General features: G+C 39.5%; 41 protein-coding genes, 1 tRNA gene and 1 pseudogene. 17 read left to right on the top strand and 26 right to left on the bottom strand.

Annotated features, from left to right (window positions below; all coding sequences use genetic code 11):
* Positions 1-182: 182 nt before the first annotated feature.
* From H6G73_RS20750 to H6G73_RS20790, 9 genes are all read right to left on the bottom strand, one after another.
* On the bottom strand, positions 183-1094 hold the full coding sequence (locus H6G73_RS20750; protein ID WP_190607922.1) for a hypothetical protein: 912 nt from the start codon (positions 1092-1094) through the stop codon (positions 183-185).
* Positions 1095-1131: 37 nt separating this feature from the next.
* Positions 1132-1722 (bottom strand): adenylyl-sulfate kinase, encoded by a 591-nt coding sequence (gene cysC / locus H6G73_RS20755; protein WP_256443826.1) that lies wholly within the window; start codon positions 1720-1722, stop codon positions 1132-1134.
* Between the two features lie 64 nt (positions 1723-1786).
* The gene (locus tag H6G73_RS20760) at positions 1787-4126 is read right to left on the bottom strand and encodes a WD40/YVTN/BNR-like repeat-containing protein (protein ID WP_190607926.1); all 2340 of its coding nucleotides are present in this window, start codon (positions 4124-4126) and stop codon (positions 1787-1789) included.
* A gap of 51 nt (positions 4127-4177) precedes the next feature.
* Positions 4178-4990: a sulfotransferase domain-containing protein gene (locus tag H6G73_RS20765; RefSeq protein WP_190607927.1), complete on the bottom strand. Its 813-nt coding sequence runs from the start codon at positions 4988-4990 to the stop codon at positions 4178-4180.
* Between the two features lie 801 nt (positions 4991-5791).
* The gene (gene mutT, locus H6G73_RS20770; protein WP_190607929.1) at positions 5792-6202 is read right to left on the bottom strand and encodes an 8-oxo-dGTP diphosphatase MutT; all 411 of its coding nucleotides are present in this window, start codon (positions 6200-6202) and stop codon (positions 5792-5794) included.
* A gap of 228 nt (positions 6203-6430) precedes the next feature.
* Complete coding sequence (locus H6G73_RS20775; protein WP_190607931.1) at positions 6431-6778, bottom strand: DUF760 domain-containing protein; 348 nt, start codon at positions 6776-6778, stop codon at positions 6431-6433.
* 305 nt (positions 6779-7083) lie between these two features.
* Entirely contained in the window at positions 7084-8040 is a 957-nt protein-coding gene (locus tag H6G73_RS20780) for an RNA polymerase sigma factor, RpoD/SigA family (protein WP_190607933.1), read from the bottom strand.
* 777 nt (positions 8041-8817) lie between these two features.
* On the bottom strand, positions 8818-12084 hold the full coding sequence (gene carB / locus H6G73_RS20785; protein WP_190607934.1) for a carbamoyl-phosphate synthase large subunit: 3267 nt from the start codon (positions 12082-12084) through the stop codon (positions 8818-8820).
* Positions 12085-12591: 507 nt separating this feature from the next.
* Positions 12592-13146, bottom strand: a complete 555-nt coding sequence (locus tag H6G73_RS20790; RefSeq protein WP_190607936.1) for a DNA starvation/stress protection protein DpsA — start codon at positions 13144-13146, stop codon at positions 12592-12594.
* Between the two features lie 345 nt (positions 13147-13491).
* Between H6G73_RS20790 and H6G73_RS20795 the strand changes: the two genes are divergently transcribed.
* From H6G73_RS20795 to H6G73_RS20805, 3 genes are all read left to right on the top strand, one after another.
* Complete coding sequence (locus H6G73_RS20795) at positions 13492-13749, top strand: hypothetical protein (protein WP_190607938.1); 258 nt, start codon at positions 13492-13494, stop codon at positions 13747-13749.
* 117 nt (positions 13750-13866) lie between these two features.
* Positions 13867-14175 carry a DUF3181 family protein gene (locus H6G73_RS20800; RefSeq protein ID WP_190607940.1) on the top strand — a complete coding sequence of 103 codons (309 nt, stop codon included), beginning with the start codon at positions 13867-13869 and terminating at the stop codon, positions 14173-14175.
* A gap of 172 nt (positions 14176-14347) precedes the next feature.
* Positions 14348-14557, top strand: a complete 210-nt coding sequence (locus H6G73_RS20805) for an acetyltransferase (RefSeq protein WP_190607942.1) — start codon at positions 14348-14350, stop codon at positions 14555-14557.
* Positions 14558-14605: 48 nt separating this feature from the next.
* On the opposite strand, the gene H6G73_RS20810 is transcribed toward H6G73_RS20805, so the two are convergent.
* From H6G73_RS20810 to H6G73_RS20835, 5 genes are all read right to left on the bottom strand, one after another.
* Entirely contained in the window at positions 14606-15085 is a 480-nt protein-coding gene (locus H6G73_RS20810; RefSeq protein WP_190607944.1) for an ABA4-like family protein, read from the bottom strand.
* A gap of 3 nt (positions 15086-15088) precedes the next feature.
* Entirely contained in the window at positions 15089-16138 is a 1050-nt protein-coding gene (cobW, locus tag H6G73_RS20815; protein WP_190607946.1) for a cobalamin biosynthesis protein CobW, read from the bottom strand.
* Between the two features lie 280 nt (positions 16139-16418).
* On the bottom strand, positions 16419-17669 hold the full coding sequence (locus H6G73_RS20825) for a pentapeptide repeat-containing protein (protein ID WP_242034263.1): 1251 nt from the start codon (positions 17667-17669) through the stop codon (positions 16419-16421).
* A gap of 188 nt (positions 17670-17857) precedes the next feature.
* The gene (locus H6G73_RS25185) at positions 17858-17995 is read right to left on the bottom strand and encodes a toxin-antitoxin system HicB family antitoxin (protein ID WP_390840566.1); all 138 of its coding nucleotides are present in this window, start codon (positions 17993-17995) and stop codon (positions 17858-17860) included.
* A gap of 101 nt (positions 17996-18096) precedes the next feature.
* A complete protein-coding gene (locus H6G73_RS20835) occupies positions 18097-18813 on the bottom strand; it encodes a biliverdin-producing heme oxygenase (protein WP_190607948.1) in 717 nt (238 codons plus the stop codon).
* A 420-nt stretch (positions 18814-19233) separates the two neighbouring features.
* Here H6G73_RS20835 and glmM point away from each other — a divergent pair, with 420 nt between their 5' ends.
* From glmM to H6G73_RS20855, 4 genes are all read left to right on the top strand, one after another.
* Complete coding sequence (gene glmM / locus H6G73_RS20840; RefSeq protein ID WP_190607949.1) at positions 19234-20703, top strand: phosphoglucosamine mutase; 1470 nt, start codon at positions 19234-19236, stop codon at positions 20701-20703.
* A 187-nt stretch (positions 20704-20890) separates the two neighbouring features.
* Positions 20891-21868, top strand: a complete 978-nt coding sequence (locus tag H6G73_RS20845; protein ID WP_190607951.1) for a cysteine synthase A — start codon at positions 20891-20893, stop codon at positions 21866-21868.
* A gap of 172 nt (positions 21869-22040) precedes the next feature.
* A complete protein-coding gene (locus H6G73_RS20850; protein ID WP_190607953.1) occupies positions 22041-22328 on the top strand; it encodes a (2Fe-2S) ferredoxin domain-containing protein in 288 nt (95 codons plus the stop codon).
* A gap of 58 nt (positions 22329-22386) precedes the next feature.
* Positions 22387-23277 carry a DUF5331 domain-containing protein gene (locus H6G73_RS20855; RefSeq protein WP_190607955.1) on the top strand — a complete coding sequence of 297 codons (891 nt, stop codon included), beginning with the start codon at positions 22387-22389 and terminating at the stop codon, positions 23275-23277.
* A 13-nt stretch (positions 23278-23290) separates the two neighbouring features.
* Here H6G73_RS20855 and ygfZ read toward each other — a convergent pair whose 3' ends face one another.
* The gene (ygfZ, locus tag H6G73_RS20860) at positions 23291-24274 is read right to left on the bottom strand and encodes a CAF17-like 4Fe-4S cluster assembly/insertion protein YgfZ (RefSeq protein WP_190607957.1); all 984 of its coding nucleotides are present in this window, start codon (positions 24272-24274) and stop codon (positions 23291-23293) included.
* 293 nt (positions 24275-24567) lie between these two features.
* On the opposite strand from ygfZ, the gene H6G73_RS20865 reads away from it, so the two are divergent.
* A complete protein-coding gene (locus tag H6G73_RS20865) occupies positions 24568-25236 on the top strand; it encodes a hypothetical protein (protein WP_190607958.1) in 669 nt (222 codons plus the stop codon).
* Between the two features lie 71 nt (positions 25237-25307).
* Here H6G73_RS20865 and H6G73_RS20870 read toward each other — a convergent pair whose 3' ends face one another.
* From H6G73_RS20870 to pds, 4 genes are all read right to left on the bottom strand, one after another.
* The gene (locus H6G73_RS20870) at positions 25308-26630 is read right to left on the bottom strand and encodes an ABC transporter substrate-binding protein (protein ID WP_190607960.1); all 1323 of its coding nucleotides are present in this window, start codon (positions 26628-26630) and stop codon (positions 25308-25310) included.
* Between the two features lie 615 nt (positions 26631-27245).
* Positions 27246-27337 (bottom strand) — tRNA-Ser (locus H6G73_RS20875).
* A 105-nt stretch (positions 27338-27442) separates the two neighbouring features.
* Positions 27443-28375 carry a 15-cis-phytoene synthase CrtB gene (gene crtB / locus H6G73_RS20880; protein WP_190607961.1) on the bottom strand — a complete coding sequence of 311 codons (933 nt, stop codon included), beginning with the start codon at positions 28373-28375 and terminating at the stop codon, positions 27443-27445.
* A complete protein-coding gene (gene pds / locus H6G73_RS20885) occupies positions 28359-29819 on the bottom strand; it encodes a 15-cis-phytoene desaturase (protein WP_190607963.1) in 1461 nt (486 codons plus the stop codon). Before pds ends, crtB begins: the two co-directional genes overlap by 17 nt.
* 668 nt (positions 29820-30487) lie before the next feature.
* Here pds and H6G73_RS24915 point away from each other — a divergent pair.
* Together H6G73_RS24915 and nagZ are read left to right on the top strand one after the other, a co-directional pair.
* Positions 30488-31606: a septal ring lytic transglycosylase RlpA family protein gene (locus tag H6G73_RS24915; protein WP_190607965.1), complete on the top strand. Its 1119-nt coding sequence runs from the start codon at positions 30488-30490 to the stop codon at positions 31604-31606.
* 76 nt (positions 31607-31682) lie between these two features.
* Positions 31683-32774, top strand: a complete 1092-nt coding sequence (gene nagZ, locus H6G73_RS20895; protein ID WP_190607967.1) for a beta-N-acetylhexosaminidase — start codon at positions 31683-31685, stop codon at positions 32772-32774.
* A 282-nt stretch (positions 32775-33056) separates the two neighbouring features.
* On the opposite strand, the gene ilvN is transcribed toward nagZ, so the two are convergent.
* Positions 33057-33578 carry an acetolactate synthase small subunit gene (gene ilvN / locus H6G73_RS20900; protein ID WP_190607969.1) on the bottom strand — a complete coding sequence of 174 codons (522 nt, stop codon included), beginning with the start codon at positions 33576-33578 and terminating at the stop codon, positions 33057-33059.
* 264 nt (positions 33579-33842) lie between these two features.
* Here ilvN and H6G73_RS20905 point away from each other — a divergent pair, with 264 nt between their 5' ends.
* Positions 33843-34205 (top strand): phospholipid-binding protein, encoded by a 363-nt coding sequence (locus H6G73_RS20905; protein ID WP_190607971.1) that lies wholly within the window; start codon positions 33843-33845, stop codon positions 34203-34205.
* 131 nt (positions 34206-34336) lie between these two features.
* On the opposite strand, the gene H6G73_RS20910 is transcribed toward H6G73_RS20905, so the two are convergent.
* Complete coding sequence (locus H6G73_RS20910) at positions 34337-35245, bottom strand: alpha/beta fold hydrolase (protein WP_190607972.1); 909 nt, start codon at positions 35243-35245, stop codon at positions 34337-34339.
* Between the two features lie 399 nt (positions 35246-35644).
* Here H6G73_RS20910 and infC point away from each other — a divergent pair, with 399 nt between their 5' ends.
* The 3 genes from infC (at position 35645) to H6G73_RS20925 (ending at position 40131) form a co-directional block, all read left to right on the top strand.
* Positions 35645-36178 (top strand): translation initiation factor IF-3, encoded by a 534-nt coding sequence (gene infC / locus H6G73_RS20915; RefSeq protein WP_015209542.1) that lies wholly within the window; start codon positions 35645-35647, stop codon positions 36176-36178.
* A gap of 356 nt (positions 36179-36534) precedes the next feature.
* Positions 36535-39606: an MFS transporter gene (locus H6G73_RS20920; RefSeq protein ID WP_190607974.1), complete on the top strand. Its 3072-nt coding sequence runs from the start codon at positions 36535-36537 to the stop codon at positions 39604-39606.
* 114 nt (positions 39607-39720) lie between these two features.
* A complete protein-coding gene (locus H6G73_RS20925) occupies positions 39721-40131 on the top strand; it encodes a hypothetical protein (RefSeq protein ID WP_190607976.1) in 411 nt (136 codons plus the stop codon).
* Positions 40132-40186: 55 nt separating this feature from the next.
* Here the strand turns inward: H6G73_RS20925 and H6G73_RS20930 are convergent, their stop codons facing one another.
* Together H6G73_RS20930 and H6G73_RS20935 are read right to left on the bottom strand one after the other, a co-directional pair.
* The gene (locus H6G73_RS20930; RefSeq protein ID WP_190607977.1) at positions 40187-40624 is read right to left on the bottom strand and encodes a thermonuclease family protein; all 438 of its coding nucleotides are present in this window, start codon (positions 40622-40624) and stop codon (positions 40187-40189) included.
* A gap of 67 nt (positions 40625-40691) precedes the next feature.
* Entirely contained in the window at positions 40692-42185 is a 1494-nt protein-coding gene (locus tag H6G73_RS20935; RefSeq protein WP_190607979.1) for a hydroxysqualene dehydroxylase, read from the bottom strand.
* A gap of 352 nt (positions 42186-42537) precedes the next feature.
* On the opposite strand from H6G73_RS20935, the gene H6G73_RS20940 reads away from it, so the two are divergent.
* A complete protein-coding gene (locus H6G73_RS20940) occupies positions 42538-43227 on the top strand; it encodes a class I SAM-dependent methyltransferase (protein ID WP_256443814.1) in 690 nt (229 codons plus the stop codon).
* 180 nt (positions 43228-43407) lie between these two features.
* Here H6G73_RS20940 and H6G73_RS20945 read toward each other — a convergent pair whose 3' ends face one another.
* A complete protein-coding gene (locus tag H6G73_RS20945) occupies positions 43408-43977 on the bottom strand; it encodes a pentapeptide repeat-containing protein (RefSeq protein ID WP_190607980.1) in 570 nt (189 codons plus the stop codon).
* 418 nt (positions 43978-44395) lie between these two features.
* Positions 44396-44800, bottom strand: coding sequence for an NIL domain-containing protein (locus tag H6G73_RS20950; protein WP_190607982.1), 405 nt, complete (start codon positions 44798-44800; stop codon positions 44396-44398).
* A gap of 115 nt (positions 44801-44915) precedes the next feature.
* On the opposite strand from H6G73_RS20950, the gene H6G73_RS20955 reads away from it, so the two are divergent.
* Complete coding sequence (locus tag H6G73_RS20955; protein ID WP_190607984.1) at positions 44916-45077, top strand: hypothetical protein; 162 nt, start codon at positions 44916-44918, stop codon at positions 45075-45077.
* A 15-nt stretch (positions 45078-45092) separates the two neighbouring features.
* On the top strand, positions 45093-46055 hold the full coding sequence (locus H6G73_RS20960; protein ID WP_190607986.1) for a protochlorophyllide reductase: 963 nt from the start codon (positions 45093-45095) through the stop codon (positions 46053-46055).
* Between the two features lie 256 nt (positions 46056-46311).
* Here the strand turns inward: H6G73_RS20960 and H6G73_RS20965 are convergent.
* Positions 46312-46694 (bottom strand): annotated as a pseudogene (locus H6G73_RS20965) (hypothetical protein); the annotation flags it as partial.

The raw sequence follows: 46694 nt of genomic DNA on the forward strand, positions 1-46694 counted from the left end.
ACTGTTATTCAAATGTCTTTTTACACTCAATATGTCTGTTTTTATTCTCAATTAGATGTTTTCTCTCCGTAATTTCCCTCTGTGACAGTTAGGGGGCGGAAGGTGGGATGTAAATATTTAGGAGTAAAGACAAGGAGTTTTGTTAAACAACTCATTATCTTTAACCTCAGCTACTTTTTTATCTAATACCAAGCTTCAGGAATTAAATCATAGCTACCAGCTTGTTGAATAGGAAAATCCCCTCTCTCTATTCTAGCAATGATTTCAGGTAAAGCCTGAATAAAAGCCGGACTTCTATCTTTAGGATGTAGCGTCCAAGCGTTTGGATTAGTTAAATCTGCACGATAATAATCTGTTTCCTGTAACTTTCTTGTCACCATAATTTCCCATGAATCTAACTTGCCTTTACCTGTGAGATTACTGAGAGTAGTTTTTAATTGATTAGGCAAGTAATTTATCCATTTTTGGCGAAAAGAATACCAAATAATTGGTAAAGGAAGTAATTTATCAAATCTGTTACAATTTATTAAATAAACACGGCTGCCAAAATGTTTTAAAACTTCAAATTTTCCAGATTTATTTTCATTAGTTGGAGGTCCAGCCATCGGACGAATGAACATCATTTTTGGATTTTTTTCCATCAAATTGATGCCTTCCTCAATCCAATTAAAATTAGGATTTTGATACATTAGCATATCGCTATCGAAGTGCAATACATAGTCACTTTTACATTCTTCGATACCAAAAATAGATCCTAAAATAGGATACCCTTTATAGTTGTGAGTAAAGCGAATTGTTCTACCGAAATGTTTCCGGTACATTTGATTGTGATAGTTAACATCGTAATTTATATCAACGACACGATCTACAACACCAGCTTGCAGTAATTTGTCTGCACAATCCCGAAGTTCCTCCATCGTACCAATTGACGGGCGATAAACTTTATCCCCTGTGAGTGAAGCTGTATCAACTGCTAAGACTTTTTCCTCAAAAGGGAAGTTATTTACTTTCACTAAATGAGGAATGGTCTGTAAAATAAAAGAAGTATCCGGTCGCGCCACAAAAATCGACAACGAACAAGTTGCATTTGCCATATTTACAATACCTCATACCTGGATACAAAGATTCTAATTACAAACTAGTTAATGATGGTCTCCTGCTAGGGGGAGTGATATACCCTAACTCTTGCAACTTCTTCAATACCTTATTTGTGCTGTCATTGACATCTTCAATGTCTGTTGTGCATTCAACATCAGGGTTTAGGGGTATTTCGTAGGGGTCATCAATTCCTGTAAAATTTTTGATAGCTCCAGAACGCGCTTTTTGATACAAACCTTTTACATCTCGCTGTTCACAAACTGCCAATGGGGCATTGACGTAGACTTCGACAAAATTGCCAATAAACTCGCGTACTTCTTGCCGTATGTTTCGATAAGGAGATATAGCCGAAACCAAAACAATAACATCATTTCTCGTGAGTAAGCGAGCCACAAATCCAATGCGTCGAATATTTTCGTCTCTATCCTCCTTGCTAAAACCTAACCCTTTAGTCAAATACTGTCGCACAACATCACCATCAAGGACTTCAACTTTATATCCGTGGGTTTTTAGTTCTTGCTCAATAGCTCGGCTAATAGTAGTTTTACCTGCACCGCTTAAACCTGTTAACCAAATAGTTACACCGCGCTGCGATTGAGTCATACTAACCTCTTTGATTTCGATATGATACTAAACCATGAAAAGCCATATGGTATCAGAATACTTTTGATAATTTTCCTAATTCGGTTTAGAGGTATAAGAAAATTAAAACTACCAACAATAGAATTGCAGAACCTAATATTTTGACTTGTGATTTATTGAGGGGCAATTTTTTGTCTAAACCTAAATAACCGAAAATAAAATAACTTACTAAACTGACGATGACAGCAAGTAATAATTTTACGACACGAATGCGGTATACATACAGCCAAAGACCTATAGAGGTAACTAAATCATAGTGATTTTCATCATTCTTTGGTAAAGAAATAATTTGCCAAGTATTTCCCCCATTGGTAGATTTATAAACTTCTGTTGTCGACGATCCAAATCCGAAAATTGTCTGATCGCTTGCATAATTAGGAGAAAAAGCAATTGATTTACCAGCAGATGGAACATTATTCATAGTTGCTAAAGAAATTCCATCATTCCTAACTTTTGTAAAGGTGACACCTCCATCAATAGTTTTGAATAACCCTCTCCCTCTTGTACTCACTAAAAATGTGCGATCGCTTTGATAGTTGGGGGATATTGCTATACCTTCTATATAAGCATGACGACCATAAATTCCTGACAACTCAATCCAGGTTTTACCTGCATCTTTGGTAATCAATAGCCCATCTTCAGTGCCAGCAATAACTGTCCTATCTTGCTTATAATTTGGAGAAATTGCTAACTGAATTCTACCTGGTTTAATTACAGAGGTACTAGCAGTTAATAGTTGCCAATTTTTTCCTCCATCTACACTTTTATAAATTCCCTTAAGACCAGAAGCATATAATGTTTTATCACTAGAAAAATCAGGTGATATTACTAATGCTAGTGCCTCATTAATACCACGATTTTCTACTTTACTAATTACTGAAAAATGTCTTCCTTGGTCTATGGATTGATATATTACACCATATTGTGTACCTACATAAATGGTTTTATCTGAAGCAATATTAGGTGATGGAATAATAGTCATACCACGGGTGCTATAACCCTTAACATTGGGCAGATTGACTATTTCCCAGTTATCCCCTTGATTGCTAGACTTTAAAAACTTGTCCCAGAGTATAGTGGCAAAAATATTTGCATCTTCTCGATAATGAGGAGAAAAGTCTACATCAAAATATCTTCTAGGATCTTGATGTGGTTTCTTAAAATTTTCTGTCAGTCTAGGTACTTCTAGACCTTTGTTGATAGTTTTCCATGTTGTTCCCCTGTCTTGACTTAGATAAATATTACCTACATAGGTAACAGCAACAATATTTCCGTCTTTTTCATAATTTGGAGAGACAGCTAAAGCTGTAATAGTTCCTTTAGCTAAAGTTTCTAATTCTTGCCACTTTTCTCCTCCATTTGTGGATTTAAATAGTCCATTGAATCCAGCGATAAAGATAGTTTTGTCCTGACTAAAACTAGGAGAAATACTTATATCTCCAAAGTGAGGACTTTTAATATCATCTGCTTGGGAGTCTTTAGTTAATCCATCACTATATTTCTGCCAAGAATTACCACCATTTTTTGATTGAAATGTTCCTTCATCAGCAGTAGAAACCCACAAGGCTAATTTTTGCCCTTTATCAGTCGCAATTTCTATGTCTCTAATATTCTTATCTGCTAAACCTTGATTAATTTCAGAAAAAGAACTAGCTAGTTCATTAGTTTTGAGAACCCCTTTTTTCTCTGTTCCTATAAACAAGTTTTTCTCTGTTAAAGAATTAGAGGAAATAGCTATAGCGGTAATAGATCCTGAATTTTTTATCACACCTTTTCTTTCCCAGGTTTCACCCCTGTCTTTGGATAGATATAAATTTCCTTTTTCGTCACCAATAGCTAAAAAGTCAATATTCTTTGGAGAAAAACCAATAGCAGTAATTTTGGTATTATCTTTAATTACAGAATACCAATTATTGCCTCCGTCCTTAGTTTTATACAGTCCTTTTTTGAGTCCAGCTGCTAAAATTATATTAGGATCTTCAGTAGGTACAGTAAGTAAATCGATATCCAAATTTTCTAAGCCTTGATTGGTTTTCTTCCAAGATTCTCCCTCATCATCAGACTTGTATATTCCATCTCCCGCAGAGGAAACAAAAAGAATTTTCTTATTACTATGCAATATAACCAGAGAGTTTAAATCAAAATGATTATCTAATCCTTGTACTATTCTTTTCCAACTTTCCCCTCCATTATTTGATTTGAATAAGTTAGATCTAACAATAATAAACAAGGTTTTATCTTCAGGATAATTGGGAGAAATGTCTACTTGGGAAACTACATCATGTGGTCTGTGAGCTAAGGCAGTATTAACATGTAAACATAAAACTATAAACACAATAAATACAGCATAACTGAGATGTTTAAAAAGAGACAATATATTTTTCATTTTTGTCTTGATTAAAAAATAATGCCTGGATATTAACTACTAAATTACCGACTAAATAGAACTGCAATATTGGCCAAGTGTTGTATAACATTCATTAAAGTAATGTGAAGCTTTTTCTATTGCTTCAATAGAAATATTGGCTTCTAATTTTCTCTGTTCTTTGATAATACGACCAGCTTTGATATTCTCTGATGAATCACCAATCCCCTTGATTCCTGTAGTATGGAGAATTTCATATTCTTCTGAGAATGCCGTCTTAGTTTCCAGAAAATTTTGTAATTTTACAAATACTGAATTACTTTGGTTCACAAGTTGGTCATAATCTAACCATAGGGTATGCTCTTTACTGTTGATGAGTTTTGCATATCTTTCTAGAGTTAATAAACGATCTATGTAATAATTTAAAGCTTTTTCTTCACTCCAGTTAGGTTTGATATTCAAAATACTAGCCAAGGTTCTTTTTGGCTCTCTCACTAAGAAAATGGCATATATTTTTTCTGAAGTCAGGAAGTTCTCTGCTAAAATTTTGTGGTTGTGTAGAACTTTATCTAAAATATATTTATGGGACATATTAATCTGACGAAGTTTCCCATAAACTTTAAATAATAATTGTTTAATATCTGATTCGTCGTTATAATTGATGTGAGTTTCTCCATAACCTATTATTTCTGGATTGGAGTTGAGAATATGAGTAAATAGGGAAGATCCAGAACGCATATGGCTAAGAATGAAAATAGCCCTGTAGGGATTCTTTCTCCAGCGAATTTGATAAGGATCTTTAACACCAAAAATACGATATTCATAATACTTGTCAATAATATTATTTTTCGAATTTCTCAGAGATGAACGCAGTTTATTTTCCATGGTTTTTAGGTGGAGTTAAAAGCAGGGTTAGAACGTAAAGAGTAATTTAATTTTCTTTTGAACCTAGAGAGAATGAATAATATGTTAAATTTTTCAGACAAGAAAATATTTGGATTAATATTTTCTATGTATAAATACTAGCATTTTCGTGTTGTGATTATTAATGAACATTGGCAAATGATGATATTCATGAGATATAAATATCTTTGTCAATCAATTTTATGAATCTATGAAAAACTCATCGCTAAGAACTCTATTAATTGCATAATGTCCACGAAGAAATACAACCAAAGCCAAGCATTGGGTATTACGCAGCAAAAATAACCACTTATGCAATTAGTTATTTAGATGTTAAATTTTCTACGGTGTCATTAAACAGTAATTACTTGGACATTTATTGCGTTTGGTTACTTATTAAAGTTCTTAATATAGGTGTAATTTACATTTATCACCAATCTCAAGGTCAGTTCAAGCTTTTTATCAAATCTTTAATATGTAAACTAAAGTATTTATTGGTTGACAAAAATAAATATTTATGTAATTCGTACACTTAGAGGTTATCTCTCTTCTGTTAGTCTCCGAAAACACTTGCCATTGCTAAATTCTGGAACAGTTGTGTGGAAGGCGATAAGCGAAGCTATGGTTGTAAAGTATTATCAATGACTTTATACTCGTATATTGTCACTTAGTAGATATGCAATACTTGATACTTTTATTTTACATATTCAGTGTTTATCCAACTAGGTGCAAGATATCAGTTATGGTATGGCTAATGATGAGCTTTTAATAATGGAATTATTTCTAACTTTTCTTTAAAGCAGCAATAATTTCCACATTTGCTTCAGGGAAAGTAAAATTATCTAGTTCATCTAAATTTACCCACCGAACTTCTGCACATTCTATCGCTTGGGGTACTCCTGCTAAATGACGGCAATGATGTACTGTTAAACTTACCTGTAAGTGCGTGTAAGTGTGATGAATAGTAATTAGATGTTCTCCTACTGTTACCTCTATTCCCAATTCCTCAGCAATTTCTCTTTGAATACACTGCTGAATTGTTTCACCAGATTCAACCTTACCTCCAGGAAATTCCCATAAACCACCCATAGGCCCTTGGGGAAGACGACGGTCAATTAAAATTTGTCCTTGGTCATTCCAAATTATGGCCACACCAATAATTTTATGGGGTGGATTAGAGATAGCATTGGTCATAAAAATCTATCACTCATTAACGACAAAAAACTCGGCAGACTAAACTGTTTCTGTCGAGTTTGTTATGTATTACCAGATTGATAATTATAGCACTTTTATACAAAAAACAGTAAATACTGACTAATCTACGCTATAAGTTAGAGACTTTTCCTAATAAATGTACATCTAGTGCCAAATCGGCACTTGAGAGGGGGACAAACAAAGTTGATGAATATGGGTAGTCATAATTTATTCAGCAGCTTCACTGTGGTAAGATTCTGTTCCTTGTAAAGCTAAATCAAAGTTCATTCTCTGTTCTGCATTTCTCAGAAAATAACCACTAATCATCGCCGAAGCTAACAGCCGACCTAAACTTTCAGGATTGGTGGTGATGTTCACACCAAAGTGCTCTGAGGGTAAGTTACCTAACAGTCCAACAATATTTTTTTCCATCACCTGAAACACTTCAGGGGAGGAAGGTTTAGATAATTGAGATACAGTTTCTGGACTTAAGGATCTAACGTACTGCCAGAATAAGTTACCTGTTTCCGATTCACTGTGAAAGAATTCCGATACCCGATTAGATGAATTATTCATTTCTTACCTCCTGTCGTCTGAGAACTAATAACTTATGTTGTATGTTATTTCAGAGGGAATGACGTATTAGTTTCAACTAATGTAACAGTTTTTTTCTGGGTAGGAAGTCGGTTAAACCGTACTGATGAAGGTGTGTTGTTGCGACTAAGTTAATGGGTAATAACAGAAGCGTTCAAGAACATCGAACCCATGACATTGTCATCGGTCAAAAATAGAATAAGAGAAGCAATATTTACAAACCTATGAACATAGCCATTGGACTATGCACAAGAATCACTCCACTGGTCAAATGGCATCTAGTCTAGCTAACTTGCCAGATACTCATTCATGGTGTTTTTAGACTTGCGGAGTTTATTTAAGGCTTCCCGTTCAATTTGTCTGACTCTTTCACGACTGATATTGAGAATTTCACCTATTTTGGCTAGAGTTAAGGCTTGTCCATCAGCTAACCCAAAACGTAAGGTAATCACTTCCTTTTGCTGAGGGGTCAGGTCGGACATGAGTTGTGCTAGATCATTGGACAAAGAAGACTGCATAACAAAGTCTTCAGGGGTAGCACCGGTGTCCTCCAGCATTTCACCTAGTTCTGTGTCGTAATTATCTCCTAAGCGTAAATCTAAGGATAAAGGTAAACGGGCTTTTTCTAGATACTCACGTACCTGTTTGGGGGTCAGGTCTAATTCTTGCGCTAGTTCCGTCATGGATGGTGCGCGTCCCAGTTGTTGGGAGAGTTGACGTTGCGCTTTTTTGATTTTATTCAGTTTTTCGGTGATGTGTATGGGTAAGCGAATTGTCCGTGCTTTTTCTGCTATGGCACGGGTAATTGCTTGACGAATCCACCAATAGGCATATGTAGAGAATCTATAACCTTTGGTTGGATCAAACTTTTCTACACCCCGCTGCATTCCAATACTACCTTCTTGGATTAAGTCCAGTAGGTCAACGTTGCGCTTGATGTATTTTTTCGCGACAGAAACCACCAATCGCAGATTCGCTTCTACCATTTTACGCTTGGCAATTTCACCTTCTGCGATCGCTTCATTTAATTCAGCAGGATCTAAGGTTGTAGCTGCTGCCCATTCTTCTAAAGTTGGTTGACGGCCTAGTGTTTGAGCAAGACCTTCTCTGACTTCATACAAAGCGGTAGAGCGCTGTACCTGTTTACCGTAATGAATTTCTTCTTCATGGGTTAGCAGCGGTACACGGCCTATCTCTCGCAGGTAAGTCCGCACGAGGTCTGTGGCTGTCTGAGCGGTCTTCATAGCGGTACTCTTTGGTAATAAGGGGTTTTCTGCTAGGGTGATTCACTGACTAAGTGCTGGCACAGATAAATACCTATGCTTTTTGATGCAACTTTTTTACCGGATTAAGTTGGCTGTTGATATTGAGTCTCATTAAGTTTCTAATTGCTCAAGGTTACAGCTATTTTTTAGTTTTTGGAAGTATCTATAGTCAGATACTCGGTAGCGAGTGCAACATTTTTTGTGTTTTTTTCAGTGTTAACAATTGTAACATTTATGAGAATTTTGTGACTACCGAAAATACCGTAATTGTTAAGTGCGCTTCTGGGGGGAGATACGGAATCTTAATCAATATCATACATTCAAGCTAATTGCTTATTTCCTGCTATGGGGAAAGGAACTCCTCATATTTGTTAAAATATCTCAATGATAACCATAACGATTTTCTTATAATGTTTGTTTAACTTTTCTGCGGGGGAGGCAGGAAGAAAAGGGTTATGGTTCTAGGAGAGGCAAGGGAAAATACTTCTGACAGAGCAAGATGACTTAAGCCCTACTCTTGCACTCTGACAAAATGAGAAAAATTAAAACTTAAAAACAGATTTTCTTGATTAATATGTATTTAAAGCTACAAATAACCTAATAATTTTCAGGTAAGGCAGTGGAAAGCTCAGAGTTTTTGACACTCCCCTGATGAGAAGTCAGGAGAGTTGAGGTTGACAGACCATGATGGTGAGTGCAAACTATTGTCTTTACTACACTGCACACCCCATGCTGATGACCAATCAGTCCTAGTGACTATGAGTTGAGGGGACAGTAATCCTGGATGACTTTGACATCCAAGGTTGTATTCTGTAAAGAACGGATAGCGGCAACGGTGGCTTTAGCCCCTGCTAGGGTAGTAATAATGGGGATTTTGTAGGCTAAAGCTGTACGGCGGATTAACCTAGCATCAGTGTGGGCTTCTTCCCCAGAGGGTGTGTTGATGATCAGTTGAATTTTTTGGTTTTTGATGGCATCAATGACATGGGGACGACCTTCATGGAGTTTGAGGACTAGTTCAATATCTAACCCTTGTTCTTGAAGAACTTGTCTTGTACCTTGGGTGGCGATAATGGTGAAACCCAGGTCAATGAATTCTTGGACAACATTAACTGCACCGGCTTTATCGCGATCGCTCATGGAGACAAATACAGTACCCTGGAGGGGTAGCTTTTCTCCTGCACCCAGTTCGGCTTTAGCAAAGGCCCGGCCAAAATCAGTATCAATGCCCATGACTTCACCAGTTGAGCGCATTTCTGGCCCCAAAAGAGTATCTGTACCGGGGAATTTGTTAAAGGGTAAGACTGCCTCTTTCACGGCAATATGGGCAGGAATGACTTCTTGGGTAAAGTTTAATTCCTCTAAGGTTTTCCCCGACATGATTAAGGAGGCTAATTTGGCTAAGGGTACGCCCGTAGCTTTAGACACAAAGGGTACAGTACGGGAGGCACGAGGGTTAGCTTCCAAAATGTACACTTGGGGTGAATAAGTGCTAGCACCAACCACCGCAAATTGAATGTTCATCAACCCAACCACTGAAAGTGCTTGTGCTAATTGGACTGTCCAAGTGCGGATTTGGTTCAATACGGCTGGAGGAAGAGAAATAGAAGGCAAGGAACAAGCGGAGTCTCCGGAATGAATCCCTGCTTGTTCGATGTGTTCCATGATGCCACCAATCACTACTCTGCCTGTGTGGTCAGCGATCGCATCTACATCGACTTCAATGGCGTTTTCCAGGAATTTATCGATTAAAATCGGGTGATCTGGTTCCACTTGCACCGCAAAGGTCATGTATCGTTCTAACTCTGCATCGGAATAGACGATTTCCATGGCCCGACCACCTAAAACGTAGCTAGGACGCACCACCACAGGATAACCAATGCGTTTAGCGACTATTAACGCATCTTCGTAACTGCGGGCCAGACCATTGGGAGGTTGGGCAATATTTAGGTCTTTGAGAATCTTTTCAAACCGTTCTCTGTCTTCAGCCGTGTCGATAGAATCGGGAGATGTTCCCCAGATTTTGGGGGCTGAGGATGGGGAAGGTAGTTCCTGTAAATACTTTTGCAGGGGAACCGCTAGTTTTAATGGTGTTTGTCCCCCAAATTGCACAATCACACCGACGGGGTTTTCCGCTTCGATGATGTTGAGGACATCTTCTTTGGTTAAGGGTTCAAAATACAAGCGATCGCTTGTATCGTAATCTGTAGAAACTGTCTCTGGGTTAGAGTTGACCATGATGGTTTCATAGCCACCCCCTTTTAACGCATAGGCTGCATGACAGCAGCAATAGTCAAATTCTATTCCCTGACCGATGCGGTTCGGGCCTCCTCCCAAAATCATCACCTTGGGTTTATCAGTTGGTAATACTTCCGTTTCGGATTCGTAGGTGGAATAGTAATAGGGTGTGAAGGCTTCAAATTCAGCCGCGCAGGTATCAACGGTTTTATAAACAGGAATTACACCAAGCTGTTTACGATATGTCCTGACTTCATCTTCATTAGTTTTGGTGGCAAAGGCAATTTGGCGATCGCTAAATCCTTCCCGTTTCAACTCATACATTTGGTCTTTTGTCAACTGTTTGAGTGGTGTGCGTTTCAGGAATTTTTCCACTTCCAACAGTTGCTGCAACTTATCCAAAAACCAAGGGTCAATGCCCGTTAATTCGTAAATTTCCTCATTGGTAATCCCCGACTGCATAGCATTACGGACAGCAAAAATTCGGTCTGGGTTCGGTGTCCGTAATTGGGCGCGGATTTGTTCTCCACTAGGTAATTTTTCTGGCTTATCGCAACCCCAACCGGCCCTACCTGTCTCTAGAGAACGTAAAGCTTTTTGGAAGGATTCGTTAAATGTCCGGCCAATGGCCATTGCTTCCCCGACAGACTTCATTTGTGTGGTGAGTACCGGTTCCGAACCAGGGAACTTTTCAAACGCAAAGCGGGGGATTTTCGTGACAACATAATCTATTGTCGGTTCAAAGGAGGCTGGGGTTTTCTTGGTGATGTCATTTTTGATTTCATCTAAGGTGTAACCCACCGCTAATTTAGCTGCCATCTTGGCTATGGGGAACCCTGTAGCTTTGGAAGATAAGGCGGAACTACGAGAGACACGGGGGTTCATTTCAATTACCACCACATCCCCATTCACGGGATTCACCGCAAACTGAATATTAGAACCGCCGGTTTCTACCCCAATCTCCCGAATAATTTTAATCGCCATATCTCTTAGGCGTTGATATTCTTTATCGGTGAGGGTTTGGGCCGGGGCAACGGTGATAGAATCCCCGGTGTGAATCCCCATCGGGTCGAGGTTTTCAATGGAACAGATAATGACGACGTTATCTGCTAAATCTCGCATCACTTCTAATTCATATTCTTTCCAACCTAATAAAGATTGGTCAATGAGAATTTGGGATACAGGACTAGCATCAATCCCTACCTGGGCCATCACCTCAAATTCTTCTTGGTTGTAGGCAATACCGCCACCAGTCCCCCCCATTGTAAAGGCAGGACGGATAATTAAAGGATATGTACCAATGCGTTGGGCGATCGCTTTGGCTTCTTCTAAGGATGAAGCTGTGCCACTGGGGCATACTTGCACCCCAATCTTGGCCATCGCATCGTTAAATAATTTCCGGTCTTCCGCTTTTTCAATTGCCGGTAACTTAGCACCAATTAACTCAACGTTGTATTTCTCTAAAACACCATTTTTCGCCAAGGCCACAGCAATATTCAGGGCCGTTTGCCCCCCCATGGTTGGCAACAGCGCATCTGGACGTTCTTTAGCAATAACTTTTTCTACTAATTCTGGTGTAAGTGGCTCAATATAAGTGCGATCAGCGGTTTCTGGGTCGGTCATGATGGTTGCAGGATTGGAGTTGACCAACACTACCTCATAGCCTTCCTCTCGCAATGCTTTACAGGCTTGAGTGCCAGAGTAGTCAAACTCACAGGCTTGGCCAATCACAATTGGCCCAGAACCTAGCAGCAGAATTTTCCGAAGGTCATCACGGCGGGGCATAGTTGTTGCCTTGAAGTATAAGAATACAAATCCTGACTATTTTAATGGTGTTTACCCCTCATCATGCTATTTATTATCAAGTTTTCCTGGTTGAGATTCCTGTCCCATGAAAATATCAACTGAACAAGGGCAAAATCATCACTTTTTCAGCCAGGTATTCATTTATATCAATTGCAACGAATATTTTACTGATTATTGCTATAAATTCTTATTTTTTTTGCTAATTTTGGTGAAAAATTTTTTCAGTTATAGATACGCATTATCTGCATTTAACCTGAGTTCGATGAAAAATTATATCTGAATTGAAGTTATTTGACTTTTTCTAAAAAAAACATCTATCTATATAAATAAATTTAAATTTGATTTAATCTCAAATTAATCTTGATAGATTAAATAGAAATGGCAGCCAACCACTAGGCTTGACTGCCACTCTTATGAATTGATAGTGAGCAAACTTAACTCATTTCTAATTGATGCATCTGTTCAATCATCAAAATAGATACAATCTTAGTTATGAGCAGGTTGGACGAAACCTAATGTCAAACTATCTTTAGCTAGAAAATGAGCTAAATGGTAAGCTCTTTCTTCTGTTTTTAACAGAATTTGTTCATAGAGGTAGCGTGTACCTCTATCGCCTAAACTTTCAGCCTGGGAAGCTTGCCGACGAATCAAGCTAATCATTGCTTGTTCTGCTGCTAAATCATTTTCTACCATCTTACGGGAAGAATATACGCCATCCGATTCTTGCTCGAAGCAGCACAATTCCGCCAATTTACTAAAAGTCGCAGCCGGAACACCACCTAGACCATTTAACCGTTCACCAATCTCATGGATATGGCCTTGGATTTGTTTGTAGCTATCGTTAAAGAATTCATGCAGTGAGGAAAATTCTGCACCTTCAACTACGAAATGGTGTTTTTGATACTGCAAAGACAGGGCTTGAAAACTTGCTAATACTACGTTAAATCCTTCTACAACTGGAGTAGTAACACTGCGGTCTAGTAAAACAGGATTTTCGTTGACTTGACCAAAATTTTGTAACAAAGTTTGAGTATCAGACATGGTTCTCCTCTGTTTTTAACAGTTATAAGTGGTAACTGCTAAGTCTTTATATCTTAACATTGAAAAAAATCATGGCAAGTCCATCAAATTTCTGAATTTTTGACATTTTTTCCTGATAAAAATATTAGATTATTTTACACATTGATTACTGTTTGTCGATTTTCACCATGTTCTCGTTCTTTGACTGGAAGATGAGGAGAGTCAAGGCCATTCCCTGTTTTCCTTCCTGTGTCTCTCTATCAACCTGCTTCTTCACGGTGTAAACTATTTCTTGGACAACCTGAGCAACTGACCCCAAAAACCTTTACAATAGTGGGATTGTGTTAATTTATGTAACAAATATTTATGCCTCCTCGTTGGCCTCGTCAACCTGATCGCCAAGATCCAGAATTTCGGAAATTAGATGACAGAATGAATTTTGCAGTACATGTAGCGATCGCTGCGACAATCAATTCTGGTCTGTGGTTCTTCCATAACTTGAAAGCAGCTACCTGGGAATGGCTACCTTGGGTAACAGCAGGTTGGGTAGGAGTATTGTTGGTACATCTCCTTTATATCGGGGCGATCGCTAATTACTCCCAAACAACCAATAAATCTTCCTAAAGATAGATGGTCAAGGTTGGGGCGATCGTCACCTGTGGCAGTAGAGACAATCTAGCCAATTAAGCCATAATGGAAAAAGCTGCAAATTTCCTCTTTGTGTCGCTAGGAACTATCCTTATGGCTAAAACCAATACCACAGAACTACTAGAAGCCCTAGCAGATGAAATTGGTGAAAACGTTTATATAGATATTGCTAAATGGCATCTTTATCTCTCAGATGCCAAAATTGCCCGTATCGTGGCTGAGAAGCTATATCCGATCATCACAGATAGAAATGTCAATGAAGACCGGGTAATCAAAGTTTTAGAATCAATCCCCATTAAAATTGGTGGAGGTAGGAAAGAATTACCTTTACTTGATTTATTACCTCTCCAATGTCAAGTCACACTAGTGGATATATTAGAAAAATATCAACGGGAAGTATAATTTAGGTTTTCAATCAATATCCCCACGTTTTTAGTTCCAAAGATAACAAGCCTGAAAATCATCGAAAAAATTCTGTCTCATAGTAGGGGTTCAGCAATGCTGAACCCCTATATATATGTAATAGACTCAGATAATTTCCATATCAACCCTATGTGCAAGGAGGGTTTTGTATATGTTTTTACAAATTAAAAATAACGGAAATCTCATTAAAATTCTTGATATTCAAGAATTACTGAACCCCAACATCAAAACAATTCATGCCCAAGACCAAGAAGGACAGGAAGAACAAGAAACAGATATTTATCAAAAAGAAAATTTAGTTTTTCCCTCTGGTGAACAATTACCACGTTGCTGGTTAGATGCAAACTATAGAAGTAATTAATAGACTCGCTAGTAATGCTAATGAGTTAATCCCATTAGCATTATCAATCTAATTACTGCTTGAGGAAGCAGCTTGTTCTGGTAAATTGACAACAGCGGACTCAGGACGAGGGAAAAATGCTTTAGTAATCCAGTAGGTGAAAATATGGGAAAGCAAACCTATTGGCCCTGCGAACAAACATAAAGCTAAAGAATGTACTGTCCAAATACCTGTTTTTTGTCCTTCCCAATATATCCATCTACCCACAAATAAATCCAACACCAAAAAATGAATCCAACCAGTAGCAGCAGCCTTTTCATCTGCAAAGAATCTAGCTATATCTGCTAACTGAGGATTGGATAAAGCTTGAGCATTTTCTGGAGTAATACTCGTAATAAATAAATACAGATATGCTACAGCTAAGACCACAAATGGTAGATAAGATTCCATGACTTTGCGGGTAATCTTCCAATTAGGTAAGAAAATCATCAAAGTCCAAAAAGGCAAAACAAAAACATTGGCAATATTGAATAAATCTGTGATATTCATAAATTACAAAGCAACCAACTGAGATTCTATCTCTGAAGATTGTAAATCACGACCGATAAAAACTAAACGTGTTTGTTTTTCTTCCTCTGGCTTCCAGGGACGGTCATAAAATTTTTCAAATCTTGTCCCTACACCCTGCATAACTAAGCGCATCGGTTTATTGGCCACAGCAACAAAACCTTTAATTCTGTAAATTTCTTGTTGTTCTGCGAGTTTTTGTAATGTTGCTTGTAGCTTTTCTGGGTCAAAGGTGCGGTCTAATATCACATGAGTTGAATTTATTTCTTCATCATGATCATGGTCTTCTTCCGTATCGTGATGACTAGGACGAGAATCTAAATTATCTTCAACAGCTGCCTCAAATCCTAATAAAATAGATGGGTCAAGCTTTCCATAATCACTAGAGACTATTTTCACTTCTCTAGGTAATTCATTTTTGACTAATTCTTTTACTTGCCCTTGAGTTTTATCATCAACTAAATCAGTTTTATTCAAAATCACTAAATCTGCACAAGCTAGCTGGTCTTCAAATAGTTCCTGCAAAGGTGTTTCATGTTCTAGACTATCATCTGCTTGTCTTTGTACAGCTATAGCCTCTAAATCACTGGCAAATGTTCCTCCTGCAACTGCCGCACAATCTACCACTGTAATCACTGCATCTACTGTGGCAGCATTGCGGATTTCTTGCCAACGAAAAGCCTTAACTAAAGGTTTGGGTAAAGCTAAACCAGAAGTTTCAATAATAATACAATCAATACTATCTCGGCGTTTAATTAACTCCCGCATTGTCGGGTAAAATTCTTCTTGGACAGTACAACATAAACAGCCGTTAGTAAGTTCAAATATATTATTTTCTTGATTTGCTTCTATTTCATCTTCCGGGCAAATTTGACAGGATTTTAATAGTTCTCCATCTATACCCAGTTCACCAAATTCGTTAACTAATACTGCTATGCGTCGTCCTTGGTTGTTTTGAAGAAGGTGACGGATAAGGCTAGTTTTACCACTTCCTAAAAAGCCTGTGATGACGGTAACGGGGATTTTTGTTGCCATGTTTGGTGTGTTGTTTTGTGATTTGATTTTACCATATATTGAATAACCCCTCTCTAAACCTCTCCCCGCAACGGGGAGAGGCTTAAATACCAATACAATTTTGTAAATAGTTTATTAAGCTCTTTTCTCTGTGGTCTCTGTGCCTCTGTGGTTTGTTTTAAAAAAAGGGTTTTAGTTTAACTGAAACGTATTAGCTTAAATACTTAATTTAATATTCATAATTATTAGTTTAAAAGCCCCTTTCCGCGTCAGAGAGGGGTTGGGGTGAGGTCAGATTATTTTAAGAATATCCAATTTCTATCATGTGGAAAAATTCCTGCACTACTTCATCAGGATTGTTATAACATCTTTCAGAATCAAATCTTTCTACAACTTTGATACCGTTTTTCTTGAAAATGCGTTCTCTTTCTTGTTCCTCAACTCTGCGTTGTGCGGTGTGAAATGGCCCATCAACTTCCAAAACTCCCCATTTACCGTTATAACAAATGAGAAAATCAGCTTCTTTATTTTCTCTACCTTTAGATGTGGTAAGTCGTGCTAAGGAATTGGGTACAAATAAAACTCCTGTTCTGTCTAATGCTTCAGCAATTTTGATTTCTGTTTTTGAGCGAAAGCGTAGATTTTCCCATGTGTGAATTGTTGAGTTTGAATAAAATTGAATTCCTTGGTTATTGATATTATTATCTTTTTCAAGAATTTTGCTGATAATTAAATCTGTATTTTCTATAATCTTTTTATATAAACTGGCAAATTCTCCAGGTACAAAATTACCATTTATAGGGCGACGTTCCGTTTTAATATTCTCCTTGTCATTATAAGATATATAAAGATATTTACAAATTATTTCATCTAATTTTGTTTCGCTGTTAATTATCCAATCTTTTATACAAGCACCTGTAAGATTAACAGATTGAAGATTTGCACCACTTAATATACATTTGGTTAAATTAGCGTTAGCAATGTTAGCATTATTAATATCAGAATCATTTAAGTTTGATTCTTTTAAATTAGCTTCACTTAAATTTGATGCACTTAGGTCGCAATGATTGAGATCAGCATTTACAAGATTTGAACTACTGAGATCAGAATATCTGAAATTGCAGTAGCTAAAGTTACTCCAAGACAAGTTAACATTAGTTAGGTTTGTATTGATTAAATTGACAATACCACTACATCCATGTTTGACGGTGGTTTCGCTAAGATTAGCATTACTAAGATTGGCTTCACTCAGGTCTACATTATATATTTCTACGCGCCTAAGATCAGATCCCCTGAGATCAACTTCTCGAAAATTACTGTCATAAAGACTAGCACCAAAAAAACAAACATTTCTTAGGTCAGCTTTCCTAAAATTAGTGTTGTACAGATTAGCTTGAAAAAAAATAGCATTAGCAAGGTTAAATCCTCTCAAATCAGTATCTTTAAGATCAGCTTCCCACAGATCAGGTCTTATATTTGGATTTTCTAACCTCCAGTTATTCCAAGCCTCTACACCTTGCTTTAATATTGCTAAATGCTCTGGATTTGCCATAATCTAGTTTTTATCCCTAAAATTGCCAATACTCGGATTTTAACCTAATTTCATTAAGCTGAGAATGTAATGAAAATAGCGATCGCCTTGTTTTCACAAAAATGCGTTAACTAGCGATCGCTATTAGTATTCATCAAGTCTTTGAAAGTGAAAGTTTAACCAAAATGTTAACTTAGATCAAAACATTTCTACTTAACATTTGCCACGCTCAGAGACTTAATAGCATTTCTTTCACTTAACAAAAACACAAGATATTGATTAAGACTAACTCCTTCTTTCTCTGCATTTTCTGTTAACTGCTGATGCAAAATTAATAATAAACACAAAATTTAGGGGTAATCTCCCTCCGGTTGCTTTCATGGACAGAAAACAATCACAGGGAAATTACCCCTATATATTTCGAGTATTTTGAATATTGCTTAACTCATTATTCAGCAGTAGCTAATTCTGTACTACCACGTGCGCGTTTCCGAGTGAGGGTGTTGTAAAGCATAACACCGATCGCTTTAATGAGATTACCTTCTAATTCTTGGAACATCTTCATGTTCACGCCAAAGGCAGCGTTAGCTTCCTCCACAATGCGATCGCCTGTAGTATCATCAATAGGCATTTCGTCTAAAGCTTGGCGATACTTAGCTTTAAATCCCTTCTCGTCGCTAATATCTGCAAACTCATAAAAGGCTGTACCTTGTCCATCAGACAGGTTCATTGCTGTTTGGGCAATGCCTTTGAGGATTTGTCCCCCGGATAAATCACCTAAGTAGCGAGTATAAGAATGGGCAATTAATAATTCTGGCTCTTGGGCAGAAATTTCCCGGATACGCTGTACATAAGCTTCACCCGCAGAGGATAATTTAATTTGCTCACGCCAGTTGTAACCGTAGTAGTATGTTAAGTCTTGCTCTAGGGTATGCTTGCGGTTGAGTTCAGGAAAATAAATTTTACTCACAATGGGGTGGTTGCGATGCTTCTCCATCTCCTCTTCCATTGCTGAGTAGATAAAGTAAAAATTAGCAACTAATTTGCGGTAGGAGTTCTTTTCCACCACTCCTTTTAAAAAGCATTTGACAAAACCAACGTTTTCTGCCATTGTGTGGGCTTTTTTTGTACCAACACGTAGTTTTGCGGCTAAATTGCTGCTCATACTAAAAATTTCCCAACTTTAAAAAGTCAACTACCAGAGCTTTGATTAAGGAATGACTAAAAAATGTCATTAAGATGTTACATTAGACCCATTTGATGAGAATTTATATTAAAATTTTTTAAGTTAATCAGGCTTGTATTTTTTTACACAAATAAATAATCACATTTTAGCCCAACATATTCGGTAATTTTGTAACATCCTGACAACTTACCACTTAAAGATTCATATTAGATTAAATATCTTTACCGAAACATCATACAGTCAAAATTCTTTGATCAAGAGCTACCACGAAGTAACTAGCAAACTGGTAGGAATGAAAGAAAATCCTCTCGCTATACACCCTGCCACCTCTTACCTGGATTTCTTCAGAGGGAAATAAAGTGTTATTCTCCAGTGTGATTGTGTGGAGTGTTAAAATTTATGGTCTCATCTATGACTCGGACTGAAAAATTTATTGCCAATAGTTCTCATACTGACACGGAAACATGGGGACAAGGCATCGAAAGTAGTTTTACGACTAATTTGCTACCTTTACCAACAACTCCTTTATTTGGTACAGATGGAATTCGCGGTAAAGTTGGAGAATTATTAGGTGCGCCCTTAGCTATGCAAATTGGTTTTTGGGCAGGAATTGTTTTACGTAATCATGCCACTCAATCAGGCCCGATAATTCTGGGACAGGATTCTCGCAACTCTAGTGATATGCTGGCAATGGCTTTGAGTGCTGGCTTAACGGCAGCAGGGTTAGAGGTTTGGTATTTGGGTTTGTGTCCTACTCCCAGTGTTGCCTATCTAGTTAGTAAAACTAATGCCATTGGTGGAGTGATGATTTCCGCCAGCCACAATCCACCAGAAGACAACGGAATTAAGATTTTCGGCGAAGATGGTCTGAAGTTACCCCAAGTCCTACAGGCAGAAATTGAAGGGGGTTTGCGGGGTAAAATATCATCTACTAAAAGTGTGGAAAAATGCGGTCGGCATTACTCACGGCCAGAATTAGTTAATAATTATGCCCAAGCACTCCAGCAACCCTTGCAACAGTCTGGCTTAACGGGATTAAAGATAGTTTTAGACTTAGCTTGGGGTGCAGCCGTTGGTTTAGCACCTTCAGTGTTTCAACAGATGGGTGCAGATGTGGTCTGTTTACATAATGCCCCAGATGGCGATCGCATCAACGTTAATTGTGGTTCCACTCATCTAGATATTCTCCAAGCCGCAGTCATTGAAAATCAAGCTGATATTGGTTTCGCTTTTGATGGTGATGCCGATAGAGTTTTGGCTGTAGATAATACAGGTAGACCAGTCAACGGTGATTACATTCTCTACCTTTGGGGTCGCCATTTACAACAAAAACAACAACTCCCCGATAACCTAATTGTTTCCACCGTCATGGCCAATTTAGGCTTTGAGAAAGCTTGGCAACAAGTAGGGGGTAAACTCATTCGCACTGCCGTAGGAGACCAATACGTACAGGCAGAAATGCTACGAACTGGGTGTATGTTAGGGGGAGAACAATCAGGCCATATTCTGTGTCGTCATTACGGTTTGACTGGTGACGGACTATTAACAGCTTTGCATGTAGCTGCCGTAGTCAAAGAAGCCGGGTTGACCTTGGGAGAAATGGTAGACCAAAGCTTTCAGACCTATCCGCAACTATTACGCAACGTCCGAGTTGAAGATAGAGAAAGACGTTTAGGATGGCAAAATTGCCTACAATTACAACAAGCGATCGCTCAAGCTGAAGCTGCAATGGGTGATACTGGCAGAATCTTAGTGAGAGCATCCGGTACAGAACCTGTGATTCGTGTCATGGTAGAAGCAGCTGATGCCCAACTAGCCAACTATTGGACAGAGGAATTAGTTTCTCAAGTTCAACAACACCTGGCATAATCCACAGGACTTACGCAAGATCCCATTACTTTCCCGTACTGCGGCCTGCTTCGCTGCACGCTTTCCCATTATTTGCCCTACTTCTGCGTAAGTCCTGACCTCCCAAATCTCATTTATTTACATTTTTTTAAGCTTGTTCTCCTTATAGGTCAAAATTTTATTGAGGAGACTTTAGGAAAATTAACATATGGATATTAAACACGGTTTTATTGGCACCATTGGCAACACCCCCCTCATTCGCTTAAATAGCTTCAGCGAAGAAACAGGTTGCGAAATCCTAGCTAAGGCTGAATTCTTAAATCCCGGTGGTTCAGTCAAAGACCGTGCAGCACTCTACATCATCAAAGACGCAGAAGAAAAAGGTCTACTCAAACCAGGTGGAACAGTTGTCGAAGGTACTGCGGGAAATACCGGAATTGGACTAGCGCATATTTGCAACGCCAAAGGCTATAAATGCCTGATTATTATCCCCAACACCCAATCCCAGGAAAAAATAGACGCACTAACAACCTTAGGTGCAGAAGTTCGTCCAGTTCCTGCGGTTCCCTACAAAGACCCAAACAACTACGTGAAACTTTCCGGTAGAATCGCGGCAGAAATGGACAACGCTATCTGGGCTAACCAATTCGATAATTTAGCCAACCGTCGCGCTCACTACGAAACTACAGGTCAAGAAATTTGGACACAAACAGCAGGTAAAATAGATGGATGGGTAGCAGCAACTGGTACTGGTGGTACATTTGCTGGTGTAGCAATGTATCTCAAAGAAAAAAATCCAGCCATTAAATGTGTTGTTGCTGATCCAATGGGTAGCGGGCTATACAGTTATATCAAAACCGGTGAAATCAAGTTAGAAGGCAATTCTATCACTGAGGGCATCGGTAATAGTCGCATCACAGCCAATATGGAAGGAGCACCTGCGGATGATGCGATCCAAATAGATGACAAAGAAGCTTTACGAGTAGTGTACCAATTGCTACGTCAGGATGGTCTATTGATGGGTGGTTCCACAGGGATTAACGTTGCAGCAGCAGTGGCTTTAGCAAAACAGATGGGGCCAGGCCATACCATCGTCACCATTTTGTGTGACAGTGGTTCTCGCTATCAATCTCGGATATTTAACCATCAATGGTTAGCGGAAAAAGGCTTATCTGGTGATTGGTAATTTTCAGAAGTTCAGAAGTTCAGAAGTTCAGAAGGTCAGGAGTATGCCTACGGCACACTTCGCGAACAGAAGGAAGAGAAGAATGCAATTCACTCTTTTTCTTCTGTAACCTGTAACCTGTAACCTGTTCCCTATTCCCTATCACATCTCCTCCACCAAATGGTAAAAACCCATGACAAATATCCATCGGTGTGTGCGGGTGTGCCAAAATCGCACCTGTAAAAAGCAAGGTTCAGCAGCAGTTTTAGCTGCTTTTCAGGCTTTCTCCATTCCTGATGTGACAGTTACAGCTAGTGCTTGTCTCGGTCAATGTGGGAATGGCCCGATGGTGTTAGTTTTACCAGACATGGTGTGGTATAGCAGGGTGCAACCACAAGAAGTAGCTGTACTTGTAGAACAACATTTGTTAGGTGGTCAAATAGTTAAACCAATGCTTTATCATCGTTTTCATCCCCGATGATTCAGCTAATTACAGATATTAAAAATCTACATTTTTATTCACTGAGATGAGGCAAGTGATGGACATTCAACAGCTACGCCCCAGATTAAAAATGCAGTGGCTAAGTTACTATGAAGAAAATCGTTCTTGGCTAGCTAAAATGAGAGTTTGGCATACCTATGAAGGTGTACGTCGTCCTTCATCTGGTTACATTTTGGCAACCTTATCAGTTTTAGAAAACCAATTCGATGACATCCTCGCTTTTATTTTAGAGTTAAATAATAATCCTGATGAAATTGTCGCTGCCTTGGGTTTGAATTTTAATCCTGAAGAAGAGTTACATTTACTTTCATCACAAGATTGTGTGCTGGAAAACCAAATTCAAGGGCAGAATCAATCACAAATTATTTCATCTTTTAATAATTCCTACGAACAGCAGGAGGAACAACCAAATATTGTAGGGAATATAGAAACTAGTGAAGAACAGGAAATTCACACTTTATCAAATGTTCCAGTTTTTCCTAGAAGGATGTTGATAGCAGAAAAATCAGTAAATAGCGTTGTAAAAGAAACAAAAGTTTATCCTCTAGTAAAAACGAAATCTAATTATCAAAATTTATCCCAACTGTACATACCTATTTCTTATGTTTCCCAATCCGTGACTAATTGCCCAATTAATATTGGTAATCAGCTTAAGGAAAGTAAAATTAACCAACCATTAACAAATACTTCAATTCGACTCAATAACGCTCCTCAAAGCAATGGTTTGCAAGTAAAAAAAGAGGTGAATAACTTTTGCCCAGAAACAAAAATCATTCCTCATCAACCTGAGTTGATATCACCGGCTAATCATCCTAGAGAATCGACTTTTGCACCACAAACCAATGCCCGAAGTTTAGCTTCTTGGATAGATGAGTTTTGCCAAGGAGTGAAATGGGTAATAGATGAAGCTGTAGCTCGAAAATTATGACCAAAAAAGTGTATTAACTCGGATATTCATGGGAAACAAAGGGAACTGCAACCACTTCTCCGGGAATTTCTCCTACTTGGACTTTTAAACCTACACCACCAGCTTTGCTGCGAATGTAACCTAGTCCAAAGTGACCATCGGGAGTTTGTGTATAACTAGTCAGTTTCCCAACTTTTTCTTCTCCCACTTGAATAGTTGTGCCAGGTTCAACATTACCACTTAGTTTAATCCCCCAAAGGTATTGTTTAATACCTTTATAAGTGTTTAGTCTAGCAATAGTTTCTTGACCGATGTAACAACCTTTATTAAAAGAAACAGTCTGCCATAAGCCAACTTCTAGAGGGTTATAATCGTCGGTTAGTTCTAAATCTGGAGCCGGACGACCTTGTAATATTCGCAACATTTCCCAGGCGCGATCGCTCAATTCAATTGCCCCTAATTCTAAAATGCGTTCCCACAATTTCGGTTGCTCGGTAACAGGGAGAATCAGGGTATATCCAGGAGACGCTAAACCACTACCTACAGCAAAAATCACTCCCTCAATGGTGATATGACTACCGTAGGGTTGACCAATTAGTGAACCCGCACCCAATTTTTCTATAATTACATCGCTATCAATCCCTACCAAGCTAAAAGTAGCAGTTTCAGCAGTCACATCCGTTAACACCACCTGATCGGCAAAAAAGATATAGCGGTCTAACCATTCCATCAGGAACTGACAACGATTAGGGGAAACCAACAGTAAAACCGCATCATCTAACACATAACCAGTCACCAAATCAATCGTTCGGGCTGTGGATGTCACCATCACAGTATCACAGCCTTGACCAGGTTGGAGACGTTGAAAATCGTTGGTACTTTGGTTGTGTAAAAAGCGGAGACGGTCAGCATCAGAAACTCGAATACGTCCCCAGTGGGAGCGATTATACACAGCAACCCCTTCTCTTGCGGCTTGAATAGCTGCTGCGTCTTGATTATCAATTGCAGATGTTGCCATAGTGATGCAGAGTTGCCTTGATTCAATGTTTTTGTATGGCAAATCTTAGCAAACAAGGGTTTGCCGCTTCAACTCCTCTGGTGTATCAACTTCTTCTGTAGCCTTCCATCAAAGTTTTGCATCTGTCCACCAAAATATCCTGCCAAAACTCTAGTAATACGTCAAAATAAAGATGCAAAAAGCGATTTTTTGATGCTAAATTTCCAGTATTGCTCAAATTTTTCAGCTTCAAGACAACAGACATTATTCATCTGTTGCATCCGTATATTTTTTTGGGAGTGAATGTGAATACTATGTTTCCGTCTAAAAATTTTATTTGCTTGTCGAGTCTTGCCGCTTTAGCAGTAGCCAGTAGTAGCTTACCAGCAACAGCCCAAACTACCCCATCTGCTGAAACACCAACCATCAATGGTGTTGTGACTCCTATTCCAGGCACAACAGCCACCTCGTCAGCAATGTTAAACTCTGAACTTCCCAGTGCAACTGCTCAACCCTCAAGCAATCAAATCGCACAATCAGATATTGAAGTTGGTGGAGCTACCCGTGGCGGTAGCAGTTACCTTGGTGTTGGTGGCAATATTGGTATAACTGGTGAATCTTCTGCTTTGTCAGATGGTAACTTCACAGTCATCAGTAAAATTGGTTTTACCAGAAACTTTTCCGTCAGACCATCAGCCATCTTGGGTGATGATACAGTATTTCTCGTTCCTGTTACCTATGACTTTTCCTTCCAGTCTTTAGGAGACCCCTTCAGTGAACCGCTACCCATCGCTCCCTATGTAGGAGTTGGTGCAGCTATTAAGACTGGTGATAATTCAGAAACTGCGGTATTAGTTACTGGCGGTATCGATGTTCCTCTCAACAACAGATTTACAGCTACAGCTGCCGTCAATGCTGGATTTTTCGATAAAACCGATGTTGGCGTGTTATTTGGAGTTGGTTACAACTTCAGTGGGTTTTAATAACCTAGCAGATAGGTGATAGGTAGGAGGGAATAGGAAAGTAATTCCCTCACCCTACCTGTCCCCTGAGATTATTTAGGACTAACTTTATCAATTACCTTGATTTTGCCGTCATCTCCCACAGTCCATACATCATAGACACCAACCACATCGCCGTTAGCGTCCACATCTACATCACCGCTAGCACCTTGGTAATTAATCTTTTTACCTTCTTTGAGCAACTTCAACCCTTCACATACATCTGTGACTTCTGTACCAGGACCAGCCGCTACTTCCCGAATTTTGCTAGCAATGCCTACACCTGTATTGTCCTTAGCTGCTTGGGCTGCTAGGACTAATAAAGCAGCAGCATCCCAGGCTTGGGGTGCATATTCTCCTGGTGTACCACCTTTTTTCTCTTGCCACAGCTTATTGAAGGCTTCTAAACCTTTACCACTGGAACCAGGAACTGTACCAATAGCGCCAGATAAAATATATTTACCGTCGCTACCTTTACCCACTTGTTCAGGGAAACTAGGAGACTTCACACCATCAGTCAGCATGATTTGTACACCCTTGGTTAATCCTTGCTGGTAGGCAGCTTTGAGGAACAAACTACCAGTTTCGGCATACATCACAGCTAATACTGCTTCAGGTTGACCTGCAAAAGCTGCGGCTGCTTCTGTTTCAAAGGTTTGGGCTTTGGGGTCGTAACGAACAGGCTTATCTTTATTAACTACAGTTCCACCTAATTTTTCAAAAGTTTGAACAAATGCTTTTTCAAAACCAACCCCATAGTCGTTATTAATTACGACTGTGGATACTCGTTTAAAACCTTTTTTCTTAGCAAGTTGGGCTAAAGCTAATGCTTGATAGGTATCAGGGGGAGCAGTCCGCGCCCAATAACCTTTATAATCACCTTTTTGGGCTTTTTCTGTAAAGACAGGGCTGGTGCTACCAGGGGAAACCAGCATGACTTTGTTTTGTGCAGCAATGGAAACTGCGGCGGTTGAAACACTACTAGCAAAGGAACCAACTACACCAGCTGCTTTATCTAAAGTTGCCAGCTTGGTCATACCTGCTGCACCTGCTTTAGGGTCAGTTTGGTCGTCTACTTCCACTAGACTAACTTTTTCTCCATTGACTCCCCCACAAGCATTGACTGTCTCAACTAGTAAGGGAACTGAACCAACCATTTGTTGACCGATGGAGGCTAAGTCACCAGTAGTTGGTAACAAACTACCAATTTTTAACCCTTTGGCACCACTAGTTGTGCTGCTGGTATTACTGGCCGTGGTAGCTTGACCATTGGTAGCGGTGTTATTGGTGGTGCTGCTGTTATCACAAGCAGCTAAAAAGAAGCCGCTGGCGATGGTAGCCACACTTAAAGCTAGGGCGACGCTAAATTTTGGCATATATTCCTTCCACTCCTCTAAGATTAAGGAGCTTGAACATCAAGACATACACTCAAGTGTAAGTTTCGTGTCAGTTTAGCTTGGTATGGTTCAAGGCTCCAAAGGTTAAATAATAACATTACACTTTGGAAATGAAAGTATAATCCCTGATTTAGGACTTTACTGAGTGATGTTGCCAATTTTGCCCTGTTTTTCACGAAATGCAATCATTGGATAATGAGGAATTCTGGTAAGAGTCCTAATTTCTGCGTTCTTCTTCCCATCCTTGGGTCTACTCTGACGAGAATGATTAACTACGGCGCAGTATTGAAACCGCAGTTATAGCAGGTGACAGTTAACAGGTGACAGGTAAGCCAGCGCGGTCTTGGGGGTTTCCCCCATGAGCGACTGGCGCACCCCTATGGCTAACGCCACGCTCCGCGAACGGGGTGACAGTGCTAGAAGCCTTTGGCTGTCTCGGTTTTAGTGTTAGTTAATGTCCTAACCGTTATGTCCATTGCTATATCACTCAGGACTGTTTTTGAGTCTATGGGTAAAAATAATTTAAAATCACCAAAGTGGTGAAAAAATTGGTGAAAGCTATTGTTCACCATCAGATAATAGACGTAAATCAAACGGAGAAGGAGGGATTCGAACCCTCGGATGGACCTTACGATTCCATCAACAGATTAGCAATCTGCCGCTTTCGACCACTCAGCCACCTCTCCAGAGGTCATGGATAATAATGTTAGCAAACAATTTTGAGTTAGTCAATAGTCATTTGTCAGTTGTTGATGAAAGTTGACTGAATCCGTGACTACTGACTAATCATCCTACAGGACTTGCGATCGCATCCAAGCTTTGGGCAAGGTGCGTAATTTTTGCAATTGCCTGACATAAGCACGCTGACTGAACACATCATAATCATTGCGCTCAATCACATCTAAAATTTGCTCATATAGCATGGATGCTGACCATACAGGCCAACGAGCATCGGCGGCTAGGTAGCTAATTCCCTTGTCTGCTTGGGCGTAAAATTGGCGGGCGCGTTCGATTTCAAAGCGCATGAGGGAACGCCATCGGTCATCTACTATGCCTTTAAAGAAGTCTTGCTCGGTGTAGTTGAATTTTGCCAAATCTTCTAAGGGAATATAGATGCGACCTCGACGGGCATCTTCGCCTACATCCCGAAGAATGTTGGTCAGTTGATTGGCAATTCCTAGAGCGATCGCTTCTTCTGTGGGCAGATATGGTTCTTGTTGCCGATGCCAGGGGGCAGTATAGATGCTTTTATCTATACCCATAATCGTTGTAGACATTAAGCCCACAGTGCCAGCGACTCGGTAGCAGTAGAGATATAAATCCTCAAAGGTTTCATAGCGACTGCGGTACAAGTCCATTTCCTGACCGGCGATCATATCCCGAAAGGGTTGAATATCAAGGGGAAAGCGCTGGATAGTATCGACTAAAGCCACATCATAATTGTCTAAGGGATGGCCTGCGAAAATCGATTCTAGCTGCTTTTCCCACAGAGTTAAGGTTTCTGGGGTAGTGATAGCAGATGCAGGCCCATCAACTAATTCATCTGTACGGCGACACCAAGCATAGATTGCCCAAACAGATTGACGCTTTGCCGGACTCATCAGCAAAGTACCCAGGTAAAAAGTCTTGGCATACTTAGCGGTGAGTTCTCGACAAAGTTTGTAGGACTCGTCTACAGAGACCAGCGTTTTCATGCGTGGGGGGGAATCAGGCAGTTGCAGCATTCGTTGCGGGCGGTCGAGTTAGCGTTTGCAGGTTAGAGGAATTTGCTACCGGTAGTGCTTCCGAGATCGCCTGTGCTGTTAGCTTACCAGAAAGTACGGCTCCCTCCATACTACCGAGATACCGTTGCATGGTGTAACTTCCACTTAAGAAGAAGTTAGGGATCGGCGTTTTTTGGGGTGGGCGGTACTGTTGACGACCAGGGGTCGCTGTGTAAACTGAACGCGGCGTTTTGACAACTTGGAATTTCAGCAGTTTTGCCTGGTTGTCTCCGGTAAAGTGATCGGGAAAGAGTTTTTCTAACTCGGCCATAGTCGCACCAACAATTTCCTCATCGGATTTGCTAATCCAATCTTTGGCGGGAGCGAGAACTAATTCCAGCATGGAGCGGTCAGGGTTGGCATATTCCCGACAAGTATTACTCATATCAGCATAAACGCTGAGGAGAGGCGATCGCGAAAATAATAGATGGTCAATCTCTGTTAATTTGCGATCAAACCATAGATGTAGGTTGATGACTGGTACACCTTCTAAACCTTCTAGCTTTTGGAAAAATTCCATCTGCTTCCAAGGTTCTGGCAACATGACTTTTAATGGGTCAACCGACATGGCTGATACGTAAAAGTCTGCCGTTATTTCTTCATCTGCTTCGCCATTTGCACCACGCAATAAGAACCCTTTCACTGTACCATCAGGGTTGAGCAAAATTTCTTTCAAGGACGCATTCAGCCTCACTTGTCCACCGCGCTCGGTAATATAATCTACAATCGGCTGGCATAGACGTTCTGTGGGAGAACCATCCAAAAAGGCAATTTTGGAACCGTAGCGTTCTTGTAAAAAACGATTGAGGGCTGTTAATAAAATTGTCGAGGAAACTTCATCAGGATTGATAAAGGTTAGCGCCTTAGAAGCAGCGATAAACACGTCACTGGCTACCCGCTCACCAATACCTTGCCTTTCTAACCATTCGGCGAAGCTGTACTTGTCCATCTCCTCTACATACTTTTGACCACGTACGATGGCTGGAAACAAGCCAATGGCAAAGCGAATTTTTTGCTCCCACGTCAACATATCGTTGTTGCGGAGAATCGAGGCAATGATATTAAACGGAGAGGGTATATCAGGAACGTCAAAACGTGATAGTGTTCCTGGCTTATCGGGTTGGTTAAAAATCAGAGTATGTTCTTTCCACTGGAGTCGGTCTTCAATGCCTAATTCTTTGAGTAATTGCAGCATATTGGGGTATGCCCCAAAGAAGGCGTGCAAACCAGTTTCGTACCAGTCGCCGTCAGCATCTTTCCAAGCTGCTACCAAACCACCCAATACATCCCGACGCTCTAAGACAATGGGAGTATAACCTGCATCTACAAGATATTTCGCGCAGGAAAGTCCTGCTAGACCAGCACCGGCGATAGCTACGCTGCACTTCGTGTTCGCTACTCGCATTTAAACCTACTGTTCTTCAATATTTCTTAATCGTTTTGTCGTTCTCATTATACGTTGCATTCCGTTACATTTGGCGGCAATTGTCGAATCCCTTCCCGAAAAAGCAGACAATACCTTCCTGCTCCCAGATCATAGACAGTCTGAATGGAGTTCATTGTTAACTCAAATTTTTTCTACACTTGGGTTAAATTGGTATTATTTGTCACTGGCTTTTACAGGCAAATTTAATTTCTACAAAACTATAAAACTTTAATAAAGTTTGCCTATAAATACGTATATATACACTTGCATTTAGACAATTTATATGAGTTTTTTGTACAATTTCCCATTTGTTCATAAGAAAATTAAATAGAAATAAGAATAATAGCAATCACTAGATTTGAAAGTTTTATTTGTGAAAAGCAGTGATTCAATTCAAGATATGATGATCCCTGACGGTTTTAGTCGCATTTACCGTTAAATCTGATAAAAAACATTTCATAAATACCAGCGAAATTTCCATTTTTTAACTCCCATTTTTAACCCAACTGGAGTTTACTAGCTTCTGTGCAACAGTAAGCATCTACCAAAAAGATAAACAAGATATGATATCCAAGGTAATTATAGGGATTACATCCTGGATGGGTAGCTTTTTGTTTTTAAACGAAAGCTTCATCCTTAATCCTTCCATGTCTACAAATATAAACCAACTTTCAGGAGGTGTAATTCCTCAAACTCTAACAACTTTACCTATTGCTCAATGGCAAAAATTTTTGCAATTAGAAAAAATCAATTATTTGTCACCAAAGCAACTGAATCCATCTCCCCTTCATTCTTTTCAAGAATTGACGACAGATAATAAGAGTGGATTATGTGCAAATCTGCCAGAGGTGCTCATTGCTCAACCAAGTTTGAAAGTAGTCGCTGGGCTTCTACCACTTACTTTTAACCAGTCAAAAGTTAAACCACAAACATTATGTCCGCCACAATTTTTGCAATCTCTCCAAGGGGTCTTGAGTCAAATCAATTCTCCCATTGTGGCGACTTCGACTGCTAACGGTTCTTTACTCCTGATCTTCCATCGTCAACATCAAACTTATCAAATATGGCTGAATAATCAGTTATTTACAAGTTTACCTGATGAAACCACCGCTACAAATATTCACAAAAATTTACAACAGCTACTGCAAGTATCAAAATTAGATCCTCGACAGTTGCGGCCAGGTTTAGTTGGTAATTCACCTGCTATCATGTTAGGCGATCGCCCTCTATTGATTATTGAACCAGAAATAGCTAATCAACTCAACATCAACAACGAACTCTTAGCAATTGACTGGGCCAACAATTTGCGTCTAGCATTTAATCAACAACCACTCACATTATCACAAGGCCAAATGGCCATGTATGGTGTCAAGCCTTCCCCTACCAAAATCACTGGTTTTGCCTCTTGGTATGGAGATGGTTTTCATGGCAAACTCACAGCCAATGGTGAAATCTATAACCAATATGAACTGACAGTTGCCCATCGTTCCCTACCATTTAACACTTATTTAAAAGTGAAGAACTTACTCAATGGTAAAACTGTCATTGTGCGTGTTAATGACCGTGGCCCCTATATTTCCCCTAGATCATTAGATTTATCAATGGCAGCAGCCCGTGTCCTTGGCAGCGAAACAACTGGAGTCATACCCTATGAAGCCTTAGTTTTGCAACCCAGTCACCCGCAAATCACCTTAAATCAACCAACCTCATCTCCACAACCAGGTTTAACTACTAAAAACCCAACTCCAGTATTAGACTATAACTAAAACTACCGTTACCAGAAATTTCCAAGCATTAGGTGTATTATTACAGTCTATCTTTCTTGTGGTTGGTAATACATTTATGCAAATATCCCAGGACTTGCAACGTTTTGGTAATCACTTGATTCTTGGTATTTCTGGAACAACTTTAAGCGATGATGATAAACGAGCCTTAAGTGAATTAAAACCCATTGGAGTCATCTTTTTCGCCAAAAACTTTCTTGATGGTGTGCCATATTCAGCTTGGTTAGAAAGCTTTAAAAATTTAATTGATGATATTCGTCAATATAGCGAACGCGAATTCATTTTCACCACCTTAGACCATGAAGGGGGAAGGGTTGTACGCACACCTTTACCTATTACTCGTTTTCCCCACGCCTATTTGTTACAATCCCAAGCCCGTGCAGTCGCAAAAGCAACAGCCTTAGAATTAAAATCATTAGGCATTAACCTTTCTTGGGCCCCTGTTGCTGATATTTTCTCCTATCCTCAAAACCCGATTATTGGCCCTCGTTCTTTCGGAACTACCCCAGAAACCGCTAGTCAAGGTGTAAGAGAATATTATCAAGGATTAAAGGAAGGAGGTATTTTAGGTTGTGCAAAACACTTTCCTGGACATGGAGATACTAGACAAGATTCACATTTAGAATTACCGATCTTGAATAGCAATGTTGAACAATTACACCAGCGAGAATTAATTCCTTTTCAAACATTAATTAATGAACAAATACCGTTAATTATGACGGCGCATATTTTGTTTCCTCGAATTGACCCCGCAGTTCCAGCCACATTATCCAAAGTGATTTTAAATCAAATTTTGCGGAAAGAATTGGATTTTTCTGGTGTGGTTGTTTCTGATGATTTAGATATGAAAGCTGTTTCAGATATGTTTATGCAGCCGGGAACTATAGCCCGTGCTTTTCATGCTGGTTGTGATTTATTTATTATTTCCCGAAATATCAATTCTTCATCTTTAGAAAGAACATATCAAATAGCTAATGATTTTGTTAGTTCCTTGAAGAATGGTAGTCTAGATGCACAAGTGGTAGAACAAGCAAAACAAAGAATCGATAATTTACTTGCATCAACACCACAATATCTTGTATCTATGCTAGAACAAGAAACATTAGTTCATCATGCCCAATTAGCGATTAGTTGTACTTTTCATCGTTAACATAGCAGTCATTTTGAAGTTGCAAACAGATTTTTGTCCTGTACTTAGAACAATGCTATAAATGGTCATTTTTTAATATTAAGGGTGCGTAATGAACGCACCCATCCCATTGAGAAATCTTTGAGAACACCCGTAAGCGTGAATAAGGTGATTATTCAGAAAGCAAAAGGGAAATTGCAGAAAAATTACATTTACTATCATCATTGATAGCTCTATGCACATACTGCCACAGTTTATTCCCAATTCAACTATTATTCTGAACTCATAACTTGGGAGTTCTAATTAATAGACCTTTGCTTCTAAAGACTTCAACAATTCAGTATTCACTCCAGATTCGCGGGTGAGAGCTATTTTCCCAGTTCGAGCAATTTCTCGCAAACCAAATTTTTGTAGGACTTGAACGATCGCTACCATTTTACCAGGGTCACCCACAACTTCTAAAGTCAGGGAATCTTCTGCCACATCCACCACGCGGGCCCGGAAAATTTGAGATAATTCAATTACCTCTGCGCGATTGCTGCTGGTTGCATTCACCTTCAACAGCATTAACTCTCTCTCTACACAAGGAGTTTCCGTAATATCTTGTACCTTCAGCACATTGACTAACTTATATAGCTGCTTGGTGAGCTGTTCAATCACGCGATCGTCGCCAGGTACTACCATTGTAATGCGGGAAACTCCTCCCTGTTCAGCTGGGCCAACAGCAAGGCTTTCAATATTAAAGCCACGACGAGCAAATAAACTAGCAATGCGGGATAGAACCCCCGCTTCATCTTCAACAAGCACTGACAGGGTATGTTTCATTTTCGCCAACAGAAACTAAGGGAGGAAGCGATAACACCAACCGATACTTACGGCGGCGTTAAAAATATTACTACACTGTATTGACCGTGTGAATTTCTATTTTAAACTTAATGGTTGCATGGTGAGTCCAGAAAATTTATTTGCAAACTATATCTTCAGCCACAGGTTTTTTTCAGTAATCTATTTTCGGTGGTAGAGGTGGCTAATTGATTCCATTTATATAGTTGTGGATACAACTACAAATTCAATTCAGAGCAAATTGTTATGGGTTGGTTAAAGAGATTATTTGGCTTAGAAAAATCTGAAAACGCTCAAGTAAACCCACAACCGCAGTCTTTACCACAAGCTACTAGCAGCACAGCCACTGCTACCCAGACCATTCTCCCAGAACGGTTAGGACTCAATGGCGAATATGACGAAAGTGGTTTAGCTAAACGAGTAGCTTTAGCATTCGACCAGGACTCACAAATAGATGATATTAATACCTTGTGGGTAGCGCAAACAGGCAGCACCGTAGTCTTAAAAGGAAAGGTTCCTAATCAAGATATTCTCAAGAAAATGGTTAATGTGGCCCGTTCTGTCAACGGCACTAATGCTGTAGACACCACACAGGTGAGTATTGAGTGAAAAACCAAAAAGCTACAGAAACATGTTTTAATTACCGAAGCACAATAAAATTGCCCATAGTTATTGACAACAGAAATCTCTGTCACCTGTCCCCTGTTACCTGTTACCTGTCACCTATCACCTGTTCCCTTCTAAAACACACACCTTTGAATCCAATCTAAAATCACCTCGTTAACTTGTTCTGGTGCTTCGTCATGGGGACAGTGACCAACATCCTGTAAATAAAGTAATTCCAATTTTTCGTTGTACTGGGCAAATTGGCTAGCGAGTGCAGGGGGAACAAATCGGTCTTTTTGCCCCCATATTAACAGCATGGGAATTGTTAAATTTGGCAAAATTTTCTTGACACTGGGGCTAAAGTTCATGCCGATGGTCGCTTTAAAAAGGGCACTAAAAGCACGGGCAGAACCTCGGTCTTGGGGAGGCCCAGCTAAAATATCAATGAGTTCATCTGTAATTGCTTCTGGGTTAGCGTAGGCTAAAGCTGCCCAACGTCTCAATACACTGGGCTTACGAACAAAATAAAAGATGGGTTTTAAAATTACTCCTGAAGCCACTACTCTTTTAATTGCTGTCACCAATGGCTGTAAAAAAACCGGGATAGCTTCTTGCTCGATGGAGGGATCTGGTAAACTCATCATCACTATTCCCTTAACCATATCTGGATGGGTAGCAGCGGCAACTAAAGAAATGAGGGAACCGTTAGAATTACCTACCAATATCACTGGCTGGCGGATAAATGTTTGCCAAAATTCGTAGACCTGTTCTACCCATAGTTCTACACTGTAATTAGCGACAGCTTTTTCAGAAGCACCGAAACCAAGCATATCTAATGCGTAGACTGTATGAGTTTCACCTAATACTTCTAAATTATGTCGCCAATGACCAATGGAAGCACCAAAGCCATGGAGCAAAATTAAAGGGGTTGCTGACTGGTGATGTGCATAAGGACGGATGTAGGTGTAACGAATTTGCCAGCCACGCCACACCCAGTCTCTTTGATTACCAACGCGCTGCTGCCAATTTACCGCAGTTGTCACCTTTGCCTCCTATTGATGATCTAGTTAGGAATGTTTATGTAATTGAATATGTTACATTTCGTTTTACGGCTGCTATTCCTAGTGAAATCTTGCTATTCTAGGAAGGACTTAGGCGTGAGTTGAACTGTAAATGTATTGACTGATAATTGTCACAATACTTAATATTTCCCCCTGATATGTAATTTAGATTAACTATTTTAGGGAAATTATCTCAAAGTGAGTAGAATGACAAATACAACATTGCAGACAAATACTTTATGGATTAGCTACCCTAGAAATGCAAACCTTTTGTTGATTGTTCAGTGACCTGGATATTTTGCCTTGATTGGCATACTAACCCAAAACACATAAATCAAGACCAAGCCCAAATATTAACTAAAGAAGCTCCCACTAATCATAATGCCTGTGATTGAGAAGAAAAGAACTCGCGATCTGCCCCAAATTAACGAACGTATTCGCTTCCCGAAAATTCGGGTGATTGACACTGATGGTGCTCAGTTGGGAATTATGCCTCCACAAGAAGCATTACAACTGGCTGAGGAAAAGGAACTAGACCTGGTGCTACTCAGTGACAAAGCTGACCCTCCGGTATGCCGGATTATGGACTATGGGAAATACAAGTTTGAGCAGGAGAAGAAAGCGCGGGAAGCCAGGAAGAAGCAGCACACGGCTGATGTGAAAGAAGTGAAGATGCGCTACAAAATTGAAGAGCACGATTATAATGTCCGTGTGAAGCAAGCAGAACGCTTTTTGAAAGATGGTGATAAAGTCAAAGCGACTGTAATGTTCCGAGGTCGAGAAATTCAACACAGCGATTTAGCTGAGGACTTGCTAAAACGAATGGCAACTGACCTAGAACCATTTGGTGAAGTGCAGCAAGCGCCGAAGAAGGAAGGCAGAAATATGATGATGCTACTGTCACCAAAGAAGTAAGCTGATGTACTTTTAGGTTGGATAGTGAGGGTGGGCTATGGAGTCCACCCCATTAAAATTTTACTGTTCGGGAATATGCAAGTCTAATAGTTCACCAAACTTGTCTATGACAATAAGGATGAGTGCGTGATTGATGAAATAGGTATACCTTTTGTTAAGTAACTCTAAGGGTGTGTACTTTTTTCATAGTTCTGGCGGTCATCACTGTGAAATTAGTGTAAATTTATCTAAAAACGATAGTCCTGACACCTGAGTGGGAAAGATAATACTCAGTTGTTCAGGATTTTTGCTATTGAGCAACTGTGACTGGTGCTACTTGCCCATTGCACTGTGATTACCCCAGAAAGTAAAACTACATGGAACTAAAGAATCACTGGTTTACTGCCAATAGAGGTGCTATTAAACAACTGCTTCAGTGGGTAAATCTCCGACCGGAGGAAGTTGAGCGCACTTGGATGATGTTTGGTTTCTATACTACTGTATCTGTGGGATTGCGGTGGGCAGAAGATAGTACCGTAGCGATGTTTTTGGATGAATACGGTGCTGGACAGTTACCATGGATTTACATTGCTAGTGCGGGAATTGGTACGGGTTTAGTTGTTCTATATTCGTGGTTACAGAAAATTTTTCCATTGCGTTGGGTGATTGTAGCGATTGCACCCTGCATGGCCACTCCTTTATTCTTATTGGTATTATTGCGTGGGGGAGTACATATTCCCTACCTGACTTTTATTGTCGTCTTTCTGCTGCGGCTGTGGGTTGATGCTTTTTATGTAGTGAATGACATCAACACTTCGATTGTTGCCAATCAGCTGTTCAATATTCGGGAAATTAAGCGTACTTACCCACTGGTTAGTAGTGGTTTGTTAGTGGCAGATGTAATTAGTGGCTTTAGTTTGTCTTGGCTGGTGCAATTTGCCAAACTGGATAAGGTGCTGCTGGTTTCCTGTATTGTCATTATCTTCGGTTCAGCAATTTTATTTTATTTAACCTATAACTATCGCAAGGCTTTTCCTGATACCCCCCAAAGACTCAGTGGAGACGACCAATCTTCTCGTCATCGCCGCTTACAAACACCGTTAAAGCGTTATGCTTTTCAGTTATTTGCCTTTGTGGCCATGCTGCAAGTCATTGGCTTATTAATAGACTTCCAGTATTTGCGAGAACTGAATTCTAATTTAGGCAATCAAGACTTAGCTGGGTTTTTGGGTTTGTTTGGTGGAATTGTGGGGTTATGTGAATTATTGACTCAGTGGTTTATTTCCAGTCGTTTGATTGAAAGGGTGGGGGTATTTTTTACAGCGGGATTGCTACCTATTACCGTTGGCTTTATTGTACCTGGAGCGATCGCCCTGTCCCATTTTATCCCCGGTTTTCAAGAGAGAAGCTTTTTTTGGGGTTTAATCGGGCTGAAATTTTGTGATGAACTCCTACGCTATACATTTGTAATTAGTAGCGGCCCTGCCCTTTATCAGCCCATTCCTGAGCGAATTCGCAGTTGGATGCAGACCCTATCAGGCGGAACAGCTGATGCTATCGCTTCTGGGTTTACAGGATTACTTATTTTTATTACCTTGATTGTTTCTGGCAAATTTCTGCCCCCACCCATGCAAAAATGGGTGTTTCTAGCAGAGACAGTGATTGTAGCTGCCACTTGTTTAAAAGTAGTTTGGCAATTGCGATCGCGCTATGTAGACCTGTTAGTATTAAGTGCAGAACGGGGAGAACTTAGTGCTGCTAATGTCGGTCTGCGGGTATTCAAACAGGGTGTAGTTAAAGCCTTAGCAGAAAAAGGTAGCGAAGCAGATAAACGTTCTTGTTTAGAACTTTTAGCCCAAATAGATCCTCAAGGGGCTGCCCAAATCTTAGCTCCCCTACTCATCAAGTTACCAACAGATTTACAGTGTCACAGCCTGGAAATCATGTTGTTAAGTGGTGCTAATCCCTTATATGTGCCAGACGTAAGATTAATATTAGAACAGCCACCAGGCAAAATCGACCCAGAAGTATTTGCTTTAGCCTTGCGCTACGTTTGGTTAGCAGATGCCAATCCTGATTTAGTCCGTCTGGAAGCATATTTACATATTCAACACCATCCTCTTGTCAGGGCTACCGCTGCGGCTTTATTGTTGCGTCAAGGAACACCCTTACAAAGAGTAGCAGCTACTAAAACCATGAATTTAATGTTGATGCACCGAGATGAAAGGGAACGCATCAATGCTGTCAAAGCGTTACGAGAAGCAGCCTATTTACAAGAGTTACGTCGTCACATTCCCAATTTATTACAGGATAAATCTCTGCGGGTACGCTGCACAGTGCTAGAAATGATTGCGGCTACTCGGTTAGAAGAATATTATTCTGCTTTATTAGCAGCACTAAACTATAAGTCCACCAGGCCTACAGCTATGCGCTGTCTGGTCAAGTTGGAAAATGATGGACTTCAATTATTGTTACAACTAGCTACTAATATTTACAAGCCAGAAATAGTGCGGATGTATGCCTGGCGTACTATTGCCCAAATCGGCACAGTGGAAGCTAGAGAAAGTTTATGGTCACATCTGGAAACGTCCTGGGGTAGCGGTAGAGATAATATTCTCCGCAGCTTACTGAAGATCAACCAACCCTCAGAAGCGACCAAAATTGTAGACAGATTTTATGAAAATAAAGTCGAATTGTTGATTGAACAAGAATTAAAATTCTTAGGGGAAATTTACGCTGCTTATATAGACTTTCAAAAACTCGATTATCGCCAATATCATCAAAGTGAACGACTACTCACCATTACACATTTACTTCTCCAGGCATTATTAGAACTGGAAATAGATGTTAAAAATCGCTTGCTTCTTCTGCTCAAACTACTCTACCCACAGTCTAGAATTCAAGCAGCAGCAATGAATCTCCGTTCTCAATCTGTAGTTTCCTTTGCCAGAGGATTAGAAATATTAGACCACACCATCAATTTATCCTGTAAGCCACTGTTGCTGAATATTTTGGATAGAAGGTCAGAAGCCGAAAAACTCAAGTATTTAGTAGAAGCAGGAATTATTGAAGAAGAGGAGATGATTGTGAGCGATCGCACTGAACGTAATTCTATCAGCGATCGGCTCGGACAACTGATTATGCTGGGTAATCTACTCTCAGATTGGTGCTTGGCCTGCTGTTTCCATTTTGCCCAAGCAGCCCACATTCCTCTCAACTCCGCCGAAATTTTAGTCAGTTTACGTCATCCCACAGGCTTTGTGAGAGAAGCTACAATCTCCTACCTCAGCGCTGTTTCTCAGAGTGTTCTCCAAGAAATTCTTCCCAATTTACAAAAAGACCCACACCCCCTAGTGGCAGCACAAGTTAAAGAGTTGATGAAAAAATTTCCTCATCCATCAATAAGTTTTACCAATGATATCGATAAAGCTTATTCCTTAGACAGGTGACAGATGATTGATCAACTGATCCCAATTAAAAATTAAAAACTGATAACATATAAACCATCACACTTTTCAGCTTAACTCGCCAGCATCATCTTTTCAAATCGTTATTTTTGTTTCTTGTGTTCACCCATGCTTAAACTAGAAGATATCCGTCAAGATGATAGTGGGGATTGGTTTATCAACATAACTAACGAAATTGGTTTTGTGCTTGGTGATCAAGATAATCCTCCCACTGAAAATATCCTTAAGCTAGCAGAAGATATCATTAGCAAATTAGATCGTCTTGTTGTTGAATCACTCGATTACATCGATATTTGGGTTGACCGAAATCGACCTGGCGTTGGTCGAAAGTACGAATTGTACACCGTCTTCATGATGCCAGAAGGTAAAGAAGTTAAACTTATATTTCACTTCCCTGAAGATGAAATGTCTGAATGGTGGGTATCCTTTAATATTCTCCGTTACCCTAAGTACGATGACAAACCAAGTTATTGGCCTGTGTCCTTTGGACGGAATCAGACTTATTAATTTCATTTATTCTCAATGAGAGACGATTAATTACTCAGGTAAATTGTGGGAATTGCTAATTTTTTGAATTACGTGGATTTAAATATTTCCACAAACCTAATCGCTTATTTTTCGCGTTAGCTTCTGCTATCAACAATTGAGTTTTATTTTCATCACAATCATCTAGATAAACTGCATCAACAACCGCCTGACCTTCTTCGACCAAACGCAAATTAACTGAGCGATTATCAACAAAAATTTCACCAACAGGAAGCTTCTGCTTCTGATCAGTTATTCCCCTGGTTCTAATGACAATGGGAGTACCAGATGGTAATAATTCCTTAACTCTTGCGGTTGCAGCTACACGGTCAGCTTTTGGCACTGTCTCTGGAATATTAATACAAGCTAAACTAACTACGGCTGTTTGTCCTTCATCATTGGTCACGCGAATTGTGTCCTTATCTATCACACCAACGATAGTTGCCAAAATTAAAACAAAATTTACTAATTCCATCACTGTTTAAAAGTTGAAAACATCAGATAATTTTTGCATTATTCATGGGTAGATTCAACAAAAATACTTAACCACAGAATTTATTTACATTTCGCCATACTTGATTAATATTTCTAGCAAATTGAATATGTGGTTCATCCTCAGCAATACTGAGGATATTGGCTTTTTCATCTTTTCCTAAATATGCCATCACTAGGTTCGCAGCTTCTAAACCAGTCACATAAGCCTTTTCTTGTGACCAAGAACCATGTCTATTAATAATCCAATCTCCACTCATAAATACATTAGTTAAACTGGTTTTGGCTGGCAACATATAACGATAACTACCAGGGGCAAAATGGGTGACTGCATTTCCTAATCTAACCACACTCCTATCAATTACTTTTCCTTGTCTAAATCCTGGTACACAAGTTGCTAAATAATTGTGGACAATTTTGATAATTTCCTCATCATCTAAGTGCATAAATTGATTAGCATGGTAGAAATCGACTTCGACAACCGTTTCTTCTTGATGTTTATACTCATCATGTAAAGCATTCAAATCAAAAAATGTCCAACCTGTAGTAGCATCAAAACCAAAACAAGCATTAGAAGGACGAGGAATATCAATTTTTCTGTCAAACCATAGCCGCGTCGCTAAAACATCCACTGCCCCTAAATTGTGTAAATTTCTAAATTCTGCGCGACTTTGTAAACTGGGGCTACTAGCAACAATTTTCTTCATTCCCGTGACACCCACGGCAAAAACCACCGCGTCAGCAGCGAAAACTTGATCACCGCAAACTACACCTGTCACTTTGTCACCACCATCAACTATCACATCAGTAACTCGATGTTTAGGTAAAATTGTTCCCCCTAGTTTTTCTATCTTTTTTACCCAAGGACGAAAGATTTTTTCACCGACAGTTCCCCGACACCAAACCACATCAAAATCTGGTTGATGAGCCAAAATGAAATAGTACAGCATTCCCAAAGTAGCCGCAGCTGAACATTGTTCACCAGGTGCAAATAAACCAACTAACAACATTGGTTCAAAGGCATCTTTATATAGGCGTGTGGAAGCCCCATAATTTCTAAATAATTCACGGGCAGTCATCAAGTCATACTTGTGCCAAACTGCCTCAGAATTATCAAAATCAACTACTGCATACAATAAAGGTAAGGCGCTGAGTCGGTCAATTAATGGTAATCTTTGGAATTTAGTATAAACAAAAGTGCCTAAAGGTGTCGGTAGTTGAGGTAAATCTTGAAAAATTGGTGATTCAACTTCCAAGCCAGCGGGAGAGTATTGGGCAGAACGAGTCCAGGTAGTAAAGGGATTAATATCTAATTCATTAATGAGAGCAAAAATATTTCTGTAAGGATACCAGAATCCATGTATACCGGCTTCTACAGATTTACCAGATGCGGTTTGCCAACCTGCCACCAGTCCACCAGGATAAGGCCCTGCTTCTAGAAGAGTTACATCATAACCTTGTTTTACTAATTGGTAGGTAGCACCTAAACCAGCCCATCCCGCACCGACAACGACTACCCGTGGTTTTTGTAACTCTGTTGACATTTTATTTTCTCTTGATTGCCATCTTTAAATTACTGTATCCGAATAATTGTTGCCAAAGCTACTTAAGTAGACCCTTGTAGTTTTATTCCCAGTCATCGAGTTGAGAAGCCCCCAAAGTCTTGTTGTATTCATATTTTTTTGGGTTTTTCTAGATGGAGGAGTAAGTTATGAATTGGGAATTTTGAATTTTTAACTCTGATGTTGATGAAGTTACGTAAAAGCTCTTGCAGTCAATGCTGAATAACATGTATAACCCATAATAACTTAAACTTACTATGGCTCCCAAAAAATTAAAAGTATAGATAAAACTTCTGCTATTAAGCAAGATGACACAATATTAACTGGTAAGCCAGTGGGAACTTGGAATAAATTTCCTCACAATAAAACTGTGGAGACAATTTTAGAACTGGGTTGTGGCCATGATCGTGCCTCTTTACATCTTTCTAAAGCGAAAAATCTCCAGTGTAAAAAATATTATGGTATTGATATTTCTGAACCTTTATTAAGACGTTTGATTAAATTTAAGCAAGAATATGATTTTTTCCCAGGTGCAGAATTTAACTTGATTTGTACTTCTGCGGAGATTTTACCGTTAGCAGATAATTCTATTGATTTGGTCATTTCTAACTGTGTATTTATGCACATTCCTGACCAACAATTGAGAAATTTAATGGCAGAAATAGCCCGTATAATCAAGCCAGGGGGAATGTTTGTTTTTAATCATTCTTTCCACAATAAAGCTTGTCCTTCTCATCAGATCCATAACTTTATTAGAAGACTCAATCCTGTGAGTAGAAATCCTGTATATCTTAAGCAATATTCAGCAGCGGAAATTACAGAGATATTAAACGATGCAGGGATGAAAAATAAATGTCCAGAATATGTAGTTGAACCAACTGCTGAATACGCTATTCTGCCAGAAACAATCAAGGGTATTCCTGTACCCTTTGCTAAGTCATTTAACCGCAGTTTGAAACCATCACAGGCTCAAAAGGAAAACTTAGCTTATGGTTTTAGTGCCTACAGTACACCTTTGGCATAATTTAATGCTGAGGAAAATACAACAGGTTTTCCCATTCCATACACTGCAATTCTCGGACATCCCAAAATAGAAATACTGTGTTGGGTTAAGCTTTTGCTTAACCCAAAATCCTGTTTAAATATTAATAGTGCGGTTTGCTTTGAAACTACAAATTTTACATAAGGATTTCTCAGCGTTAAGTTAACTGTGGACAGTTCCATCTGGCATAATTGCCCCCGTCAAAAATGCCTCGCTCATGTCTGTGTCGTCCAAATTTGCACCTGTTAGATTAACTTCGCTCAAATTTGCTTCACTCAAATCTGCACCACTTAAGTCAGCACCTTGTAAATTTGCCTTCCACATCCGTACTCCACCCATTTTGGCACCACTTAAATTTGCCCCTTGCAAATTAGCAGCAGAAATTGATGCCATATGGAGAATTGCATCACCTAAATCTGCACCACTTAAGGATGCACCACTTAAGTCTGATTCGTTCAAATTAGCGGTTGCTAATTTCGCCTGGGTTAAGTCCGCACCACTAAAAATGACTTCTGATAAGTTTGCTCCTTCCAGTTTTGCACCACGCAAATTGGCTTTACTGAAATTAGCGCCACTTAAGGATGCTGATGTCAAGTTAGCACCTCTGAGGTCGGCCCTACCAAAATCTACTCCACCTAAATTTGCTCCTTGTAGATTTGCTTCTGGTAAAGCAATTCCCGTAAAGCTTCTTTCTCCTTTGCTGTATCTCACTAAGAGTTCTTGAACATTCATAGCTGCTTAATTCTCATGTATTGACTATGGGTTTAGGGTTTGACAATTTTGTTTGATGTTGATTTGTCTGAAATAGGTGGTTGCTGCTAAGGATGAAGTTGTCAACACTCACATAATTATTGGATAATATTAGCAGGTATTCCTTTTAACAAAAAACTAATATTAAAGGTTATATTTTTCAATTAAGTTGCCAATATTGAGTATGAATAATAAAATATTATACTGTTATTAAAAGATGCTAACTATTGGTAAAAAAGTAATAATAAAGTTTAAATGCTTCCTCAGTAACTGTGTATAAATTGGAGGTTGTTTAATATATTTTAGGGATTTATTTATCTATATTATAGCGAAATTAAAAGGTGTGATCAGCTAAATTATATGAGGTGAATTGTCCTGAATTTTTCTCAAATAGAAAGTTTTATAAGTTGGTAGAAATTGCTTGGACCGGACAGGTGGGAATACATTGCTCACAAACGATACAACGCGATCGCGTGAATGTGAGTTTAGCGGACTCTGGATGTAGGGAAAGGGCTTCTGTGGGACATACTCCAGTACACAAACCGCAGTGAACGCAGATATCTTCATCAATGACTATTTCCCCTAAGCTATGGGAAACATGGATATTTTGCGATCGCATCCAATCGATAGCTGCATCTAGTTGATCAATATCCCCAGAGAGTTCCACAACTAACTTGCCAATTTGATTAGGTGCAACTTGAGCGCGAATAATATTAGCCGCTACGTTAAAATCCTTAGCCAGTCGATAGGTGACAGGCATTTGAATGGCACGCTTGGGAAAAGTGAGGGTAATTCGTTTCTTCACAGCTGAGGACAGGTAGGGTTTGACATGAGGTCACAGTCTTAGCCACTTATACCATTTTGGCTTGGGGATTGGAGAGTGGGAATCATTAAACCCAAGGGAGAATAGAGGATTTTGAGTGGTTGAAAAATCCTGTGTCATCAATAAGAGCGATCGCTTACCATTGATTAAGTTTATTAATCTTTACCAATCTTTACTTTTTGCTAGCAATGTGTATAGAAACGTCACGAATAGTGACAGGGGTGGTGTAAAATCCTGGAGATTAGTAAATGGTGATTAACAGAGTTTAAATAAAATGGAAGCGGATCGGAAGCTAACAGTTGTAATCACAGGTGCCTCTTCGGGGGTAGGTTTGTATGCCGCTAAAGCCCTTGCTAAAAGAAACTGGCATGTAGTTATGGCCTGTCGTGATTTAGCAAAAGCAGAAACAGCTGCTCAAGAGGTAGGAATTCCCAAGGAAAACTACACCCTCCTGCATATCGACTTAGGCTCCCTGGAAAGTGTACGGAATTTCGTCACCAACTTTAGAGCCTTAGGTAGGCCTTTGGATGCCTTGGTTTGTAATGCGGCTATTTATATGCCACTAATTAAAGAACCATTGCGAAGCCCAGAAGGTTACGAATTGAGCGTTGCTACCAATCATCTTGGCCATTTTCTGCTGTGCAATCTCATGTTGGAGGATCTGAAGAAATCTACTGCTCCAGATCGACGCTTAGTCATCTTAGGAACCGTCACCCATAACCCCAAAGAATTGGGAGGAAAAATCCCACCCCGTCCTGATTTAGGTGATTTGCAAGGCTTTGAGCAAGGATTTAAATATCCTATCACTATGATAGATGGGAAGAAATTTGAACCAGTCAAAGCTTACAAAGATAGTAAAGTTTGTAACGTGTTGACCATGCGTGAGTTACATCGACGCTATCATGAGTCCACAGGTATTATCTTTACCTCTCTTTATCCTGGATGTGTAGCCACAACAGCTTTATTCCGTAACCACTATCCCCTGTTCCAAAAACTCTTCCCAGTGTTCCAGAAGTATATTACTGGTGGTTTTGTCACCGAAGAATTATCTGGAGAAAGAGTTGCAGCAGTGGTTGCAGACCCCGAATATCGCAAATCTGGCGTTTATTGGAGTTGGGGAAATCGTCAAAAGAAAGACCGCAAATCTTTTGTACAACAAGTTTCTCCTCAAGCCAGTGATGACTCGAAAGGAGAAAAGATGTGGAATCTCAGTGCTAAGTTGGTAGGAATAGCGTAGTCGTCAAGAAAATTTCCTGCATTAACCACTCCACGCTGGTACAGGTGGATAGTGAAAAATAGCAAAAAGTCTCTTTTGAGGATGTGTCGCGATATTGTGACACATCCTTATTATTGAATAGTAGGGTGCTTCCTTAACACACTGATTGATATAGCTGTAGACAAGGCAGGTAGGACATTAACTACAACTACTCAACTACCATTTAGTCGAAACTCACGGCAAATCTGTTACCTGTCACATGCTGTATGTCGTTAAATCAAACAAATTGAATATCCGAGGTAACTAAAAAGTCTACTGGTTTATTTTCTAGGGTGACAAATTTAGTACCCAAGAAGAACAAATCACCGTTTAAGTTGTTATAGCTGAACTGATTTAATGAGGTAGCACCAAATCCAATTTGGTCAATTTGTATTTTGTCACCTTGATTCCACTGAAAGTCTTTGATGATATCAACACCCTCCCAGATATTATGGAATACAAATTTATCAGCGCCTAGTCCACCAGTGAGAGTATCATGACCATTTCCACCATAGAGAATATTATTGCCACTGTTACCAGTGATGACGTTATTTTTGTTATTGCCTGTACCGTTAATATGGCTATAACCGGTTAATTTCAGGTTTTCTAAACCAAATCCCA

The organism is Richelia sinica FACHB-800 (genome assembly GCF_014698825.1).
In the GTDB taxonomy this organism is placed as follows: Bacteria; Cyanobacteriota; Cyanobacteriia; order Cyanobacteriales; family Nostocaceae; genus FACHB-800.

Coding starts and splice junctions, on each gene's coding strand:
- H6G73_RS20945 (WP_190607980.1), bottom strand. CDS start 43,977: ATGAATGTTCAAGAACTCTTAGTGAGATACAGCAAAGGAGAAAGAAGC.
- infC (WP_015209542.1), top strand. CDS start 35,645: ATGCCTGTGATTGAGAAGAAAAGAACTCGCGATCTGCCCCAAATTAAC.
- ygfZ (WP_190607957.1), bottom strand. CDS start 24,274: ATGGCAACATCTGCAATTGATAATCAAGACGCAGCAGCTATTCAAGCC.
- H6G73_RS20835 (WP_190607948.1), bottom strand. CDS start 18,813: ATGAGCAGCAATTTAGCCGCAAAACTACGTGTTGGTACAAAAAAAGCC.
- H6G73_RS20855 (WP_190607955.1), top strand. CDS start 22,387: ATGGACATTCAACAGCTACGCCCCAGATTAAAAATGCAGTGGCTAAGT.
- H6G73_RS20805 (WP_190607942.1), top strand. CDS start 14,348: ATGTTTTTACAAATTAAAAATAACGGAAATCTCATTAAAATTCTTGAT.
- H6G73_RS20760 (WP_190607926.1), bottom strand. CDS start 4,126: ATGAAAAATATATTGTCTCTTTTTAAACATCTCAGTTATGCTGTATTT.
- H6G73_RS20795 (WP_190607938.1), top strand. CDS start 13,492: ATGCCTCCTCGTTGGCCTCGTCAACCTGATCGCCAAGATCCAGAATTT.
- cobW (WP_190607946.1), bottom strand. CDS start 16,138: ATGGCAACAAAAATCCCCGTTACCGTCATCACAGGCTTTTTAGGAAGT.
- glmM (WP_190607949.1), top strand. CDS start 19,234: ATGGTCTCATCTATGACTCGGACTGAAAAATTTATTGCCAATAGTTCT.
- carB (WP_190607934.1), bottom strand. CDS start 12,084: ATGCCCCGCCGTGATGACCTTCGGAAAATTCTGCTGCTAGGTTCTGGG.
- H6G73_RS20920 (WP_190607974.1), top strand. CDS start 36,535: ATGGAACTAAAGAATCACTGGTTTACTGCCAATAGAGGTGCTATTAAA.
- ilvN (WP_190607969.1), bottom strand. CDS start 33,578: ATGAAACATACCCTGTCAGTGCTTGTTGAAGATGAAGCGGGGGTTCTA.
- crtB (WP_190607961.1), bottom strand. CDS start 28,375: ATGCTGCAACTGCCTGATTCCCCCCCACGCATGAAAACGCTGGTCTCT.
- H6G73_RS20870 (WP_190607960.1), bottom strand. CDS start 26,630: ATGCCAAAATTTAGCGTCGCCCTAGCTTTAAGTGTGGCTACCATCGCC.
- H6G73_RS20845 (WP_190607951.1), top strand. CDS start 20,891: ATGGATATTAAACACGGTTTTATTGGCACCATTGGCAACACCCCCCTC.
- H6G73_RS20810 (WP_190607944.1), bottom strand. CDS start 15,085: ATGAATATCACAGATTTATTCAATATTGCCAATGTTTTTGTTTTGCCT.
- mutT (WP_190607929.1), bottom strand. CDS start 6,202: ATGACCAATGCTATCTCTAATCCACCCCATAAAATTATTGGTGTGGCC.
- pds (WP_190607963.1), bottom strand. CDS start 29,819: ATGCGAGTAGCGAACACGAAGTGCAGCGTAGCTATCGCCGGTGCTGGT.
- H6G73_RS20865 (WP_190607958.1), top strand. CDS start 24,568: ATGTTTCCGTCTAAAAATTTTATTTGCTTGTCGAGTCTTGCCGCTTTA.
- H6G73_RS20960 (WP_190607986.1), top strand. CDS start 45,093: ATGGAAGCGGATCGGAAGCTAACAGTTGTAATCACAGGTGCCTCTTCG.
- H6G73_RS20850 (WP_190607953.1), top strand. CDS start 22,041: ATGACAAATATCCATCGGTGTGTGCGGGTGTGCCAAAATCGCACCTGT.
- H6G73_RS20800 (WP_190607940.1), top strand. CDS start 13,867: ATGGCTAAAACCAATACCACAGAACTACTAGAAGCCCTAGCAGATGAA.
- H6G73_RS20790 (WP_190607936.1), bottom strand. CDS start 13,146: ATGTCTGATACTCAAACTTTGTTACAAAATTTTGGTCAAGTCAACGAA.
- H6G73_RS20765 (WP_190607927.1), bottom strand. CDS start 4,990: ATGGAAAATAAACTGCGTTCATCTCTGAGAAATTCGAAAAATAATATT.
- H6G73_RS20780 (WP_190607933.1), bottom strand. CDS start 8,040: ATGAAGACCGCTCAGACAGCCACAGACCTCGTGCGGACTTACCTGCGA.
- H6G73_RS20750 (WP_190607922.1), bottom strand. CDS start 1,094: ATGGCAAATGCAACTTGTTCGTTGTCGATTTTTGTGGCGCGACCGGAT.
- H6G73_RS20825 (WP_242034263.1), bottom strand. CDS start 17,669: ATGGCAAATCCAGAGCATTTAGCAATATTAAAGCAAGGTGTAGAGGCT.
- H6G73_RS20775 (WP_190607931.1), bottom strand. CDS start 6,778: ATGAATAATTCATCTAATCGGGTATCGGAATTCTTTCACAGTGAATCG.
- H6G73_RS24915 (WP_190607965.1), top strand. CDS start 30,488: ATGTCTACAAATATAAACCAACTTTCAGGAGGTGTAATTCCTCAAACT.
- nagZ (WP_190607967.1), top strand. CDS start 31,683: ATGCAAATATCCCAGGACTTGCAACGTTTTGGTAATCACTTGATTCTT.
- H6G73_RS20930 (WP_190607977.1), bottom strand. CDS start 40,624: ATGGAATTAGTAAATTTTGTTTTAATTTTGGCAACTATCGTTGGTGTG.
- H6G73_RS20905 (WP_190607971.1), top strand. CDS start 33,843: ATGGGTTGGTTAAAGAGATTATTTGGCTTAGAAAAATCTGAAAACGCT.
- H6G73_RS20935 (WP_190607979.1), bottom strand. CDS start 42,185: ATGTCAACAGAGTTACAAAAACCACGGGTAGTCGTTGTCGGTGCGGGA.